We start from the raw sequence: 57,671 nt of genomic DNA on the forward strand, positions 1-57,671 counted from the left end.
ACGCAGTTTGTGCTATTGCACTTCTTCATGGTCTGTAAATTCGCCAGCAAACATAGCGCTACTCAAGTAACGTTCTGTTGAACTTGGGAAAATAACCACGATCATTTTGTCTGCATTTTCTGGTTTTTCTGCAAGGCGTTTTGCCGCAACCATAGCTGCACCTGTTGAAATTCCAGCCAATATGCCTTCCTCTTTTAACAGACGATGAGCCATTTCTATAGATTCATCATTCGACACCTGTTCTACTTGGTCAACAATATCTAAATCTAAGTTGCCGGGAATAAAACCTGCACCTATACCTTGGATTTTATGTGGACCAGGAGTAAGTTCTTCACCCGCTTTAGCTTGAGTGATAACCGGAGAATCAGTTGGTTCTACCGCAACAGTCAGGATTTTTTTACCTTTGGTGTTTTTCAGGTATCGGCTCACACCAGTAATAGTTCCGCCTGTGCCTACACCTGCAACAAAAATATCCACTTTACCGTCTGTATCTTTCCAGATTTCAGGGCCTGTGGTTTTTTCATGAATTTCAGGGTTAGCAGGATTATCAAATTGTTGAAGTAAGATATATTTGCCAGGGTCTGATGCAACAATTTCCTGTGCTTTGGCAACAGCGCCTTTCATACCTTTAGGCGCTTCAGTAAGCACCACATTAGCACCAAGAGCTTTAAGCAATTTACGACGCTCCAAGCTCATACTACTTGGCATTGTTAAGGTTAATTTGTAACCTCTAGAAGCGGCTACGAATGCTAATGCGATACCAGTATTACCGCTGGTCGGCTCAACTAATTCTTTGTCTTTGGTTAGGATACCGCGTTTTTCAGCATCCCAAATCATGTTAGCGCCAATACGGCATTTAACACTAAAACTGGGGTTACGTGATTCCATTTTGGCGTAAACGTTGCCAGTAGAAACTACACGATTTAATTTAACTAAAGGCGTGTTGCCAATGGCGAGCGAATTATCATCATAAACTTGCATACTATATCCTTGCATAGGTTTAGGTAACTTTCAGTGATACCCTTTGATGTGTTTTTGTTATTTGAATAACTATTTTAGGCTGTTAATGTTGTACTTAACAAGCACTCGTTTTCATGAAAATAGCAAAATTCAATAAGTTTGCTTAACTTTGTACCTTGTTATGATTGTGCTCAACGAGTAATTTTCAAAGTGCTTTTTGCTATATCTTAGTTTTATATTTACATTTTTTAATTATTGAGGTGATTGATGCCATTTAGTAGTACCGGAAATTATATTGCTAGCAAAGAACTGCAACTCGCCGTTAATGCTGCCATTACACTGCAAAGACCGCTGTTAATCAAGGGCGAGCCAGGTACCGGCAAGACCATGCTGGCAGAAGAATTGGCTAGTAGTTTAGGAACTGAATTAATTCAGTGGCATATAAAGTCAACAACTAAAGCTCAACAGGGGTTGTACGAATATGATGCGGTATCTCGTTTGCGTGACTCTCAGCTTGGTGACGAAAAGGTTAAAGACATCAGCAATTACATTATCAAAGGAAAACTATGGCAAGCATTTGATGCCGAAAAGCCCCCGGTTTTATTAATTGATGAAATAGATAAAGCAGATATTGAGTTTCCAAATGATCTACTTTTAGAATTGGATAAAATGGAGTTTTTTGTTTATGAAACTAAACAGACCATAAAAGCCGCCAAACGTCCTATCGTAATTATTACATCCAATAATGAGAAAGAATTGCCTGATGCGTTTCTGCGTCGTTGTTTTTTCCATTACATACAGTTTCCAGACAAAGAACAGATGCAAGAAATCGTTAATGTACATTTTCCTACCTTGAAAAAAGATCTCCTTGCGCAAGCACTCGAATCCTTCTTCGATTTAAGAGAAATGCCTGGCTTAAAGAAAAAGCCATCTACTAGCGAATTGATCGATTGGTTAAAACTCTTGGTTGCAGAAGATATTCCGCCAGAAGCGTTGCAGAACAAAGATGGCAAAAACAGCATTCCTCCACTGTATGGTGCGCTAATTAAAAACGAACAAGACATTCATTTGTTCGAAAAATTGGCATTTATGGCTAGACGCTAATGTTAGTTGATTTTTTCTTTAAAGTTAGAGAATACCAAGTTCCGGCGACGGTAAGAGAATTATTAGATCTTTTAAATGCGTTGGAACAGCAAGTTGTTTTTGCTGATACCGAAGGCTTTTATTATTTGTCTAGACTGTGTCTGGTAAAGGATGAAAGCCATTTTGATAAGTTCGATCGGGCCTTTGCTGATTATTTTGAAGGTGTTCAAACTATTGATCTGTTTGGCAAAGACATTCCTGAAGAATGGTTGAAAAAACAATTAGAAAGACATTTTAGTGATGCTGAAAAAGCAGAAATAGAAGCCATGGGCGGTTTGGATAAGCTAATGGAAACCCTCAAAAAGCGTTTAGAAGAACAACAGAAACGCCACCAAGGAGGGAATAAATGGGTTGGTACCGGAGGCACCTCACCATTTGGATCCCATGGCTATAATCCTGAAGGGATCAGCATTGGCAATAAAGGCAAAGGTCAATCTTCAGCGGTTAAAGTCTGGGAAAAAAGAGAATATAAAAACTTAGCCAGTGATGTCGAACTTGGCACTCGTAATATTAAAGTAGCGTTACGAAAATTACGTCAATTTGCGCGCACTGGTGCAAGCGAAGAGTTAGATTTACCGACCACAATCGGAAAAACTGCAAAAAATGCTGGTTGGCTAGATATTCATATGGTACCAGAACGTCGTAATGCTATAAAAGTATTGATGTTTTTTGATGTCGGTGGCTCTATGGATGATCACATTAGGTCTTGTGAAGAATTGTTTTCCGCAGTACATTCTGAGTTTAAACACTTAGAGTATTTCTATTTCCATAATTGCGTGTATGAAGGTGTTTGGAAAGACAATAAACGACGTAGTAATGAAGTCATATCAATTTTTGATATCATTCATAAATATGGCAGCGATTATAAATTAGTGTTTGTCGGTGATGCGACTATGGGACCTTATGAAATTACCTATCCCGGTGGCAGCGTTGAGTATTGGAATGAAGAACCCGGTTCTGTTTGGTTAAAAAGACTTACAGATCACTTTCCTCACGCTATTTGGTTAAATCCGCAAATGGAAAAACATTGGCAATACTATGCATCCATACAAATATTAAAAGATTTAATGCAGGGTAAGATGTATGCATTAACGATTGAAGGACTAAGCGAGGGCATTAAAGCGCTCACAAAAAGGTAAACATATGGATGCCAAGGAAACATTAACACAACAAGCAAACGTTGAAACGCAAGCGCACACCTCTAAACACCAGCAACGCCAAGAAACACGAGATGTCATTACACCTTATGCCTTTGAAGTGTCCCCCGAATTATTTGGTACACCTCTGGCTACACCCACTCGTCGCGCTCTAGCGCTGTCTGTCGATTTAATCTTGGTTGCAATACTGTCTGGTGTTACTGGTAACGCATTGGCAATACTTGCTGCGATTTTATTGTGGGTAACGAGTCGCCGTTTAAAACGTGAAAATCGTTTACCATCAGCAATTTTGCTAGTGCGGATTTTGGCCACATTGTTAATTGCCGCTGGGATTTTGGGTCTATTCCGAAATGATACCGCGATTTGGTCTAATTCACAGTCCAGTAATGAGCATGAAGTTAATGCTGCAGAAGCCGTTGATGTGGTGGTGTTTACTGGAACATACGCAGCGTTAACCAGTTTAATTCAAAAACAAGTAGCACAAGGCGATTGTCCAGATGCAGAAACTTGTTGGTCAAATATTGGTGATGAATTTGTTGAAAACTTGGTTGAATTGACAATACCCAAATCCGCAAAAAGTGAAATGTTGGATGAGTTTTTTGAAAAAAGTCGTACTGAGTTAAGTGACGTTCAATATCAAAGTTTAGAAACAAAATTATTAGCCCAGTTTGAAACATTGCAGGCAGAAGCCGATAAGGTTGCCAAGGAAGAACAGGCAATAGTCGATGTAAAACCAAAGACTAAATCGATTCAAGATTACAGTATCGTAAAATGGTTCAAAGGTATCGCCTCAGATTTAGGCATAGGCTTTGGTTGGGCAGCGGTTTATTTCACTGGATTAATGGTGTTATTAAAAGGCCAGACTATTGGCAAAAAGCTATTTGGCATTAAAGTGATTAAACTCGATGGCAGTAGTTTGAATGTTTGGGAAAGTTTTGGGCGATACGGGGGCTATGGTGCCGGTTTAGCCACAGGTTTGCTTGGTTTTTTACAAGTTTACTGGGATCCAAATCGTCAAGCTATTCAAGACAAGATTTCTGAAACTTTAGTGATTAGATTAAAAGCAAAACAATAAGCGATTTGAATGGCAAATTCATTTTCTAGCATTCTAGATATTTGGTATCCGAAGAAAGACGAATGTAAGTGGGTCTTAGCCACTATTTTTGAGACCCAGGGCTCGTCGTATCGTAAGTCCGGCGCGCACATGTTAATTAATGATTTAGGTCAGTACTATGGGCTTTTAAGTGGTGGCTGTTTGGAGTCAGATATTATGCTCCAAGCTCGCAGATGTTGGGACAATGGCCAAGGCCGAATTGTTGAATACGATATGACTGAAGAGCAGGATCTTGCTTGGCAGCTTGGTATAGGTTGTGGTGGTTTAGTAAGGATATTACTGCAGCCTATCAGCAGTGATAATCATTACTTACAACTAGACAACGTTTACCGTCGTTTGGCAGACAATGGCTATTGTTTATATTCTCAGGAAATAGCCAGTGGTGTTGCCAATGTCGAATTCTCAGAGTTACCTCGAACTGCACAAGCGAGTGTGCAAAGAGACGAACGAAATGGACGGGTTTTTCTGAAACAAATCCTTAGTCCGCCGATCAACTTGTGTATTGTAGGTGCGGGAGTGGATGCTCGTCCTGTTGTCGACATTGCGGCTAAATTAGGTTGGCGAGTTACGTTGCTCGACCCGCGAACTAGCCACGGAAGAAGTAGCTATTTCCCGGGTGCGTTTGCGATAATTAAACAACCAATGACAACAACAATCGAAAAAGCTGCACAATCAAATTGGCTGGCGCAAACTGATGCAATGATTATTATGAGCCATAACATCACTATTGATGCTCAAGCTTTAATACTGGCATCAAAAAGTTCAGCAAAATACGTTGGGATGCTAGGGCCTTTGCACCGCACAGAACGCGTGTTTGAACAGGCTGGATTAGTTAGAGAAGAATTCGCTATTCCTTTTGCTAACCCCATCGGATTGCGATTAGGTGGCGAATTGCCAGAGTCGATAGCACTGTCAATGATTGCTGAAGTACACAGTTTTCTAGCGCAAAAAGACGCTAAGTCAATAAGCGGTGTTGTGTGAGCATTATTAGCTTGATACTCGCCGCCGGCGAAGCAAAACGCTTTGGGAGCATAAAACAATTAGCGGTTGTCCAAGGACAACCGATGTTGAATAAGGTTATTGCACAACATAGGCTCGCAGGGTTAGATAATATCGTTGTTGTTCTAGGCGCGAACGCAAATCTGATCAAACAGCAAATTGATCTATCGGTTGAGGTCGTTGTAGCACAAAATTGGCAGTTAGGTATGAGTGAAAGTATTCGCACTGGTGTCGACTTTATCGTTAATCAGCGGTATCCACAAGCCAGCCATATTTTCATTGGTTTAGCAGACCAAATTGCTGTGCAATCAGCACAAATTGCTAAACTATGTAGCAAAGCGCTAAACAACATAGATTCAATCGTTACATCAGAGTATGGGGGAAATGTGGGTGTGCCAGCTTGTTTCCCAGCCAAACGATTCTCTGATTTGTTAAATATAGGCAGTTCGAATACAGATTTACATAAAGGTGCTAAATCAATCTTGCAGGCTCATAAGCAAGATTTAATTAGGGTTAAGGTGCCCGAAGCACAATTTGATATAGATACTTCAGAGGATATGCGTCGTTGGTGCAATCTGTCCTCCCGCTAATTTAGGAGCAATAATGTGATTAATTTCAGTGTAAATGGTAAACAGCAACAGGTGGATGTTGAACCGACTATGCCGCTTTTATGGGTGCTTAGAGACGCTTTGGGTTTAACTGGCAGCAAGTTTGGGTGCGGTATGGCGCAATGTGGCGCTTGCACTGTGCACATTGACGGGCAACCAGTCAGAGCCTGTGTTATGCCGATTTCAGCTGTAGCGGGAAAGCAGGTAACGACTATTGAAGGATTATCTAAATCTGGCGAGCACCCTGTCCAAAAAGCGTGGATCGAGCACAACGTTCCCCAGTGCGGTTATTGTCAGTCAGGACAAATTATGAGTGCTGTGGCTTTATTATCACAAAATGCTTCACCCAGTGATGAGGATATCGATAATTACATGCAAGGTAATATCTGTCGATGTGGTACTTACCCTCGAATCAAAGCAGCAATAAAAAGTGTGGCTAAAGGAGCCGATCTGGCAAAAAACGTGGGAGATGACGCATGAACCATAAAATTGAAAATGTCAGTCGCCGACAGTTTTTAAAAGTTTCAGGAATTGGTGCTAGTAGTTTTGTACTCGCTAGTAGTCTAGCTGGTTACAAGCCTGTATGGGCGCAAACAAGCCAAGCTGATGTCGAGCTTAACCTGTTTGTCAGCATTCAATCCGATAATCGCGTCAACATAATATGTCACCGCAGTGAAATGGGTCAGGGGATTCGTACCTCTATACCGCAGGTAGTTGCAGAAGAGCTATGTGCAGATTGGGATTTAGTATCTGTGGTACAAGGATTGGCGAATAAAGAATATGGTAGTCAAAACACCGATGGCTCACGTTCAATTCGTAATTTCTATACGATCTTAAGACGTATGGGGGCTTCTGCTAGGACTATGCTTGAACAAGCAGCAGCAGACTTGTGGAAAGTAGATGTAAACAGTGTTTATGCTGAAGATAGTTATGTACATCATAAAGATTCAAAGCGTAAAGTGAGTTTTGGATACATTGCTGAAGCTGCCGGTAAGTTATCTCCTCCTAAAGCTGAAACCTTAACCTACAAGTCGAAAAAAGATTTCAAGCTGATTGGCAAGCCCGTTACTGGTATCGATTCTGCTGAAATCGTGACTGGTCAAGCTGAATTTGGTCAGGATGTTAGATTAGAGTCGATGGTTTATGCCAGTATCGAACGATCAAAAGTGTTGAGAGCGACTGTGAAGTCGTTTGACGCTGACGCAGCTAAGTCAGTCAAAGGGGTTATCGATACCATTCAAATGCCTGACCAACCTTTACCGGTTATGTTTCATCCTATGAATGGGGTTGCTGTTATTGCCGATAGCACTTGGGCGGCATTGCAAGGTCGTAAAGCGTTGAATATTGATTGGGAGCTAGGTGAAAATGCTGCACACACTTCTGCGGATTATATTGCCGAGCTAAAAAGTCGTATCGTCAGTAAAGGCAAACCGATTCGTGTAGAAGGCGACGTTTATGCAGATATTGAACAAGCAACAGATACACACAGTGCTACTTATAGTGTCCCTTATCTTTCACAAGCACCAATGGAACCACCTGCAGCAACAGCGGTATTTAAAAACGGTATTTGTGAAATTTGGGCGTGTACACAATCTCCTCAAGTAACCCAGCAAAACGTGGCTCAAGCGCTAGGTATTGAATCTGATAAAGTGATTATAAATGTCACCTTTTTAGGTGGTGCATTTGGAAGAAAAGCTAAACCAGATTACTCCATAGAAGCAGCATTATTGGCCAAACAACTAAATCGTCCGGTGAAAGTGGTTTGGAGTCGTGAAGATGATATTCAACAAGGCTTTTACCATGCGGTAAGTGTGCTACATATGGCCGCAGCGATGGATGCCAAAAAGCAAATAACATCGTGGCTACAGCGGACTGCGTTCCCAAGTATTATGTGGACGTTTACCGGCACAGTTGATGAGCCGCAAATGAATGAATTGTCTTTAGGGTTTGGTGATTTGCCATTCGCGGTAGACAATTTATCGTGCGAAACCCATAAGGCTACTGGTCATATTAGGATTGGTTGGATGCGCTCTGTGTGTAATATTCAACATTCTTTTGCGCAGGGTTCTTTTGTCGATGAGTTAGCATCAAAAGCCGGTATATCGACCTATAAAATGTGGCATCAATTACTCGGCGAAAACCGTTTAGTGGACCCCAAAACGGATGATTTTGATTATCAAAACTATGGTGAGCCGCAAGATGTATTCCCTGTCGATATTAAGCGCATAAAACACGCACTTGACGTTGTAATCGCAAAGTCTGGTGCAGATCAGCCGACACAGGAAAACGAAGGGTGGGGCATTTGTGTTCATCGTAGTTTTGTCAGTTATTGTGCTGTTGCAACAAAAGTGAAGGTCGTGGATAACAAAGTGACTGTACTAGAGATGCATTCGAGTATAGATGCTGGCACTGTGGTTAACCCAGATCGTGTTCGGGCACAACAAGAAGGATCAATGATTTTTGGTTTGTCTTTGGCGCTGTTGGGAGAAATTTCAACTAAAGATGGTGCGGTTGAGCAATCTAACTACCATGATTATCAGGTATTGCGCATGCATCAATGCCCCAAAATAGAAACCTATATAATCGAGTCAGATGCGCCTCCTGGCGGGGTTGGTGAGCCAGGCACTCCACCAGTAGCCGCAAGTGTAGCCAACGCCATATTTCATGCTTGTGGTAAGCGTATTCGAGACTTACCAATTAAAAACTATATGTCTGTATAGAAATCATGGCTTTGTATGGGCATCTTTTGTTTAGGCAAAATGCCCATATCATTAAACAATGAAGACAAAGCCATCTTTTAAAACAAGTATCATTACAATCAGCTTTTTTATTGGCTTTTTATGGTGCATTAAATCCTTTGAAATATTATTTCATGTCGACCTTAGTTGGTTAGGCGTTTACCCACATTCTACAAAAGGTTTATTGGGAATAATTACCGCACCTTTGGTACATGGATCAGTAGAACATCTATTTAATAATACCTTGTCTTTGCTGATTCTAGGAGTATTCCTAATATACGGATATCCCCGTTCACGCTGGCGAGTCATCCTATTTGTTTGGTTATTTTCTGGCGTATGCGTATGGCTTTTCGCCAGAAATGCTTATCATCTTGGAGCCAGTGGATTAACCCACGGTGTGTTTTTCTACTTATTTGTTGTTAGCTTATTTAGACGAGATAAGAGCTCAATCGCCATTATGATGGCTGCATTTTTTATGTACGGTGGAATGACCATGACCATTTTCCCACGGCAAGAAAATATCTCTTTTGAATATCATTTATTTGGCGCTGTTGCTGGAATAGTTAGTGCGTTACTTTGGCGAAAACTTGACCCTAAACCGATAATTAAAAGATACGAATGGGAAGATCCAGAAAATGCCGATGATCCAATAATCGGTGAGCAGTGGTTAAGCGCTCGACAATCCGACCCTATCGTCGACGATGAAAAAGATTTAATTGAATTAACAACTGATGTAAGCGATTCCGAAAAAGTTAAAACAAACCCTATACGAACAGAGGATGACTAGATGCCCAATTCTGCCAATATACCGATGAAAGTGTTGATAAGAGTTCGTTACGCTGAATGTGACGCTCAACAAGTTGTGTTTAATAGTCGATATGCGGAATATGCCGATTTAGCTGCTACCGAGTTTATGCGGGCAGCAATTGGTGGCTTTAATAAACTGCTAGAACAAGGTTTAGATAACCAAGTTGTTAATTTAAATTTAAGCTGGCAAAGCCCTGCAAAATTTGATGATGTGATCGAAATGAGTGTTTGGGTCTCAAAAGTGGGGAATACTTCTTTCACATTACATGTTGAAATGTGTCAGCAGGGTAGCAGGCAACCTATATGCCTTGCTGAGGTGATTTATGTGATGGTAGATGCTAGCACTTATAAAAAGACAGAAATTAAACAAAATTTAAAACAGACCTTGCTTCACGGTTCTGCTGGAGTTTGCGTAAACTTGGCCGGCTCTATTGATAGTTAAATATTAAGCAAATGCTGAATTTAGAAACAAAACAACTAGTACACATAAAAAAACGCCGGTGAATGAAAATTCACCGGCGTTTTAAGGTTTAACGCTTGTGTCTATTTAGGCGACAGATCCTGGCTTGGTTGCTGCAGCAGCAGAGCTGTTTGCAGTATTAGCCATTGATGCGGTTTTTCCTGATACTTTCAGGCCCGCTCGTTTATCTGCAGCTAATGCTTTAATTTCAATTTCATTGAAATCAGTGTCAATCGCTTTAGGCTTCGCCATTGGATGTGAAACAGGAGCTTTAGTCACCGTTACTTTAGGTTTTTTCGCAGGCTTTGGTTTGCTTGCTACTTCTTCAACTTCAGTCGGTTTTGGCGTCTCTTGTTGCTGTTCAGCGTCAACTTTAATCGGCGCTATAGTTTCGGTAGGGGCGGGAGCCGCTTCTTCAACTTTTTCCTTAGCCTGCTGAACTGGCGCATCAGAATTTTCTGCGTCCAACTGAATTTCCACTTGCTCGGGTTGAGCTGCTTTTTCCTTCACAGGCTTAGCGGCTTTAACCGGTTCTTTTGCTTGTTCAGTAGCAATTTCAGCTTTCGCTTCAGCAACATCCTGTTTTGAAGACTCATCTTTATTTTGCTCAGGAGCAGTTGACTCAGCGTTACTCTCTTCGACTTTCTTCGGACGTCTTCTGGTACGAGGTTTAGCTTTAGGTTTTTCCGCTTTAGCTGTTTCTGATGCATCGTTTGGTTGCTCAGACGGTGTATCATGGGACTCAAACTTAAGTTCGTCTTGAGCTACATCAACAACAGGCTTTTCGGCGTTATCAGTTTCATTTGTTTCTTCAACTCCTGCACCTTCTTTTCTGCGTTTTTGACCCGCAGCTCGAATGTGTCGAGGAGAGCGTCTACTTCTACTGCGCTCTGTTTGCCCTTCGTCTTTAGTCTCTGTATTGACAGATTCATCCACAACAGAATTGTTTGCTTCAGCTTGGGTTGAATTGATTAGTTCATCATTCTTAACGTCTTCAACTTTTACTTTAGGCTGCGTGTTTTTAGCTGTCTCTGCTTGCGGCTGAGCTACTGCTTTTTCATTTTCAGTTTTCTCACCACGGACATTTCGACGGGTATCGCGTCTTTTTCTACGTTCAGCAACTTTTTCGTTTTTACGTTCCGGTTGATTTTGACTGGTTACGTTCTCTTTAGCTGCATCATTTGTTTTTGCTTCTTGAGATTTATTACGATTGTCGCGACGTTGTTTTGGCTTTTGATCACGCTTTTCAGCTTGAGGTTTGTCATTACGATCTGACTTGTCTTTGCGATCAGAAGCTTTAGGTTTGCGGTTACCAGAGCGCTCATTACGACTACGGCTATTGCGCTGTGGACGTTTGTTTTGCGTATTTGTACTTGGTTTTTTGGTAGTTGTTTCAGGTTCACTTTCAAATAGACCTGACAACCATTTAGAAACCTTAGCAATCAATGTTGGCTCTTCAGCTTTGGCTGTAACAGGCGCTTGTTGAGGCGCGGCTAAACCTTGTAATACTGGTTGCTCTTTAGGTTTAATTTCCTGTGTAGGGTTATCAACCTCTGAAGATTGGGTTTCCATTAACTCAATATTATAACTCGCCTCAGTAACTGTATCGTCTGGACGTCTGCGGGCTACATGATAATGCGGCGTTTGCAAATTAGGATTTGGAATAATAAGTAAGTTTACACCGTGACGCTTTTCAATAGATTGAATTGAACGTCTTTTTTCATTTAACAAGTAGGTAGCTACATTGACGGGCAATTGTGCTTCTATTTGTCCGGTGTTGTCTTTAATACTCTCTTCTTCCATGATGCGAAGAACAGAAAGCGCTAATGATTCAGTACCACGGATATTACCGTGACCACTACAACGAGGACACACTATATGTGCTGACTCACCGAGGGACGGACGTAACCTTTGACGAGACATTTCTAATAAACCGAAACGTGAAATTCGGCCCAATTGAATTCTTGCTCGGTCATGTCTGACGGCATCTTTAAGACGATTTTCTACTTCTCTTTGGTGACGAACAGGTGTCATATCGATAAAGTCGATAACCACAAGGCCACCGGCATCACGTAATCTTAATTGACGGGCAATTTCATCAGCAGCTTCAAGGTTAGTATTGAACGCTGTCTCTTCGATATCGCCGCCTTTTGTTGCCCGTGCAGAGTTGATATCAATTGAAATCATTGCTTCAGTTGGGTCAATTACAATTGAGCCACCTGATGGTAAGCGCACTTCACGTTGGAAAGCTGATTCGATTTGGGTTTCTATCTGATAATGACTAAAAAGTGGTACATCACCTTTATATTGCTTAACGCGACTGGCAAAGTCGGGTCGAACGAGTTGAATGTGCTGTAGTGCTTTTTCAAACACTTCTTGGCTATCAATTAATATTTCACCTACATCACGACGCAAATAGTCACGAATAGCTCTTACAATAACGTTACTTTCTTGGTGAATAAGGAAAGGGGCAGGTTTGGTTTCAGACGCTTCTGAAATGGCATTCCAATGACGAATTAGCACATTTAAATCATGCTCGAGTTCTTCAAAGGATTTACCTACGCCTGCGGTTCTAACGATTAAGCCCATGCCATCAGGTAATTCAAGCTTATTCAACGATTGTTTTAAATCGGTTCGCTCATCACCTTCGATACGACGAGATATACCGCCTGCACGCGGATTATTAGGCATTAATACTAAATAGCTACCAGCCAAACTAATAAAGGTTGTCAGTGCGGCACCTTTTTGTCCGCGCTCTTCTTTATCTATTTGGATGATAACTTCTTGGCCTTCCTTAATCACATCTTTGATGCTTGGGCGACCGTCAAACTTATAACCTTGTGGAAAGTAAGTTTTTGCTATTTCTTTTAGAGGGAGGAAACCGTGTCGATCTGCACCGTAATCAACAAATGCAGCTTCTAAACTGGGTTCAACGCGGGTGATAGTTCCTTTATAGATATTGGCTTTTTTTTGCTCGTGTCCAGGGCTTTCGATATCAAGATCATAAAGCTTTTGTCCATCGACCAATGCAACACGCAACTCTTCTTGTTGAGTAGCGTTTATTAACATTCTTTTCATTGTATAAGACTCGGTTTTAGTACCGAATGCGGAATAATTTAGAACTGAAAAACGTGGCTTGCAAGCTGCATCAAGCTGAAATCACTTTCAGTCTCACGACTGTAAAAACAGATCTTGTGCGCGTTTGGATGTGCCAAGGTGTTACCTTAAGCATATGATTTCATTAGGGAAACTAAAGTTTTACGAGTTGTAATTTTAACTTCAGACCCTTGGGTGAAACGCCTCACCCCAATAAATTTTTTGTCTATCTTTCCAAACTGACGTGATGTTAAACAAAACACATCAGTTTGTTGCCAAATTCAATTCTTACTATTCTGCGATTGGTACTTTTTTATTGTATATCGCATGATGAGATGTGAATTTGCTTGCTCAACCAATCGAAAAAATACTCACTTCGACAGCAGCAATGCATCATTATGTGTTACGAATTTTATTTCGTTGATGCCATACAAATTCTAATTTTCATCGCATTGTTTACTGCTATGCAACTGCAAAGCCAGCTAAACGGTCGGATTATCACATTAAACCTAACACTCTGGCAAGCAATTAAAATTTTAAACCTAATTTAAATATTTAAGTTAGAATAGGCGCTGAGCCTGATGGACTATATTGCTAAAAGCTAGCGTTTGACCACTGGGCTGTCAAATCAGCGTCGCAATCAAACTGCGTTAGGCTAAATCGAAACTCATATAGCAAAATTCTACGGGCCCTTAAATGACGGATTCAAACTTTGATAAAGTACAATTTTTAGCAATCGACGCTGAGCACGAGGGGCAGAGAATTGATAACTTTTTACGTACTTTGTTAAAAGGCGTTCCAAAAAGTATGATTTACCGAATTTTGCGTAAAGGCGAAGTACGCGTGAATAAAAAACGTGTCAAACCTGAATATAAATTAGTTGACGCAGATGAGATTCGGTTACCTCCCATCAGAGTGTCTGAATCCAATAACCAAGCTCCTTCTACTAAGCTTGATAAAGTAGCAACTTTAGAATCACACATTTTATTTGAAGATGAAGTGTTAATTGTAGTTAACAAACCATCCGGAATGGCAGTGCATGGTGGCAGTGGTTTAAGTTTTGGAGTGATAGAGGCATTACGTGCGTTACGTCCTACGGCTAAGTTCCTTGAGTTAGTGCATCGCCTAGATAGAGATACATCAGGTTGTCTATTAATAGCTAAAAAACGTTCTGCGCTAAAACACTTACACGAACAACTACGTGAAAAAACGGTTGATAAGCGATACCAAGCATTGGTTCAAGGGCACTGGCCTGAAAATCGCTTTAAAGTAAAAGCGCCATTACTTAAAAATATTGTAAAATCTGGCGAACGTATAGTATCTGTCTCTACAGAAGGCAAAGAGTCTGAAACTCGATTTCGTATTTTAGAATCGTTTGCCCAAGCCACATTAGTTGAAGCATCACCGATTACTGGACGGACTCATCAAATACGCGTGCACTGTCAACACGCTGGCCATCCAATTGCCTGTGACAGCAAGTATAAGGACGAAGAGTTTAATCATTACATGACAAAACTAGGTCTGAATAGATTATTTTTACATGCGCATCGAATATTATACGTGCACCCAGTTAGCGGAAAGCAAATGAGTCACACGGCTAATCTGGATAGTTCATTAAGCAATGCGCTCAAAGAATTAAGAAAACGAGAAGCCTAAACTTCACTGCGTTGTGAAATAATCTAAACTTGCGAGTTTAATGTAAGCACATCGATTTTAAATTCAGCTAATACATCGCATAGGGCAATCAGTGGCAGGCCAACTAAGCAATTCGGATCTCGCCCCTGTAATTGGGTAAACAGACTAATGCCTAAACCTTCGCATTTAAAACTACCGGCACAGTCAAAAGGGGCTTCTTTGGCAATGTAACTATCAATTTGCTTGTCAGTTAAGTCTCTAAAACTTACTTTGAATTCTTCTACTATAGATATTTGTTTTTTGCTGGCCGCCTCAATAACACTTAAACCGGTGTAAAATGTGACGTCTTTACCGCGGCATTGTTGCAATTGTGCTTTAGCGTTTTTAGCATTCCCTGGTTTTCCTAATATCTCATTATCCAAACTTGCGGTTTGATCCGAACCTATTATTAGTCCGCTATTATAATGCTCAGCCACTTCTTCAGCTTTTGCTTGCGCTAATCGTAACGACATCTGTTTCGCTGATTCATTAGGTTTACGGCTTTCAACAACATTTGGTTTGTGGCAAGTGAAATCGAGTTGCAGTTTATCAAGGAGCGCTTTACGATATATCGAAGTGGAAGCGAGTACAATTTTCACAATTTTCCGTTCTGTTAATAAAAAGTCTTAATTATTATAGGGAATAGGGTACTTTTAGCTATATTTTCCTTTGACTAACGGCTTTACAATCTATATTATGCGCGCCCTATGCAGAAAGTGAAATTGCCCAAGTTTATCGAACCAGTCAAAAGTGCTACAAAACGCTCTGATTATCAGGGTGTGATGATGACTTCTGACATGGCGCGTTTTCTTAGCGCAGTGGCCACCGCTGCTGATACTGTTGAAGCTGAAGTAAGATTCGATAAAGACGAGCAGGGTCTGAATTTTTTTCAAGGACAACTATCAACATCAGTGGAGCTTGTCTGTCAGAGATGTAATGAGCAATTTGCTCATTCAATTCACACATCATTTTGTTTTAGTCCGATTAGACGGAAAGCAGTTGAAACAGATGATGCAGTTGAATTGCCGGACATTTACGAACCGGTAGAGGTCAATGACCATGGAGAAATCAATCTACTGCAGTTGTTCGAGGATGAACTAATATTGTCTTTGCCTATTGTCGCCCTTCATGCAGAGGAGGATTGCAAAATAAAGCGGGATGAGATGCAGTTTGGTAAGATTGAACCGGCCGATGAACGTCCAAACCCTTTCGCGGTTTTGAAAGAACTTAAGCGAGACTAGGAGTAATGTAATGGCTGTACAAAAGAACAAGAAAACTCGTTCAAAGCGTGGTATGCGTCGTGCACACGATTCTTTGACTGGAGCGACTTTGTCTGTAGATTCAACTTCAGGTGAGACGCATCTTCGTCATCACGTGACTGTTGACGGTTACTACAAAGGCAAAAAAGTTATCGCTGACTAGCAATGACTTTTAGCCGTCTAACCATTGCGTTAGATATTATGGGGGGCGACAACGGCCCCCATGTAACTCTTCCTGCTGCTTTAAAAGCACTGCACGAAATTCCCCATTTGCATTTTATACTTTGTGGTGATGAACAAATCATTTCCAAAGTTATTAGCACCCAAAATAGATCAATCCAAGAACGTGTTGAAATTCAGCATTGCTCAGAACATGTTGCTATGGATGAAAGACCAAGTTCAGCCCTGCGAAATAAAAAAGATTCGTCCATGCGCCGTGCTTTGGAAAGAGTAGAGTGCGGTGATGCTGATGCATGCGTTAGTGCCGGTAATACTGGTGCGCTATTGGCTATTGCTTATCATGTGTTAAAAACCTTACCAGGTATTGACCGGCCAGCCTTAGTATCTGCATTACCCACTGATGATCATCATAAGTTGTTTCTATTGGATTTAGGGGCTAATGTTAATTGTGATTCAGAAACCTTATTTCAATATGCGGTTATGGGATCGGTTTTAGCACAGGAAGTCGCTGGAGTTGATAATCCAAGAGTGGCTTTGCTAAATGTTGGTGAAGAACAAATTAAAGGCAATGATCAAGTAAAATTTACTGCCCAGTTGTTACAACAAGCCCCAGGAATAAATTATACTGGTTTTGTCGAAGGTAATGATATCTTTACTAATTGTGCTGACGTTGTGGTAACTGATGGCTTTGTTGGCAATATCGCTTTGAAAGCTTGTGAAGGTTTAGCGACCCTTGTTTTAGAAGAAGCTAAGCGCGTATCCAATGAAAACTGGTGGACAAAATTATTAGCCAAAATAGCCCTTCCACTGTTAAGAAAAATCTATCGAAGGGTGAACCCCGACCAGTACAACGGCGCTAGTCTGATAGGATTGCGCGGAATTGTGGTCAAGAGCCATGGTAATGCTTCTTCGGATGCTTTCTTGTTTGCGATTAAGGAAGCTGAACAAGAAGTACAACGGCAAGTTCCGAAAAAAATAAAAGATAAAATTGAATCCGTTTTAATGGAGCGCTCTTAAAATATGTACTCAAGAATAATAGGTACTGGAAGTTATTACCCTGCAGAAGTTCGTACCAACGCAGATCTCGAGATGATGGTAGATACGACTGATGAGTGGATAACCGATCGAACGGGAATAAAAGAAAGAAGAATTATAGGAGCGGATGAAACTGCTGCAACAATGGGATATGAGGCATCGCTTAAAGCCATTGAAGCTGCAGGTATTGATAAACGCTCTATAGATATGATTGTGTGTGCCACGACAAGCGGACGATACGCTCTTCCTAGCACCGCCTGTGAAATACAAAAAGCATTAGATATTGACGGCATCCCTGCGTTTGATATCGCTGCTGCATGCGCTGGCTATTGTTATGCCCTGAGTGTTGCAGATCAATACATTAAAACAGGCATGGTTAAACGGGTTTTAGTTATTGGGACGGATTGTTTGTCTCGAATGATCAATCCCGAAGATCGATCAATGCTGATTTTGTTTGGCGATGCTGCTGGCGCAACACTGCTTGAAGCCAGTGAAGAGCCTGGTATTCTGTCAACTCATATTAATGCTGCTGGCTCCTACGGAGACTTGTTACAAATTGGACATGTTGAACATGGCAATGAACAATCTGTGCATGAAAACTGGGGTAGCATGAAAGGAAATGAAGTCTTTAGAGTCGCTGTCACTAAACTTAGTGAAGTCGTCGAGCTGACTTTAAAAGCAAATAATATGGAAAAATCGGATTTAGATTGGTTGGTTCCTCACCAAGCAAACTTCCGGATTATTAAAGCAACGGCCAAAAAGTTAGAAATGTCTTTGGACCAAGTTGTTCTAACCTTAGAAAATTACGGTAATACATCTGCTGCAACAGTGCCAACAGCACTAGATAAAGCAATACGAGATGGGCGTATACAAAGTGGCCAAAATCTATTGTTAGAAGCATTTGGTGGTGGATTCGCCTGGGCAGCAGCGCTCGTAAAATATTAATTACTTTTGTTTAAATACACCCAAGGTATGATTTATGACTAAACAAGCTTTTGTGTTTCCCGGTCAGGGATCTCAAACAGTTGGAATGTTAGCCGATCTGGCTGCGAAGTATCCACAAATTCAAACGACTTTTAGTGAAGCTTCTGAAGCCTTAGGTTATGATTTATGGGATTTAGTGCAACATGATGAAAATCAGCAACTGAATCAAACCCATATAACTCAGCCTGCGCTCCTTACAGCGAGCGTGGCAATCTACAGATTACTCATGGATTTAGGTTACGCCAAGCCAGACTATATGGCTGGGCATAGTTTAGGTGAATATTCTGCGCTAGTGTGTGCCGATGTGATTGGCTTAAAAGAAGCCGTCAAATTAGTCGAAGCTAGAGGACAATTCATGCAACAAGCTGTCCCAGCAGGTGAAGGGGCTATGTATGCCATCATAGGCTTGGCAGATGATTTAATTCTAGAAGCTTGTGAAAAGGCGCAACAACAAACTGGTGAAGTTGTTTCAGCGGTGAATTTTAATTCACCTGGACAAGTGGTTATCGCCGGAACTACCTCAGCTGCAGAAGTCGCAGCAAATTTGTGTAAAGAAGCGGGTGCAAAAAGAGCCTTACCACTATCGGTTAGTGTGCCTTCGCACTGCGCATTAATGAAGCCGGCAGCTGAAAAGTTAGCTGGGTTAATTGAGTCAATTGCATTTGCAGAACCGAGTGTTGCGGTCATTAATAATGTCGATGTAAATTCACCTAAAGACGCAAATAGCATTAAAGACGCACTTGTAAGACAGCTTTATTGTCCGGTCAGATGGACAGAGACTATTGAGTCTTTAGCTAGTCAAAATGTTGAAAAAATATACGAAGTCGGGCCGGGAAAAGTACTTATTGGTCTTATAAAACGTATCAATAAATCCATAGAAACAGACGCTTTGAACACGGTCGAATCAGTCCAAAATCTACTGTAATAGGGTATTAAAATGAACGATTTAAACGGAAAAGTTGCTCTGGTAACTGGGGCAAGTCGAGGTATTGGACGTGCTATCGCAGAGTCACTTGCAGAACAAGGAGCTGTGGTAATTGGCACAGCCACATCTGATAAAGGTGCTGACTCAATTACTGAATACCTGTCTAAATTCGGTGGTCAAGGTCTAACGTTAAACGTAACTGATCAGGCATCTCTTGATGAAGTATTAGCTAAAATTAAAGAAAATCATGGCGAAATCGATATTTTAGTGAATAATGCAGGTGTGACACGTGATAATTTGCTGATGCGAATGAAAGATCAGGAATGGGAAGATATTATAAATACTAACCTAACTCCAATTTTTAAACTGACTAAAGCGGTTTTACGTGGCATGATGAAAAAACGCAATGGTAGAATCGTCAATATTGGTTCAGTTGTTGGAACCACTGGTAACGCAGGGCAAGCAAACTACGCTGCAGCTAAAGCGGGTGTGATAGGTTTTAGTAAATCTACAGCACGTGAAGTTGCTTCACGAGGCATCACAGTAAATGTTGTCGCGCCAGGTTTTATTGATACAGATATGACAAAGTCATTGACTGACGAGCAAAAAGAAGCCATTTTTAAAGATATTCCAGCTAACAGATTAGGTTCGCCAAAAGAGATTGCCGCGGCTGTTAGCTTTTTAGTAAGTGATAATGCTGCTTACATTACGGGTGAAACTATCCATGTAAACGGCGGTATGTATATGGGCTAATAGACATATTAAACAGTCATGCTTTTTAAGGTTGATTGATAATATATTGTTTATTAGACTAATTTGATTCGGTGGTTTGACCAGATAAAAAGTTAATTGTCTTGCTTGCAAGACAGAGGCTAGCTGAATAAACTACCGGAAATTTAAACTCTAGCTACTTATAGGGAAAACTAGAATCATGAGTAACATCGAAGAGCGCGTTAAAAAAATCATCGTCGAGCAATTGGGCGTTAAAGAAGAAGAAGTAAAAGCTGAAGCGTCATTTGTGGATGATTTGGGTGCAGATTCATTAGACACTGTTGAATTGGTAATGGCTTTGGAAGAAGAGTTTGATACTGAGATTCCTGATGAAGAAGCTGAGAAAATTACTACAGTTCAATCTGCAATCGACTACGTTAACGCTAATAAAGACGCGTAAGATACTCCTATAAACGGCTCAATCTGGGCCGTTTTCTTCTTTATACTTAAAATAATGAATTTTATGCGGAGGCCTATGTGTCTAAACGTCGCGTAGTAGTAACTGGTCTTGGCATGCTGACACCATTAGGTGGAGACACCAACACTACATGGGAAGGCATTTTACAAGGTAAAAGTGGAATAGGTCCCATCACATCATTTGATACATCTGATTTTAGCACTCGGTTTGCCGGTGAGATTCAAGATTTTGATGTGGAAAGTTATATCCCCAAGAAAGAAACAAAAAAGATGGACCGCTTTATTCAATTAGGAATAGCCGCGGGAAAACAAGCCTTAGCCGACTCGAAGTTAGAAATAACAGCTGAAAATGCGAAAAGAGTAGGTGTGGCAATTGGTTCCGGTATCGGTGGTTTAGGCCTTATCGAAGAAAACCATAAGAAAATGTTAGCCGGTGGTCCACGAAAACTAACTCCTTTTTTTGTTCCTGCCACTATTACTAATATGATTTCAGGCTTCTTATCTATTTTTGAAGGACTGAAAGGCCCAAATTTAAATATTGTTACCGCTTGTACTACCGGCGTACACAATATTGGTATAGCAGCTCGCACTATCGCTTATGGTGATGCCGATGCAATGTTAGCAGGCGGTGCCGAGTCTTCAATTTCACCTTTGGGATTAGGTGGATTTGCAGCAGCAAGAGCATTATCAACACGCAACGATGACCCGACTAAAGCTAGCCGCCCTTGGGACAAAGACCGAGATGGTTTTGTTATGGGTGAGGGTGCAGGGGTTGTTATGCTTGAAGAGTACGAACAAGCTGTGGCTAGAGGTGCTACCATTTATGCCGAGTTAGTTGGTTTTGGTATGAGCGGTGATGCCTACCACATGACTTCTCCTCCACCTGATGGTGAAGGTGCAGCAGCTGCGATGGAAAATGCATTAAACGATGCCAATCTACCGGCTACGGAAATCGGTTATATTAATGCTCATGGTACTTCTACACCTGCAGGTGATAAGGCTGAAGTCGCTGCGGTAAAACGTATTTTCGGTGCTGCTGCAGATAAAGTTCTGGTCAGTTCAACTAAGTCAATGACAGGTCATTTACTTGGTGCGGCCGGTTCAGTAGAGGGAATCTTTACGCTGTTAGCCTTGCGTGATCAGATTGCGCCTCCCACAATCAACTTGGATAATCCAGGTGAAGGTTGTGACTTAGACTTTGTTGCTAATACGGCAAGAAAAGTTAGTATGGAATATGCACTGTGTAATTCGTTTGGTTTCGGTGGTACTAACGGTTCTTTGTTATTTAAAAGAATGTAGTATCATTTTAAATTGAATTATTGCTTAGCACATTCAATAGTTTAAGATTAAGCCCAGTTCTTACTGGGCTTTTTTGTTGGTAAAAAATGATTATCGAACTTTCCTCTAATGACCGTATATCAAGCAGCGATAGGATTGCAACCTATGGTGACGGTTGTTTTACGACCATGTGTGTAACAAATAATAAAATTGAACTGTTAAATGCACATATAGCGAGATTAAAAGAGGGGTGTGCTCGATTAAAAATCGATTTTACAAATTGGCATAGTTTGCAAGGTAAGCTTGAACAGTTTGGGTTAATTCATGAAAACCGGGTTGTAAAGGCAGTCATTTCCAGAGGGTATGGAGGCCGAGGTTATGATACCGCTGGAGTCACGTCGCCACACTGCTATTTGAGTGTTTCTGACATGCCTAAACACTACGCAGATTTAAGTCGACAAGGTTTGACGCTAGGGTTAAGCACTATCCAACTGGCTAAACAACCTTTATTAGCCGGTATTAAACATTTAAATCGATTAGAACAAGTATTAATTAAACACGAAATGCGAAACATGCAGGTTGATGATGTTATTGTGTGTGACACAGATTCGCATGTTATTGAGTGTAGCGCAGCGAATCTGTTTTGGCGCAAAGGAACACAGTGGTTTACACCAAACTTAGATAATTGCGGTGTTTCCGGCGTTATGCGTAACCATATTGTTAATGTAATGGGGAAATCTAAGGTGCCTTTGGCCATATCAAATCATCCTTTGCAGTCGTTACTCGATTGCGATGAAGCATTTATATCCAATAGCCTTATGAAAATTATCAAAGTCAAAACCTTCGTTATTGACGGACAAAAATTAATGTTAGATAGCACTCAAAGTGTCTTTTCTGATTGGTTCAGTACCAATCAACACGAGGTAGTTTTAAATGAGTAGGTGGTTAAAGTTTTTATTAGCGACCATAGTGTTAAGTTTTGCTGTCATGATTGTATTGGTGTATCAGATAAACACCGCGTTTAACAACCCGTTGAATATAGTGGGTAGTCAAATTTTGGTGGTCGAAAAAGGACAATACGCCCACTCCGTAATAAATAAGTTATATGAACGCTCAATACTAAAGCATCCGGTGCTTATTAAAGCTGCATTAAAACTCGAACCAGAACTAAGTCAAATCAAAGCCGGAACCTATGAGTTGAGTTTAGGAATGAGCGCGCGCAATATGTTTGATAAATTATCCAGAGGATTGGAAAAAACCTATCAAATAAGCTTAATTGAAGGCCTACGTTGGCAAGATTGGTTAGTGCAATTAAACAATCACCCGCATTTAATCAAATCAACAAAAACTGACGAGCAATGGCTGGAGATGTTGTCCCCTGATTTACCGGGTCAGTCTATAGAAGGATGGCTATTGGCAGATACATATCACTTTACCAATGGCACCAAAGTAGAAGACATTGTAAAAACGGCCCATGTAGCATTAAAAAACTACTTAACCAGTGCATGGCAAACCAGACAAATGGATTTACCCTACAATAATCCTTACGAGGCATTAATTATGGCTTCGATTGTGGAAAAGGAAACAGGGGTGCCAATTGAACGTCCAAGAATCGCTGCGGTCTTTGTTAATCGGCTCAATCGTGGAATGCGTTTACAAACAGACCCTACTGTAATCTATGGAATGGGCGATGCATTTGATGGTAATATTAGACGCAAAGATCTGAGACAAGCTACTCCTTATAATACGTATGTTATTAAGCGATTACCTCCAACGCCCATAGCAATGCCAAGCAAACTAAGTATCGATGCCGTATTGCACCCATTGTATACAGAAGAATACTATTTTGTGTCCAAAGGTGATGGCACCCATTATTTCTCAGAAACCTTAAAAGAACACAACCGAGCCGTAAGGCAATATCAACTTAAATAGAAGTAAAAGTAACTAATTGAATGTCTGGTAAATTTATTGTTATTGAAGGCCTAGAAGGTGCGGGTAAAAGCAGCGCAATCGCCACGGTCAAAGAACTGCTCGAACTATCGGGATTAGAGGTGGTTTGTACCCGTGAACCTGGTGGTACGCCTATGGCTGAATCTATTCGTGAATGTGTAAAACATGCTTGGCAGGAAAAAGTGACAATTGAAGCCGAATTGTTATTAATGTATGCCGCTCGTGTGCAATTGCTTGAAAATGTCATCAAACCAAATTTAGCCCAAGGGCGTTGGGTGATTGGTGATCGTCACGATTTATCTTCTCAAGCCTATCAAGGTGGCGGACGAGGTATTTCAAGCCAAAAGATGACTACCTTAAGTCAATTATCATTGAATGGCTTTAAACCTGACTTTACGTTGTATTTGGATGTTGAGCCAACTGAAGGCTTGAAACGAGCTAGAGGCAGGGGAGAGCTTGATAGAATAGAGTTGGAAGACATTTCTTTTTTTGAGCGGACCAGAAATCGATATCTACAATTGTGTGAGCAAGATGACAGCATTTTCACAATCAATACAATGCAGAAAATCGAATTGGTACATCGAGATATTAAGACGGCTTTAACGACCTTTTTAAAGGATCAATCGTGTACCCTTGGTTAGATGAAACCTATCGACAACTTAGTCAACGTGCGCAAAATAGTAGTTTGCATCATGCTCTTTTAGTTAAGGGACCGGTGGGAATTGGCAAAACCGATTTCTGTAATCAATTAGCTAAATCCATTTTATGTAAAAGTCTCTCAAACAAGCCTTGTGGGAGTTGTCAATCTTGTACACTTTTCGATGCACAATCGCACCCTGATTTGCATCGCGTTGTATCTGAGAAACAAATTGGTGTGGATCTGATTCGTGTTGCGATTCAAAAGCTGACTAGCACAGCCCATCTATCGGGTAATAAGACGTTAATTATAGAGCAGGCAGAAAGCATGACTGAGTCTGCTGCAAATGCACTTTTAAAAACCTTAGAAGAGCCCACGGAAAATACATTTTTATTTTTAGTTTCCGCTTATCCTGAACGCTTATTGCCTACGATTATCAGTCGTTGCGAAAAAGTCAATTTGCACGCGCCGAGTTTTCAGCAGTGTAAACAGTGGTTAGCCTCCCAAAATGTTGCAGGTGTTAACGACGATATAATTCGTATTTATGGTCAATGCCCATTAAAAATCATTTCTCAGCTGGCCAATAAAGAAGGTTTTACTTTTACTGATTTCACGCAGTCTTTAGATGAGTTAAAAAAAGCACAAACCAGCACTTTAGCACTCGCAGAAAAGTGGCAAAAAGAAGCAGAACAAGTGGTTTTATGGCTGCAATATGATTTGTCACAACTAGCAATGACGGGACTGCATAATAGCTTGTTATGGAAGCTAGAAGATAAATTAATAAAAGCCTCAATTGCTTTGCAAAATCCCGGCGTGAATCGTTTGTTGATATTATCTGATATGTTGACGGATTATCGTCGGTTAATTAGCCAATAAAAAATTATAAGAGGAGTTATTTTTGTTTGTTGATTCCCATTGTCATTTAGACAAATTAGACAAAACAAGCGCAGAACTTAAAGAGGTTATTCACTTTGCTAAACAGCGCGGAGTTGAACACTTTCTATGTGTGGCTGTGTCGGTAAAAGACTTCCCACAAATGTTATCTAAAGTCACTGAACTTGATGACGTTTCTGTATCCTGCGGAGTTCATCCACTGCATCAAGAAGATGCATGCAGTTATGCCGACTTATTAGCCATGGCGTCAAGACCCGAGGTGGTGGCTGTGGGTGAAACTGGTTTAGACTACTTCTACAGTAGCGACACCAAAGAGGTACAGCTGGTATCTTTTGTTGATCATATAAAAGTTGCCAACGAGTTATCGAAACCACTGATTATTCATACTCGTGATGCCCGTGAAGATACTTTAGCGTTGTTACGAGAACACAAAGCTGAACATACTAAAGGCGTTCTGCACTGTTTTACTGAATCTTTAGAAATGGCGGAAGCTGCTATTGAAATGGGCTTTTATATTTCGATTTCAGGAATAGTTACGTTTAAATCTGCTCAAGAGCTGCAAGCAGTAGTGAAAGCATTGCCATTAAACAAGTTGTTAATTGAAACTGATTCACCATGGTTGGCTCCAATACCTTATCGTGGCAAACAAAATCAACCTGGTTATGTGGTCGAAGTGGCCGAATTTATCGCTCAACTTAAAGGCGTGAGTGTTGAAGAACTAGCAGCGGTGACAACTCAAAACTTTTACGATTTGTTTGATGGAATAACCCGTAGATAAACAATAATCTCTGATAAGGCTAGTTTAGACTATAGTTTGTACTTAAATTATTTAGCGTTAGGAGTAGTTTCAGTTGAAAAATCGTTTAAAAACGTTCCTAGTCTGTTTATCAAAACCATTTTTTTTAGTTCATGCAGTAGAGTGTGACTTTGATTCTTGGCAAAATTACCAACAAGAAAAGTTGTTACTTAATTCATCTAAGTCAGCCTTTATTTTTCAAACTGAACATAAAGCCATAGACGCTGACGGTGCGCCAAACGCTTATCACCCCGATAATACGGGGTTAGATAATTATTTAAATGCAGGCTATCCAAACCATAGTTGGTGGAATTCTGTTTTAGTTCAAGATCCAAATGATCCAACAAAGCCCTATATTCAAGAAGATGGTGAGTTTGCGGGCTATTTTATATCCAAAACGTCTTTGTTTGATAAAAATAAAGATATGTTGGACGTGTCTCGATATGTTGATGCAACCAAAATTCCGTATTTAGTTTTTCCCGGTAAATTTTACAGTAAAAAAGGGACAGGCCGCCTAGGTGATATTGGCATGGCTTTTAACCTCAAATCCGGTGAAAGTAGTGCCTTTGTAGTGGCAGATGTGGGTCCTTCGAACGCCAGTTTGGGAGAGATATCTATGGCTTTAGCCGAAAATCTTGGTGGAACGAATGTAAATCCACGAAATGGGGCTGGCAGCCCAAAAGGAAATATTCTCTACGTATTATTCCCATATTCGTCGAAAAAATATCCTTGGCCATTAGATATTGAAGAAATACATAGTGTTGGCAAAGAGTTAGTAGAATCGGTTGGTGGTGCCGAAAGTCTTTTGGCTTGTTCAGCATCAATGTAAAGGTGCCATTACGATGGTAAATAGAAGATAGTTAGGAGTTTTTGTAGATGCGATTTTTAGTAGGTCTTTTTAGTCTTGCCGTGGTTGTGAGTCTTAGCGGTTGTGTGGTGATCCATAAGGAATCATCAGTCGATACCACTAATGAGTTAACCAATTTGAATAGTACTTTGTGGATGCAAACCTCTGCAGAATACCAAGCAAACGCGCTACAAACCTATAAAGCGGCAGAGCTGCAATTAACCAATGCGTTAAATGATACAAGTTGGACTTCAGCCGTAGAACAACAAAATAATTATGCTAATTTACCACCAGCTATTGTATTAGATATAGATGAAACAGTGCTCGATAACTCACAGTTTCAAGCTGATATGATTTTGCATAATCACACCTATGACTCAAAAAAATGGGATCAATGGGTGGCGATGCAAGCCGCACCAGAGATTCCAGGAGCAGTGGCATTTATCAACCATGCTCAACAAATGGGTATAGAGATTATTTATATTACCAACCGAGAATGTAAGGCCAGAAAAAGTGTTTCAGATAGCTGTCCACAAAAGCAGGAAACCATAAATAACCTAAAGAATGTAGGCATAAAACAGGTTAATGCTAAGCAATTATTTCTAAAAAAAGAAAAATCAACTTGGAGTTCTGAAAAACAATCAAGACGTGAATTGGTTGCACAGTCCTATCGTATCATCATGTTGATCGGTGATGATCTAGGCGACTTTTTACCGAATGTGAAATCTGCTATTTCATCAACTACGCGAAAAGAATTAGTCACTCAATACCAAGATAATTGGGGAGTGAAATGGTTTGTTTTAGGCAATCCTACTTATGGTTCATGGATACAGGTTTTAGACAAACCAACACTTCAAAACCTCAAGGGACTTTGATTGTTAGTTAGTCACAAAATCGATGTGGTATTCATTTTAAATTTACGCACGAATGTGCCTAAGCTCTAAATTAACCATCGTTGACCATAAATTTCCTAATTATGGCTTTTGTACACTTTCGTTACAGAGCCATATTAGCCATTAAATTTTAACCTTTAATACTAAATATAAAATAACCATGCTTAGATTATCCTACCTGCGTTTACCTTATGGAGAATTCATGTTTCGAATACTACTAGTTATATTGGCTTTTGCTCCCGTTATCGCCAACGGTTGCGAATTTGAGGAGCTGTCTTTTTCAGCTAATTTTGAATCAGGACGTTTAGATAATTGCGAATTAAATCAAAGCGGGCAATACGTGCTAACTTTTATGCCTGAAGATAAGACCGTCAACCCCAGTCCTTGGTATTATTTTAGTGTTCAAACAAAGGTGCCTAAAACCGTAAATATATTATTAACCTTTGAAGGATATACACCCAGGTACCTTCCTAAAGTCAGCAAAGATCAAGTTAACTGGAATGGTTTAGCATTTGATACAAATGAGCAGGGTATGTTAGTTGAACTTGATGTTAGTTCAACACCAACCTATGTTGCAGCTCAACGACCCGTTCCCAATGATGCTTACACAACTTGGCTCAAATCAGCGGGTAATAAATTTAACATACAAGCCTTTAGTTTAGGCAACTCTTCTGAAGGTCGTGCTATTTCAGCTTTCGTATTGGAAAATAAAGATAATACCGAATGGGTTGTTTTTATTGGCCGTCAACATCCACCTGAAGTAACTGGGGCGGTGGCAATGTTTTCTTTTTTAGATGAATTCCTAACCACTACAGCTAGCCAAAAAGCATTTCTATCTCGTTTTAATGTGTTGGTTGTGCCTAATTTAAATCCTGATGGTGTTGCGAATGGGCATTGGCGACATAATCTTGGTCATAAAGATCTTAATCGGGATTGGAATACCTTCTCGCAACCTGAAACCAAAGCGGTGAAAACATATTTAGATAAGATCACCCAAGGCGGCGGTAAAATAGTGATGGGAATGGACTTCCACTCAACTTATAACAATGTTTTTTACAGCATTCCGATGGAAGAAAATATTGCTCCTACATCTTTGGTAATAGATTGGTTAGCCGCACTGCAAGAAAAAACCAAAGGTGTATTTAAAGTGGTTGATAAACCCGGCACATCTCCTGGAAAAGGGGTTTTTAAACAATTTATTGCCGACACTTATAAAGTACACGGTGTGACATACGAAGTGGGTGACAATGAACCGGATGAAAAAACCCGCTATGTTGCTAGGCATGCTGCCAATACGTTGATCAGTACTCTTATTGCCACGGCACCAGAATCTTTTTATATCGATAACTGCAAACAAACTAACTGCGAGAAATAATCATGAAAAAAATAGTTAACCAGGGAATAGCAGCAAGTTTATTGTGTGTAATAACTAGTTTTGCAAATGTTGCACTGGCACAAAACCAAGAAGATGTAACGTCCACTAACAAATACCAACCGGTAATGAAACAAATTGCTAAGACCATGTGGGAGTCACCTGAATTAGGCTTTCTTGAGCATAATAGTAGTGCGCTGATGCAAAAAGTACTGACTGAACGCGGATTCACCGTAAAAGCAGGGATCGCAGGAATGCCAACTGCTTTTGTTGCACAATACGGTGAAAGTGGACCAGTAATTGGTTTACTCGCTGAAATGGATGCGCTTCCAGGAATGGGAGTCAATAATACACCTGATAAACAGCCGATTGTAAGTAATGATTATGTACATGATGGACATGCTTGTGGCCACAACTTGTTTGCAGGTGGCGTAATTGGATCTGCGTTGGCGCTAGCTGATTATTTAGATGAACACCCTAAACAAGGTCGGATAAAAGTGTTTGGCACGCCAGCTGAGGAGGGCGGTTCTGGTAAAGTGTATATGGTGAGGGAAGGTTTGTTCAATGAGGTGGACGTTGCCTTACATTGGCATCCATCGGATAGCACAACAGCAGCTCCGTATACTTCACTGGCCAACAAAAGCGGTAAGTTTCGTTTCTATGGCGTAGCGGCACATGCTGCCGCGGCACCTGATAAAGGGCGTTCTGCGTTAGATGGAGTGGAAGCTATGAACATGATGGTAAATTTAATGCGGGAGCATGTTCCAGACGGCACTCGTATTCACTATGTTATTACCCATGGTGGCACAGCGCCAAATATTGTTCCTGAGTTTGCCGAAGTATATTACTACGTCCGCTCTCCAGAACCTGCGGTGGTATTATCTCTGTGGGATAGAGTCACTAATGCGGCAAATGGTGCTGCACTTGGTACCCAAACCAAAGTAGAGGTCGAAGTTACCGGTGGTGTATGGAGTGTGCTTCCTAACGTTGCCTTATCTAGGTTAGCCGACCAAGCTATCTTAGCTGCCAAACCTATTGAATTATCCAAAGATGAACAACAATTTGCTAAAAAAATCAGTCAAACCTTAAACCATTCTTTTAGTGATGATGAGCACAGCACGGCGCTTCCATTTAGTGAAAAAATTACTGTATGGTCAGCTTCTACCGATGTGGGTGATGTTAGTTGGCAGGTGCCTACCGTAGGAATCTCAAGTGCTACCTGGGTAAGAGGAACACCCCCCCATACTTGGCAAGCTTCAGCAATGAGTGGTACAGGTATCGGATATAAGGGCATGTATTTAGCCAGTGATGTATTAACGAAAACCGCAATCAGTTTGTTCGCGGATCCTGATAATCTTAAAGCAGCGAAAAAAGAATACCTTGAAAGAAAAGACTCGTTGAAATATAAGTCTATGATTGGTGATCGTGCTCCAGCTCTCGAATATAGAAAAAAATAAGTGCTAATAGCTGTATTAAGCTAATTTTTTAGGATAGAGAAAAGTAAATACTTCTCAAAAGTAAACCCAAAGCAAGGGAAGAAAATATGAAATTATTCAAAATATGCATCACAACAGCAATGACACTTAACTTAGTGGCTTGTTTTAGTAATCCTCAAATGCCAGAGAGTAAGCAAGACGTTAAATTAGTAGTTCAACAACAAACTAATCAAGACGAAACGGCTGCATTTTTAGCCTTGATGGACAAACAAACTAAAGCGTTATTGCAGCGCACACCAACACTGGCGACAACCTTAGGTGTTTCGGAAGAATATTTCGGGGGGGGCTTTAACCACAAACTTGCAGACTATTCCGTTGAAAATATTGCCAATTCAAAAGTTTTACGAGATTCAATGGAAGCTGAATTATTGAAAATTGACCGTTCACTATTAGTTGGAACTGCGGCAACGACTTATGATGTTTTAGCTAATGCCATTGCAATGACAAAACGATTTGAACCCTATGTATTCGGCGCATTTGATCCACTTTCAATTTATACCCCCTATTCAATAACTCAGTTAACGGGTATACACATAGACTTACCAAGATCCCTTCAAACTGAACAGCCACTAAATAATAAAGCGGATGTAGAAAACTATCTGACGAGATTGAGTTTGTTAGAAGAAGCGTTTACAGATATGGCTGATGTTGTGGGCTTAGATGCCAAACACGGTGTAATCCCACCTAAATTTGCCATTGAAGGTGCGTTAAATGTGATCAATGGCATGACGAGTTCCATTCCCGCTGAAAACCCACTAGTAGTGGTGTTAGATAACCGTTTAAAATCGGTGGAAGGTATTAGTGATGCAGAGCGCGCAGACTATGTTAAACGTGCTCAAAAAATCACATTGGAAAAAGTCTATCCAGGTTATGCCAGACTTCACCAAGCACTTACTGCCACTTTAGCCTCAGCACAAAGTGAACCAGGTATTTGGGCGCTGCCCGATGGTGAAAAACGCTATGATTTAGCGCTGCAAAACTTTGGTGCTGGCGATTTGAACGCCGAACAAATTCATCAACTAGGGTTAAACGAAGTTGCACGCATTAAGGCTGAACTAGATTTACTCCTAAAGTCTGTCGGTTACTCGCAAGGCGATGTTATCGAAAGAGTCATTAGCTTGTCAGAAGATCCTGCCAATTTATATCAAAATACCGATGAAGGGCGAAATACGTTGTTGAACGATCTCAACTTACAAATGCGAGAAGTAGAATTATTACTGCCTAATATTCTTAACACCATTCCAAAGGCCGAAGTTGAAGTTCGTCGTATATCAATTTATGAACAAGACAACTCTCCTGGTGGTTATTATACCTCACCAAACCTAGACGGTTCTCGCCCAGGTATTTTTTGGATCAACTTAAAGGACACGGCTGACTGGCCAATCCTTTCGTTACCGACTTTGGTTTATCATGAAGCCAGCCCTGGTCACCACCTACAAGTGAGTATCGCTCAGGAAATTGACGATATGCCTATGATTCGGAATATGCTGTGGTTTAGCGCATATGGTGAAGGTTGGGCGCTCTATGCAGAATTACTTGCTAAAGAACTGGGCTTATACGATGACGATCCTCTAGGTGATATTGGTCGATTGCAATCAGATCTTTTTAGGTCCGCTCGACTCGTGGTAGACACGGGAATCCATTACAAGAAGTGGAGTAGAGAACAGGCAATTGACTGGATGTACAAAAATACTGGGCAAAGTGTCGCATCCATAACCAGAGAAGTAGAGCGCTATGCTGTCATGCCAGGACAAGCGACCTCTTATAAATTGGGGCAAATTCGTATTCTTGAATTACGTAAATTGGCTAAAGAAAAATTGGGAGATAAATTTTCTTTGCCAGAATTTAACGATCAAATACTTATCCATGGCGCGGTTAACTTAACTGTATTGACAGATAATATACATGCATGGATAGATTCAAAAATCTAAATTTGTATATGCAAGAATTAAAATCTTGTATTGCTACTCGAAGAACATTGATCATTTCAGTTTGCTTGAAATGATCAATGGTATTCTAAATAAACACCTTTGTTCACACACCATCGAAAGCGAAACAATAAGAAAGGTTACTTTTATAGAAAAGCCCCCTTAGAAAATCAGTTTCAGATTTGACGGGATATGTGTGGGCGAAAAATTGCTTACCTCTATACTGGGTGATTAGCTCGGTCAATTAAAGTCGGTATGATTTTGTCTGCCCAGAAACACAATGGATTAAACAGAAAAACCATAAAAAAGTGGATACAGCATTCACTGTATCCACTTATATTCTCGCGTTTCAATCTCATTTTGCTGTTCAGCAAAAGTCACTCATTGAAAAAATTAGAAAGTAACTGAAACTTTACCGTAGACAAAACGGCCTGAGAAACCAAACGGTGAAAAGCCAGAGTATGGGAACAATCGTGAAAAGGTGCTTACTTCATCGACTAATTCACGGGTAGTATCAGGGTATACATCAAACAAGTTATTTGCCCCTAAGGTAAGGGTTAGATTGTCGGATACGTCATAACTGACATCCAAGTCTGTCACCCATTTGTTAGGTAATACTTCATTTGTTGCCGGATCTGTTGATGGCTCTTGAGTTTCCCCATAACGAGTGGTTCGCAATGTGGCATGCCATTCATCCATACTCCAAACTGCACTTAGGTTAAGTTTGGTTTTAGGCGAGCCAACTTCAAAACGACGTAACTCTACATCTGAAAATAAGTTGTCTTGATCAAAGCCTGCACCGGCTAACACATCTGGCGGATCTATGATGTCGGTAACTTCGTTTTTATTGTAGTTAAAGCCCGCATTAAAGGCGATATCTCCCCAGTTTTGAATGTCAGTGTTATATGAAACCACTACATCCACACCTGAAGTTTCACTATCAATAGCGTTTAAAAAGAAGCGTGCACGGTTAGCGCCTGTACCTGCTAACAAGGCTTCAATTTCCGCACCTGATAGGTTGTTAGATAACACGATACGATCATCAATTTTAATGTTGTAATAATCAACAGACACACTCACGTTAGAATCAGGAGACCAGGTGATACCTGCTCCGTAGTTTACTGATTCTTCAGCATCTAGACCCGGCGAACCAAGGGCTATTGCGACATCACTGCTAGGTGAGAAAGTACCGGTTTCGGTTGGTTCACCGTCAACAAAGACTGTCGCGATTGAGGTGAAATACTGTTGTTGTAGAGATGGCGCTCTAAACCCCGTTGATACAGATGCGCGAAGTGCGATGTCTTCGGTAAGCGTATAACGGGTAGCGATTTTACCATTCACTGTTGAACCGAAATCAGAATAATCCTCATAACGTGCAGCTACAGTCACGTTCAGGTCATCGGTTACATAGGCCTCTAAATCCACATACAAACTGATATTGTGGCGGCTGTTGTCACCAGCTGATTCAGGAGTAAACCCTGGGAATACTTGCGAGCCTGCTGCACCATCGAATTCACCTTGGATATAGGATGCTTCTTCACCGGCTTTAATTTCGTAACCTTCGTGGCGATACTCTGCGCCTAACGCTACGTTAACCCCACTGGCTAATCCATCTACGTCAACTTCTCGACTTAGGTCGATATTTAAAGTGAACTGGTCGTAAATTAGAGTTCCTGCATCAAATTCTGTCTGGCTAGTTGGCCCAAGAGATGTATTTAAACTATTGATTACCCCAAATTTAAATTCATCTTCACCGTAAACTGCTGATACATCATAATTCCAATCGCTCAAATCACCTTTTATACCAGTGGCCAATGAATAATCATTTATATCTGAAGTGATAATAGGTAAAAATCCATCTGGGTAAATAGATTCAATATTGCGGCTATCTTGTGCTCTACGATAAAATCCACCGCCTTCACCTTCTCGGGTACTGTATGAGCCAAAGGCATATAATTCAGCTTCTGCATTCAATGTTAGGCCGGCATTCACAAATACGGCCATATCTTCTACGTCACCATTACCAAAATTATGATTGTAGCGATCCCAGGTCAGTTCGCGAGGGTCGAGTGAACCGTCTTCCAAGCGCGCGTAGTTTTCGCGAGTATCGTAGTCAGAACGATTACTTGCACTGCGGTCGCGAAATTCAGCTGAAATATTAATAAAGCCGTCATCTCCAAGCTCTAAACCAATATTACCTCTTAGCGTCGTAGTTTGCCCATCAGTTAATTCGCGATCGCCGCCTTCAGTAAAGCTTAAATTACCGTCTTCACCAATGCCTACATCGTTTAAATCAGGAACGCCGTCCATAGTGGTTACGTTGGCACCATAGGTCACTGATGCTGAACCACCGCTGCTCGCACTTTTTAAAACAATATTGATGACACCGGCAATAGCATCGGAGCCGTACTGCGCAGCTGCGCCGTCTCTTAATACTTCAATACGTTCAATCGCATTAGCTGGTATTGCATTTAAATCAACAGCTGAGGAACCACGTCCTGTAGAGCCATTTAAATTAAGCAAAGCGTTAGAATGGCGACGCTTACCGTTAACCAAAACCAACGTGTGGTCAGGTGCTAGACCACGCAGTTGTGCAGGGCGAACGTGATCTGTGCCATCTGTTAATGAAGGCTGAGGAAAGTTAAAACTTGGCAGCAAACTGCCTAAGATCATATTTGTTTCTGTTTGACCGGTTGTGTTGAGGGCATCGCCACCAATAATATCGATAGGAACTGGACTATCTTCCACTGTTCGTCCTAGACGACGAGAACCTATGACACTGATCTTTTCTACCGAATTATTCGCTGATTGATCTGACTGTTGCTGAGCAAAAGTGGGTGAGGCTGTAAAAATTGCTGTTGAAGCACTCATCATTAACGCGACTTTTAACCAATGTTCTTTGGCTTTGAATATAGGTGTTTTTTTCATGTATGTTATGTCCTGATGTTTAATATGAAATAACCCTGCGCTGTATTTTTGATATCTATTCTCTATTTTGAGGCTCAAATTATTATTATTGTGGCAGTGGTCGTTTATGATCTTAGACTGTTAAAATCTAACTGCAAATACTTATTGCACTAAACGTCAAATCAGAGCGATTTTTATCTGTATTTTTCTCAAAATTTGACAAAGACTAATTTTTAACCAATTAAATCAACGGAATAACATAAAGGTAAATGCAATGGGACATAAAGTGGCAGCGCAATATTGAGCATCAATAGTTGCAACTATTTATAAAAATATAGAAACTTAAATAGTAATTTTAGAGTGACTTTAGAATTACTTTAATGGCTGTCTGTTAGTTAGTCTCAAATTGAAACTGTTAGACAATGATTCTAATGACTAAATGATGTTAGCGAGTAATTCACTGGGTTACCCCATGCAACATTTTTTATACTTTTTTCCGCTTCCACATAGACACTGATCATTTCGATTTAGCTGGACTTGACCGGTATCGTCTTTTATTTCTCCGTCAACATAGACCCAGTGTTCATTTTCTAACATAAAGTTAGATACTTCATGAAGTAAATAAAATGTCTTGTCCGAACGAGAATAAGCTTTAAATTCTACAATGTTTTCACTTGGGCAATTAACAATCTCAAGGGACAGCCACTGTGTCTCATTGTCACTTTGCTGGAGATCTTTAATAGATAGGTTTTGGCGGGAGGCTTTAGCGTATGTATCTAAAATATATTGGTAATTATTTTTGGCATAGGCGCTATACCGTGAACGCATTAATTGTTCAGCAGTATCAGGGTATTTTGTTTTTGAAATAAAAGGTCTACAACAATTTTCAAAGGACTCGCCACTACAACAGGGGCATTCATGATTACTATTCAGCACAGCTTAAACAACTCTATGATATTCAGGTACATCTTAAATCTAATCTAGTATTGAGTAACAAACAATAGCTTACGAAAAACAACACTGTGAGTATTTGCGGTAAGCAAATGAGTCTCTTAGTATTATCCCTCAACTTTTAATGCTTGACGCAAGCTCAGTGCGCCACAAACATTAATGCCAAGGACCAATTATTAAATTATCTGGTAGCTTGGAGTCTAAGGTTAAATTAATCAAGGTTATAAAGTTTTGCTCGCAAAGGGATTTAATTTTAGCTGTACGAATATCATCAACTGGCAGATTTTCTACAAATAAAACTGAACATTGACCAGCAAGTACAATTTTCTCTAGCCAATTGAACAAAGTATCTTGTGCTGGTTTGTTTAATCGAATGGCCTTATCAAATTTACCTGAAAAGCTAACGCGGTCAGAAATTAAATACATCCACTTAGCATCAGATAGCTCGTTAAGACCATAATGAGCCATATAGTTTTGATAATGCAATTGATTATTGCTGGGTAAACATTGTTGTTGTGTTAAATCTACCTGTGCCATGAACTACCTCAATAGTGTATTAATATACAGTGGTAGTATATACAGTAGTACTGTATATATGTTCATGCAAGTGTTTTTTTACATTTTTTAATCAATTGAATAAATTTTTGTTTCCGGAAAAACAACAGAAGCAACAATAAAGCCCAGTAAATTAAAGGTTGAAGGATGTCTGACTTGACCGACCAAATGTAATGGAATGCGATTAAAATTGCTGCGATATACACAAAATTGTGAAGGGTTTGCCATGTTTTACCTAATTTACGCTGGGCCCATGTAGTGGAGGTCATTGTGAGTAATAACAAAATGACAAAAGCAATAAACCCAACTGTTATGTAGGGGCGTTTTATGATTTCCGAAATAACAAGTTGCCAAGCTAGTTGTAGTTCAAAAAGTATATAACTCAGGAAATGCGTTAAGGCATACACAAACGCATAAAGCCCGATCAACCTGCGCACTCTAATTAATGCAGCTATCCTGAATCGTTTTGCTAAGGGCGACACAAGAAGTGAAATCAGCAGCAAATTAAAGGCGCTAATACCGGTAAAATGCAGAAGCTCTTTAACTGGATCTCCGCCAAGCTGATCAATAAAGCCTTGATAAAAAGCCCAAATTAAAGGCACTAATGCAGCCAGGTGAATTGCCACTTTTAGCCAAAATATACGTCTATTGGTTAATTTTAATTTCACTTAAACATCACTTAAAAGAACTGTCTTAGATCCATACCTTTATAGAGATGGCTAACTTCGTCATAGCCATTGAATGGTAAAGTTGGCGTACGGGTTTGATTAAATAAACCACCACTAGTAATTCTTCGCTCACTTGCCTGACTCCAACGGGGATGAGAAACGGCTGGATTCACATTCGCATAAAACCCGTATTCGTTGGCCGCTAGCTTTTGCCATGTGGTTGGCGGTTGCTTGTCGGTCAACTTGATTCGTACGATAGATTTGATACTTTTAAAGCCGTATTTCCATGGCACTACGAGTCTAATTGGTGCACCGTTTTGTGGTGGTAAGGTTTCACCGTATAGCCCAACCGATAATAACGCTAATGGATGTAATGCTTCGTCCATTCGTAAACCTTCAACATAAGGAAAATCAATTCCGCCGCCAATAAAGCGACTTTTTTGACCAGGCATTTGTTTAGGATCATCTAAGGTTTCAAAGGCGACATATTTAGCAGAACTAAGGGGATTAGCAAGCTTGATCAAACTAGCTAAAGGAAAACCTATCCACGGTATGACCATTGACCAAGCTTCAACGCACCTAAGACGGTAAATTCGTTCTTCCAGTGGAAATAGTTTAGTCAGAGCATCGTAATCTAGGGTGATTGGCTTTTCGACCAAGCCATCTACGCTTAACGTCCAAGGTTCAACTTTGAATTTTTGGGCATTTTCCTTAGGATCCGATTTAGCGGTTCCAAATTCATAAAAATTATTATGAGAGGTAACTTTGTCCAATGGTGTCAGTGTTTCTGAAGTACTAAACTGAGTCGATTTAGTAAATGACAAGGGCTTGGTTTCGAATCCTTCTTGATCATTAGAAAACCAACCTAATGCGCGGGCGGGTTGGCTAGCAAGTAGGGCACTTGTGCCTAAAAATCCCATTGCCTTCAACATGCTTCTGCGCTGCTGATAAATTGCTTTGGGTGTTACCTGACTTTCAGATTCATCACTATTTTTGGGAATTTTTATTAACATTAACCATCCAATATATTCAAACTACGCTTCGCTTATACGTATAGAAAGAAGAATTGGATAAAAAGTTGCAATGTTTTTAATAAAAAGACAATTGTTTAACCGCTAAATTGATCGTTAATGCTGCCAGACTTGGGTAAAAACAAAGTGCTGTAGAGTTTAGATGCAAAACCATCGGTCATGCCAGATATGTAATCTGCAATAACCCGGTTTCCATTATTTTCTAACTCTGCTGCTCGCCATCGAACTCTTGTGTTCTCTGGTAATAGCCGAGCTGGATCGGACTGAATGGCCTCAAACAGTTCCATCACAATCTGTTGTCCTTTATATTCTATTAATTGAATATCCGGCTTACGAATAACGCGGTTAAATACAAATGTCTTGAACAATCCTAACGCCTTATGACAAGAGATAGGGAACGCCGCGTCATACGCTAATAGGGGTTCATCAAAGTGTTCTGTTTTGGGAACGATCTCGATGGAGGTGATAAACGCGTTTACTAACGCACCAATGGCGTCTTTACGTTGATGGTGATATTCACTAAATAGTTTGTTAGTGATTGAATCTATATTTTCAGATAAAACGAAATCCGTTAAATCTTTAATTTTTGCAGTAACTTCTTGTTGGAATTGCTCACGGTGAATGATTCCCATGACAATAGCATCTTCAAGATCGTGAATACCGTAGGCGATATCATCAGCCAATTCCATTATGGAGCAATCAAATGTTTTGAAGCGTGTTTTACTGTGTTTATCGTCAAACTGATTAAAGACTACAAATTTATTTTTATCGTTCTCAGACAATGGCTCTAACAGCCAATTAAACATTTCCGTATCACAAGTGTATAAACCCTTGGGTGGATGCCATAGATCGGCTTTAACTTGGCGATGAGGCACTTGATCTGTTTCGATCCGCTGATTGGTAAGATTATCGATAAAGTTGGGATACTTAACTAAACCTAACATAGTGCGACGACTCAGATTCATGCCATGTTCTAATGTGTATGGTTCTAATTTTCCGACAATTCTAAAGGTTTGCCCATTGCCTTCAAAACCACCATGTTTGTACATTTTATAATGTAACGCCACTTCGCCACCATGCCCAAAGGGTGGGTGTCCAATGTCATGGGCCAAACAGAGTGCTTCGATTAGCTGTTCATTTACATCAAGTTGCTGGGTAAGTTCTGGGTATTTATTGCGGAGTTGTGCTGTTATGCCCTGACCAATTTGTGATGCTTCTAGCGAGTGAGTTAATCGCGTTCGATAAAAATCACTCATGCCCACACCTAAAACTTGGGTTTTAGCCTGTAAACGTCTAAATGCAGCAGAATGTAATATTCTCGCTTTGTCTCGTTGATAGGGATTTCGATGATCGCCTGTGCGAATAGATTGATTTGATTCTCTTCTTTGGGTCCACATCTAAAATATCCTACTTATTTAATCCGTTTTGATACATCGAGTTTTCATTTTTGTTACTCAAACTCATGGTTTTATTGATTTACCCTGTTGAATGTCATCCGCAACCCTTCAGCCTTTTGTACACAGGTTATAAGATTAAATTAACCTATTTATACTACAAAGTCACTTGCCTGTTAGTTATAGGGCAGGGCAGAATTATTCTGTATTTACAGAGGTTGTTATGGATATAAAACGGATGAAAAACAACCGTATAAGCTGTTTATTTTTAACATAGTTGCATTTCAACTTGGCGATTGCTTAATACCTAGTCGTTAACCAGCATATTGATAGCGAAGTATTTAAGCTCATTTTCTCATTTCGTTGGATTTAAATAATATTATGAACCATGGCGATATTCGCCAGTTCTGCTGATGTGCTAGCATTCAGTTTGTTTTTAATTTGTGTATTGTAGTTACAAATTGTTTTGTAACTCAGACTAAGCTCATTGGCAACGTTGTGAGCGTTTAAACCTTTAGATAACAGCCTGAAAACATCAAATTCTCTTGGCGAAAGGAGATTAAGTTTATGTTTGGTCTTTTTCGGTCCATTGAAGCGTATTTCAGTATTGTTGGGTAACAAGCCTTTTTCTATATATTCCTTACCACTTGCAATAACCGCAACCGCTTCAGCTAAGACTTCTGCAGCACTGTTTTTAGTGACGTAACCTTTTGCTCCTGCATCTAATGCGCGCTCTACATAAATCTTCTCATCATGAATGCTGTACACTAAAATGAGCGCACCGTGATAACATTTGCATAACCGACGTATGGTTTCAAGACCACCAATTCCAGGCATCGATAAATCCATAACAACCACATCAGGTTTAAAACGCCGATATTCTTTGGTTGCTAATTCACCACGTTCAATATCAACAATATCACCGATAAAATCTTGCGAGGCGAGTAACATTCTAAATCCAGCCCTCACGACCATATGATCATCTACTAACAAGACCTTCAATTTATTTGTTTGCATTACTTGTCTTCCCAATAAGGCAGTTCCACTGTGACTTTTACACCATAGTTTTCGATGGACTCAATATGGAATTGGCCACCTAGGTTTTCAGCCCGTTCGCGCATACCTAATAAACCAAACCCGGCTGGATTGAATTGTTTACCTTGACCATCATCCGTTACTGTAATTTTTACCTGATCAGCGTCTTTGTTGATAAGAACCTCTACTTTTGACGCGTTTGCATGACGCACAACGTTAGTTAGACATTCTTGGACTATTCGATAAACATGGATCGCAATTTCATCACTTAAGCTTTCCAATGACGGGTCGTATTCAAGATCAAAGCATAATGTTTCATTTCGTCGCTGCCATTCGGTGACCAATTCCGACAAGGTTGCGCCTAAACCAAGCTCTGACAAACTAAGAGGGTGAAGCGTTTTCATCATTGAGCGAACAACAACAGATAAATGGTCACAAATTTTAATAATAGAATCGGTAATCGCCTTTACATCGGTTTTCGGTTGTTGGCATGTTACGGCCATCGCTTTGATTGCTGTTAAAGATTGGCCCATTTCATCATGTAATTCGCGAGACATATTTTGTCGTTCAGTTTCCTGAATCTTCATGCTGTGCAGGGCTAACGCTTGATTATTTGTTTGTGCGTTTTTTAACGCCCGACTCATACCGTTAATTTCCATTGCAATGGTATTAAATTCACTAATTTTAAAATGCGGTAATTGCAAATCAAAATGGCCAGTTTCAACTTGACGTAAGCCAGATAGAATCGCTTTAACGGCTTTTAGCATGGAGTTAAAAACGAGGTTTACGGTTAAGAATATTACCGATAGCATCAGTGCTATTGAGCCGAAAAATACTTTCGTTTCTCCCCAGGCTTCGTTAATTTCATCCATAGGATCAGCGGTAATGAAAATCGTTTCTACTGATCCATCTGCAATTTCCATATCGTAATTATGAGTTAGGAAATCCGCCATTACAGACTTAATAAACCAGCGTGGAGCCGCATTTTCTTCTGGATTTTGATAATGGCTTTCACCCTTGACGGTTGAGCGTTTGGTGTTTTCAATGGATATATTCAGGTGCCTCGCTGGCTGCATAGTGGCAATTTTCTCAAACCAAGCATGCTTTTGTTCGCTTCCGGAAGACAGATGGTCAAACCCAAATTCAATCATTTGGACGGCTAGGTTAATCGATGAGCGAACTTCTTTTTCAACAGAGACTCTAGCTTGCCATACCGCAATAATAATACTGAAAATTAAAATCACTATGACTGAGGCAATAATTCTAAAGTTGATAAGAGCGCGCATACTCATTTTGTAGAATTCCAATATCCGTCTCTTGATTCTGTACTTTTGATCATACTCATCTCAGGCACCATAGGCATTGTTCCTTGGGTTCAAATTTCTCATACTTTGGAACTAAGGGGGAAAAGTGGGGTAAGATTGGTTTTGAGTTGTTAAAGGGAGATTTATTTTAGCTATTGCAATACTTAGCTTTCTTATAATCGAGGCCAGTATGAGGTTTATAGGTAGCCAATAAAGTGTAGGAGTCTTAGGGATTTATCGGTGTGCTGATTATTGGATGTTTGTGCTTCTTTTTAAAAAATTTAAAGATGAACAAGTACTGAGTGGTAAACCGCACTTGTTCATCCTTTTGAGTTTGCTTCGAGTAGCAATTAAACCGCTTAAAAATTAAAGGTAATACCTCCAAAGAACAAACGTTCACGACCTGCTAACTTGCCCTCATTTCGGCTGACTAAATAAGTTTTATCAAACACATTTTCGATGCTAGCAAATAACGTTACTTGGGTATCTGGAATATAGTAGTTCACGGTTGCATTCCAAATTGTGTAGCTTGATATTGTCCCCTCAATGCCATTGGCACTTTCTTCTTGGGTGTTTTCATCATCTACAAATTGCTCTCCCACATACTGAACGCCAATCCTTGCATCAATGCCACTGGCATGTTCATAACCAAAATCAAGATTGATCAATTGCTTAGGAGCATACTGCATTCGATTGCCATCATTATCTGGGTCAGAAGCCTTGATGTATTTAGCTGTCCATAAATTAGTATAAGCGCCAGACAAATAGACATTATTTGTTTGCCCATAAATGTCAGCAAAGTTAATCCGACCAGCTAGTTCAATACCTTGCTGTTCGCTTTCGCCACTGTTATCAAATGTTGCGCCATTATCAACGATAGTATTTTCAATATCGTTATGGAAGATTGCGCCAGAAAACATCACCCCTTTTGCGTAATTTGACCTCATACCGACTTCATATAAGGTACTTTCTTCTGGTACGGCGCGTGCTCCAGAAGCATCAAGATCGCGATCTGCTCGAGCTGGTGATATGCCTTTGTGAACGCCTGCAAAAACGGTTGTGTTATTTATGCCATTCCAAGCGATACTTAAGCTTGGCAGGAACTTAGTATAATCGTCAGATACGCTATTAGTGGAGAAATCGTCACTGTCTCTGGTTCTTACATCTTCAAAGCGAAAACCAGCTGTAACAGACCAATTATCGATATAGGTGGTATTTTGCGCATAATAAGACACTGCGTATCCGTCGAAACGCTCCCCTTCGAGATCGTCGCCTTCGACTAAGGCTAATTGGTAATCCAAGCGCTGTGCAGTTGTGGTTGCATATACTTGTTGACGATGTATTTCTTCCTTATGAAAACGTACCCCAACAATCACATCATTTTCAAGGTTGAATAGGTTATGTGCAAAGTCAGCGCGACTTTCTGCGCCCCAAGTAAAATACTGACGGGGAGCATGACGACCGCCGCATAAATTAATATCAGAGTTAGCAATATCGGAAACCGTTATATTACCGTCGCCGTTGGTATCACCTATAGCATCACAATTACGTAGCCGAGACTCCCAAACTCCGTCAACCTCTCTGCCGCTATTCGAACCCCGAAGACCATTACGAAAAATATCGCTGTAGTAAGCCTGAGAGCTCAAGGTGAGCTTGTTATTAACCTCAAATGTATGGGTGAGTTGTACAATGTCACGGTCTTGTTGCCATTTGTCTAGCTCCGCCGTAGGGTGATCGTAAGGGTCGTTTGCATATTCATCGCGAGTGAGATAGTTTTCCGTTTGATTGCGACGATCTTTTGTGTGAACTACCTTGAGCCCTATTTTTTGCTTATCGGTAATGTTGTATTCGCCCTTAAATCGATAGTCTTTGATGTCGTAGTCACTGTTGTAAAAAATACCATCACCTTTAGTTTGTGCCAGTTCAAACATAAGGCCACCTTTGTCGTTTCCATAACCAACACTTCCATGTAAACCTTGGAAATTTTGATTACCGAAACGAGATGTAAAGCTACCTTGAATTTCACCATTTCTTGGCACCGCTTTGGTCACAAAATTGACTGCTCCGGCTAATGTTTGAGGTCCATATAAAATCTGACCAGCACCTTTTACAACTTCTACTCGAGTAACCGATGTTGAAGGCGTAGCATAGTGATTCACCGGATCCGTGTAGGGAGCTAACTGAAGAGGCATACCATCTTCCATCACCATCGCTTTCGCACTGCGCCGTGGGTTTTGTCCTCGGATACCGATATTTAAATCAAAACTCATACTGCCATCTGCGACAACCATTATGCCTGGCAGTGCTCTTAACTGCTCATTTACCGAAATTGGACGACGAGCCTGTAAATAGTCCTCTCCAAGAATATCAAAAGAGCCGGCAACAGCTTCAAGCCTTGATGGCAAAATACCATTAACCGTTAGCTTTTCAATGTCCGCAATGTTATCTACAGCTTGAGTGGGGTATGAGGCCAGTAATAACGATGACAGTATCGCCGTACTGATTAGCGTTGGTTTCAGAGTCATGCTTTTTATTCACTTTTATTTAACAAAAAACATATGCTATACATCGCTAAATGAACTTCATATAGGAAAAATTCCTGTTCCACAGTACAACGCAAAAATTGACTCTTTTTGACATTAGCTAAGGTGTAGTTAGGGCTCAGAAGTAGGCTAACAAAATAATAGTCAAAGACGTTATTTCTTTGAGCTAAGCGCAACGGATGGGGAGAACGTATCTTTTGAGTGACTCAATAAACTGTGAATTAAGCCACTTAAAGATTAAATTTTGTGAGCGAAGCGTTGTTTATAGCTGGGTTTCAGACAACTTATCTAGGGTTGTAGTGCAACTGTCCAAAAATATTTCTACAAAACATTCAACTTCAGGCATGGTAACGATAAGTTCTTGTATGGTTTTATCTAGTTTGTCTTTAACGTGTAAAAATTCATCGTTATGAAAACGTAGCTCATTCATAGTTTTCACATAGGCTTGTAAAATATCAGCCGCTTTTACAATGGCTTTATATTCAGGATCAACTTCAGACTGCACTAACAAAGGTTTCATTTCGCTGCGTAAATCTTCAGGTAACGTTGACAAACATTCTTTTTCAGCTAGGTCTTCGAGCATTTTAAATGCTTTAGTGAATTCAGGGTTATGGTACTTTGTATTGGTGTTGATATCTTGCAGCTTGGTTTCTGAAACTTCGTGATACAAGGCTAAAGTAGCGGCTCTTTCTGGATTTAACTTGCCATTAAAGCGCTTATTTTTAATCACTGTTAACAAATGCGCAATCACGGCCACTTGATGACAGTGCTCAGATACATTTTCTGATTGAAAGCAATGCATTAACGCCCAACGCTCTAGTAATGGCATTCTAATTATCCATGCCATAAATGTACTTTGGTTCATAATAACGACCTTTGATTTTACCAAGTAATAAATGAGTTTTTGATGAAGGAATAGGCTTAGATCCACCTATTTACGAAAACAATTAGCAGTTAGGGTAAATGATACATCGAAGTGTTGAACTTTTCTGCTATTTGTATTGCAAACTACATTATTAATGTAAGTGTTTTAAAAATGAGAGTGTAGATAATTACACTCTCATTTGAAGTTGTGCTTAATTACACTTGCTTGTAGTAAGAGAAGAAATTACCAATACGATTAATGGCCGTTTCCAGTTCATCTTTATGGGGTAGAAAAACCAACCTAAAGTAGCAACCATCTTTAAAGTTGAATGCTTTTCCGTGTACTAACAGGATCTTTTCTTTGGTTAATAGATCCAAGATCATTTGTTCATCGTTAGTAATATTAAATTTTTCGGCATCAACTTTGGCGAAACAGTACATTGCACCTTTTGGTACTACGCAACTGATACCATCAATGTCATTTAACATTTTAGTGGCAATATCTCGCTGTATTTTTAAGCGACCGCCATCAACAATTAAATCATTAATACTTTGGTATCCACCAAGTGCAGTTTGAATCGCATACTGACAGGGGACATTGGCACACATTCGCATTGAAGCGAGCATGTTAATTCCATCAATATAGTTTTTAGCGATCAATTTATTTCCGCTAACCAGCAACCAACCGGCTCTAAAACCAGCAATTCGATAATTTTTCGAAAGACCACTTAACGTAATAAAAAACAAATCGTCAGCCATTGCAGCAATACAATTATGTTCGGCGTCGTCGTATAAGATTTTGTCATATATCTCATCACTGAAAACAACCAAATTAAATTCTCTTGCTAATTCAATGATGTCCTGCAAAACCGCCTTGCTATATACCGCACCGGTAGGGTTATTTGGATTAATAAGCACAATTGCTTTGGTATTGGCGGTGACCTTACTGCGAATATCGTCAATATCTGGAAACCAACCGGCTTGTTCATCACATTTATAATGTACTGGGGTACCAGAGGATAAACTAACAGCCGCGGTCCACAATGGATAATCTGGGCTTGGAATCAGCACTTCATCACCATTGTTCAACAAAGCTTGCATTGCCATTACGATTAATTCGCTGACGCCATTTCCAATGAAGACGTCATCAACCGAGATATTTTTAATGTTCTTTTGCTGGTAATACTGCATCACGGCTACACGAGCTGCGTATATGCCACTGGCGTCAGAATACCCTTGCGCGGTAGGCAAATTATGAATAACGTCTTTTAGAATATCTTCTGGGGCTGCAAATCCAAATGGGGCAGGGTTACCTATATTAAGTTTGAGGATCCTATGCCCCTCGTCTTCCATTTTTTTAGCGGCATCCAGGATCGGTCCTCGAATGTCGTAACACACACCCTCTAATTTGTTGGATTTATTAATTATTTTCATGAATGCCCATACCTTGATTTGATAACACAGAATAATACAGCCTGGGGGTTGGTGTTAAGAGGGATTTAATAATTTTTTTTATATAAGACTCATGTTTTTTGCATAACATCTGTTTACAAACTAATTGTTGTCTTATTTTTTAAGATCTAGCACTCTGAAATTGCAGTTCATTATAGGAATACACCATTATGCCTGTTCCATTAATTTGGTTAGGGGCTGGAATAGCAGCTCTGTACGCTGGTGACAAAGTTCATCGAGCAAATAAAATTAAACGCCAGTACGTGAAACATTACCCTGGAGAAGAGCAATCCTTCGTTCACCTTCAAGACGGCGCTATTGTGTGTTGTGGGATATTTGGTGTGTTTGAACATACCGGAATTTGGGTTGATGGCAATATTATTGAATTAAAAGGGAATGGCTTAATACGCGGTATCTCACCGCAACGTTTCTTAACTAAAAGAAGTGGTGAATGTATTTATGTGGTTTGTAACGATTTAGGAGAGGCGCTAATCTCACCACATGCCGCAAAAACTGCCGTTTCGAAATTGTACAATTATAGCGACTACGATTTGATCAAAAATAATTGCCATCGTTTTGTTTGGAGGTGTGTTTCTAATTCAGAAGAATTAATCACCAGTTTTTCTGATCTCAACAATGCACTTTTTGGTTATTTTAATTCCTCACTGAGTTGGCGTCCTGCCGATTTTAATCGCTAAGCATTTCGACTCCCAATCGAATATTATTTGAATAATGTTACAAATATGTTAATTGTAGCTATATTCATAGAGGACATCTTAAACCTTGGGAAATTATCTAGGTGAACAATATTTCAGCGGATAAATGGCAAACTTCCCTTGCTTGCTTATACTTATTGATATGTCCAATTTGAATTATAGATGTGTTTCCAACCGAATCGATTTAAAATTTTGGAGTTAAGTATGTCACAGCATTTCCAAGAAGAACCTCACAATGCAATAACAGATAGTAATATTGCACGAGTTATTCCTTGTAATGAATTAGCGTTTTCAGATCCATTTAAATGGCTTGCATTAGGATTTAGAGATCTGTTACGAGCACCTATTTTAACCGTTTTCTTTGGTGTGTTCTTTGCACTAATTCCTTGGCTAATTACTTATTTAGTTGCACTCACAGGTTGGCACTTGGTTATTTTGCCAGCGATGGTTTGTTTTATGTTGATAGGGCCTTTTTTGGCAGCAGGCCTGTATGATATCAGTTGGGAATTTGGTAAAGGTCATAAGCCCACTTTATGGCACGCCGTAAAAGCGGTGAAACGCAATGCAGTTAATGAATGGGGATTTGGTATATTGTTAATGGTGTTGATGATATTTTGGTTACGCGTAGCCTCAATGATCCACGCACTGTACCCTTCATACCTAGGAGATAACTTAGAAGAGTTATTACCATTCTTAGTATTGGGGACCTGCGTAGGGGCCGTTTTCACTGGCATCGTATTTTTACTCAGCGCTTTTACACAACCTATATTGATGGAACGTAAAGTAGATTTGGCTACTGCGGTATTAACTACTGTAAATGCTGTTTGGTTAAACAAAGGTCCAATGTTTGTTTGGGCGATGATTATATTTGTCGCGGTGGTAATTGGCTTTCTCACAGGGTTTGTTGGATTCGTATTGTTAATGCCGCTAATTGGTTATGCTACTTGGCATGGCTACATAGAAACAATACAAACTAAACGCGAGCGTAAGTTTGAGTAACTGCACTAGTTTTAAAAGGGTCTAATTTTTAGACCCTTTTTTTCCGATTTTATTTAATCTTCCTGCAAATTTGAACAAGCATACAACTGCATCGTCATATCCCTGATTGAATCATCTTTTTATTGGTTAAATCCTACTTTGTTAGGCAAATAAACTAGATATGGTTAGGTAAATTCACAATTAGGATAAACATCCTAATTGTATTGGGCTTATTAGAATACTTCTGTACTTTGTGCAATTTCTGCAATTCATTTTCGCAACACATCTCCGCTATTTGTGAACTAGAATTAACATATTGATAACAGTTTATTTAACTCTTAAAAATAGGTTTTTAGATGAAAGACAGAAATCATCTTTCCGATATTGGGATGGTCCATAACGTGGAAATGATCACCAACGGTTTAGTCGATATTCCCATGCTGCAGTTATTATCGCCCGAAGGCAAGGTTCACAACCACGAGGAGTGCGCTGAGTTAAACCAAGAAGTGTCACAAAGAATCCTAAAAACGATGCACTATATTAGGATTCTAGATGAACGCATGATTGCCGCACAACGACAAGGCAGGATCAGCTTTTATTTGGCCTGTACAGGTGAAGAAGCTGCCACAATAGGCAGTGCCGCAGCGTTAGAGCCGCAAGATATGATCATGTCTCAATACCGTGAACAAGGTTCATTAGCGTATCGCGGATATACGACTAAGCAGTTTATGGATCAAATGTTTAGTAATCAAAAAGACCCAAACAAAGGTCGTCAAATGCCTATTCACTATGGGGATAAAACATTAAATTTCATGACTATATCATCTCCATTAGGAACTCAAATTCCACAAGCATCAGGCTATTCATACGGTCAAAAAATGGCTGGGTTGGATGCCTTAACTATTTGCTATTTTGGTGAAGGTGCCGCCTCTGAGGGAGATTTTCATGCAGGTCTGAATATGGCCGCAGTGTTAAATTGTCCGGTTATTTTCTTATGTCGGAATAATGGCTACGCCATCTCTACACCAGCAGAAGAACAATTTGCTGGAGATGGTATTGCTTCTCGCGGAATAGGCTACGGTATTCGCACGATTAGAGTTGACGGCAATGATGTTTTAGCTGTTTATGCCGCCACAAAAAAAGCCAGAGAAGTTGCTTTAAAAGAAAAATGTCCGGTATTAATTGAAGCCATGACGTATCGACTAGCAGCCCATTCAACTTCTGATGATCCTACCGGATATCGTTCCAAAGAAGAGGAAGCCAAGTGGAAACTAAAAGATCCTATTTTACGGTTTGAAAAGTGGATGAAAAGTAAAGGATGGTTTGATGAACAAGCAATCAAAGACTTCGCTAGCGAGTCTCGTCAAGAAGTTTTGCAAACCTTAAAACAAGTAGAAAAAGAACCGATTAATAGCATAGAGGATATTATTGAGGATGTTTATGACACGCCACCATGGCATTTAAAAGAACAACTGCAACTACTCAAACAACATATTCGTCAGTACCCAGATGCCTATCCGAAGACTTCAGGGAGAATGAAAAATGACTAAAATGAACATGTTACAAGCCGTTAATAATGCATTAATAACGGCAATGGAAGCAGATAAAACGGCGATGGTATTTGGCGAGGACGTCGGTCATTTTGGAGGCGTTTTTAGAGCAACCAGCAACTTACAAGAAAAGTTCGGTAAGCAGCGCTGTTTTAATACACCGTTGACCGAGCAAGGGATAATAGGGTTCGCCAACGGCTTAGCATCACAAGGTTCAACTGCAATAGCAGAGATTCAATTTGCCGATTATATTTTTCCAGCTTTTGATCAAATCGTAAATGAAACCTCCAAGTTTAGATATCGTTCTGGCGGTCAATTTACCTGCGGTAGTTTAACGATTAGAACGCCATACGGTGGTGGGATTGCTGGTGGCCATTATCATTCACAATCTCCAGAAGCTTTTTTCGCACATATCCCTGGAATGAAAATAGTGATTCCTCGCAATCCATATCAAGCTAAAGGCTTGTTATTGGCCTCAATTAGAGACGACAATCCAGTGTTGTTTATGGAGCCTAAACGCCTTTATCGAGCGTCTGTGGGCGAGGTACCAGAGGAAGATTACGAATTAACGCTAGGCAAAGCAGAACTTGTCAAAAATGGCACCGATATAACCTTACTTGCGTGGGGCGCGCAAGTGGAAATACTGCAAAAATCAGCTGAGATGGCTGAAAATGACGGTATCTCCTGTGAAATTATCGATCTACGCAGCATATTGCCCTGGGATGTAGAAACCGTATGCGAGTCAGTGGTGAAAACCGGACGTTTGTTAATTAACCATGAAGCTCCACAAACAGGCGGCTTTGCCAGTGAAATTGCAGCCACAGTGCAAGATAAATGTTTCTTAAATCTTGAATCACCTATAGCTCGAGTATGTGGCTTAGATACACCTTATCCGTTGTCACACGAAAAGGAATACATGCCAGATCATTTAAAAACCTACGAAGCCATTAAGCGCTCAGTCAATTATTAATCAGGAGAACAACATGAATGACTTTATATTGCCTGATATTGGCGAAGGAATTGTAGAATGTGAACTTCTTGAATGGTTGGTAAGCGAAGGTGATCTGATAGAGGAAGATCAGCCTGTTGCTGAGGTCATGACTGACAAGGCAACCGTGCAGATCCCAGCAATGCATTCTGGCAAAGTCACTAAGCTGTATTACAAAGCTGGTGACATAGCAAAAGTCCATGAACCACTATTCGCTTTAGATGGTGGTTCCGAGAGTGGACAAGGCAAAATACAAAGTGATAGTGAACAACAGCACAAAAGTGAGGAATTGATTCAGCCAGCACATGCTTCAAGCAAACAAGAGCAAGGGATCCAGACACAATCTACTGAAGCGATTGATTTTATCTTACCTGACATAGGTGAAGGTATTGTTGAATGTGAAATCGTAAAATGGCTTGTTCAAGAAGGTGATACGGTTGCAGAAGATCAAGCTGTGGTTGAAGTGATGACGGATAAGGCACTTGTGGAAATTCCCGCCAAATATTCCGGTGTCATAAGTCAGTTATATTATCAACAAGGGGAGATAGCAAAAGTCCATAGCCCATTGTATTCTCTTGTGACTTCTGAAGGTTCTCAAGCTAGTCAGCCTAGATCGGTAAATAGCAATAAAATTTCAGAACCACAAAGCACTACGCCTGAAGTTGGCCAAACCACGTCAGCAAAACGTAAAGCCTTAGCTAGTCCCGCTGTTAGGCGTTTAGCTAGAGAAAATAGTTTAGATATTACCTGCGTATTAGGAAGCGGTAAAAAAGGTCGCGTTTTGAAAGATGATATAACCGCCCATCTAAACAAAAATAATCAACCACAAACTTTACAAAATGCGGTTACCAATGAGGATGCAGCATTACAAGACAGCCACGAGAATAAGGTTGAAACCATTCGCGGAATTAAAGCGATAATGGCTAAACAAATGACAGACTCTGTGTTCAGTATTCCGCACTTTAGTGTGAGTGACGAGATCGAAATGGATAACTTAATGAAGGTACGTAGCGACCTTAAACAGGAGTTTGAGAATAAAGGCACTAAGTTAAGTTTAATGCCATTTTTCATTAAATCTTTGTCTTTGGCTTTAAAACAGTTCCCAATCATAAATAGCCAAGTGAACCAACAATGCACTGAAATTAATTATTTCAAACAACACAATATTGGTATTGCTGTTGATTCCAAATTAGGCTTGCTTGTTCCCAATATCAAGGGAGTTGAAAACCTTTCATTGTTTGAAATTGCGCAAGAAGTCGAACGATTAGTAGGACTTGCAAGGCAAGGTAAACTTTCTAGTAACGATTTAAAAGGCGGTACAATTAGTATTTCCAATGTGGGAGTGATTGGTGGCACTACAGCGACACCAGTAATTAATAAGCCTGAGAGTGCAATTGTTGCCCTCGGAAAGATTCAACGACTACCTCGTTTTGATCTAAATGATAAGGTAATTCCGGTCAATATAATGCATATAAGTTGGTCTGGAGATCACCGCATAATTGACGGCGCAACTATGCTTAAGTTTAGTAATTTGTGGAAATCTTATCTCGAAAACCCAATAAGTATGCTGACTGACTTAAGTTAGGTTGTAGGGTGCCATATAATTTTTATCTGGCACCTCTTGGTTAAACGTTGGTGAGTCTGGCTTATTTGGGTATCATTAGCTGATGTTCAGTTATATAAGTAGCCATTCAAATGTTAAGTTATCGTCATAGTTTTCATGCAGGTAATCATGCTGATGTGTTAAAGCATATTACCCAGATGTTGATCATCAAAAAGCTTAAAATCAAAGCTAAGCCCGCAGTCTACATTGATACTCACAGTGGTGCGGGTTTGTATGAACTGCAAGGACTAGAGGCGCAAAAAACCAAAGAATTTTTAACTGGCATAACCGCTATGCAAGCATACCAGTCAGAACAACAATATATAGCGGAATATCAACAACTTACACATGATTTTATTGAAAATAATCAGTATCCAGGATCGCCCCTGATTGCTGCTAATATGCTTCGTGAGCAGGATAAAATAGTATGCATGGAGTTGCACAATACGGAGATAGACAATTTACGCCATAATTTGGCGGATTTTGGATCTTTAGCAAAGGTTGGTGTACATCACAGAGATGGTTATGAAGGACTATTAGCAATATTGCCACCGATTCCTGCAAGGGGATTAGTCCTAATAGACCCATCGTACGAAGTCGCTGACGAATATCAACAGGTTGTGATGACACTCGCTAAAGCCATTAAGAAATGGTCGGTTGGCATTTTTGCAATTTGGTATCCACTTTTATCTAGTCGTGCAGGTCAAAAGGCGGGATTAAGTGAAAAAATGATCAGTGAAATCGCTGCCCTTGATTGTAAAAGCGTGCTCAATGTAGCAATGCATGTTACTGAAAATGAAGGTGATGCGGGTATGTATGGGTCTGGTTTAATTATCGTTAATGCTCCATGGCAACTGGATACTGATCTAGAGAATGTTTTACCTGAATTAGTCGCGCATCTTGGCGGTGATGATGCACATGGCAAAGCTTACGTAGAATGGTTGAAAAAGCCTGACTAACTAAGGCCATCTAAAATGACTGTAGCTGATCTAAAACATTTTTATATTCCTGATGAACAATCTATTTATCTTTTGTCTCACAAAGATGCACAAAAGTTAAAAGATTGGATAAAACTGTGTAAAGAGCAGCTCGAGTTATTGGGCTACAGTGAAATAGAGCTAATTGGGAAAGGTGCTTTTGGCTTTGCTTTTGCGGGCAAAGATCCACGTCAGAATCAATTAGTGTTTAAGTTTTCTCGGATCAATCTTCCTCAACATGTGCAAGAGCAATTGGAAGATGAAGCTTATATGTTAAGTCAGGTAGAGCACCCCTTCGTACCATCACTAATCGAATTTCAACGGATTAAAAAACAAGCCATTTTGGTAATGGAAAGAGCCAAGGGCGTTGATTTAGAAGTATATTCACTGCAAAAAGGACCTTTATCGGCGAGGCTAATTACAAAAATCGCAGCACAACTTTGTGACATCTTAATTTTTTTACGACAACACCAAGAGCAAGGTATCACTAAACCTATTGTGCACGGCGATATTAAACCTTCCAATATTGTGTTCGACGAGCAAACTGAATCAATTGGCTTAATCGATTGGGGATCCAGTGTTTTTGCGCAAATGGATCACCAAGGCCAATATATCGCTAACAATGTTATGGATTTAATGTCGAGTGATTTGCAACAAACCAATGCTCGCCTTGGGGACGTTTATTTCATCGGAGATGAACAATTAAATGGTGAATTATCCAGTCCCAGATTCGATGAACAAGGGCTGGCAAGTACCTTATATGCATTAGCGTCAGGTCAGTCAAGCCGCTTCGGTAGACACATTATAAAACCAAATTCCCTCGGCTTACCCAAGGAATTATCTGAAGTGCTTAGCGCGATGTTAAGTGAAGATCCTAAACAACGTAAATTGGGTGGCGACTATTTTATTAAAAACATGAAATTCATGAAAAATATTGTCTTTTGTGAAACAGACGTCGAAGATCATGTTGCACTTATTCCTACTTGGAGTTTTGCCAAGAAAAAAGAAATTGATACGGTAGTTTACAGTTCTAGACGCTCATTCTTAAAACTAGAAAATAACGACATTACTTCCGACCTACATTATGTAAATGACGCTCAGTTTGAACGTTATTATAAAAACTACATGCAAGGTATGGGAGAGACAGAAAAAGCATTTATATCTGCGGTGGGTAGATTAGGTAAATATCCCGTTGTTGGCGGATTAGTAGTTAGGTGGCTGCCAGAAGGGGTTTATATTGATTCTAGTTTGAATCTTTTTAATCCAACATTAAAACGTTCATTTGATGTTTCTGTGAACAATGTCGTTACTTTAGCAAGAGCGATTCATAGAGTAGGGGTGTTTAAAAGCTGTATGTTTAATGCGCGAGATACCTTACACATTGAACGGGAAGACGAAAACTTACCCTACCAACCCAATATCCATATGCAAATACCTTACGAATTGAGCCAAACATCCATTACAGAAGATCAGAGTCGTAACCATTCTTATTTTGAAGATGGCGAAGATCCTGATGAGTTATTAGCCCTTCCTGACAATATGATGGTAATTATTCGGCAATTAAATAGTATTCATCATACCGGTTGCATTATATTTGAAGCTTTACCTACACATCTTAAAATTCATAGTTATTACACATTACTGGATCACAGTATGGAGAGTGAATTTAAGGCATTATTAAATAAAATTATCGACTTAGTTTCAGAAATTAAAGGGTTGGGGATTTCAGGATTTATGAAATTGCCGTATAAAGACACTCGTTACTTTGAACATGCTTCGGGTTTACCAGAGAAGTTTCATCCAAAAAAATTAAAAACAAATAAGCGCTAAAAATATACGGGGAGTAGTACATGGCAGAAGTGACATTAAAGTCATTATTGCAGTTAGAAAAAATCGAAGATTCGCTCTACAGAGGACAAAGCTGGGATCTGGGATTCCGCGCGCTATTTGGCGGACAGGTTATGGGACAAGCGTTAGCCGCAGCCCATAACACCTTGCCAGAAGGTAGAGTTTCTCATTCCTTTCATTCTTACTTTTTATTACCCGGTGATGCAAACCATCCAGTGTTATATGATGTGGAAAATGTCAGAGATGGTAGAAGCTTTTCAACCCGTCGCGTAAAAGCAATACAAAATGGCAAAAACATATTCTATTTGACTGCGTCTTTTCAAACACCCGAGAAAGGCTTAGAGCATCAGTTTGCCGATATGCCAGATGTTCCGCCACCGCAGGAAGTGAAATCTGATTTAACTTTTTTTGAAAGTACATTGGATCAAATATCTGAGCGAATGCAAGAAGCAATTAGTTATCATAAGCCAATCGATAGCAGGACTGTACAAACCATAGATCCCTTGGAACCGGTTAAATCGGAGCCGAAGCGTTATATATGGATGCGCGCACAAGAAATCATAGCGGATAATTTAAACTTAAATCATGCCATGCTGGCCTATGCATCAGATTACCATTTTCTGGGTACTTGTTTGCAGCCCCATGGAATTTCGGTTAAAAATAAACAACTTAGAATGGCAACCATAGATCATGCAATGTGGTTTCATCACCCATTCAAATTTGACGAATGGTTATTATATGTCGCTGAAAGTCCATTTACTGGTGGCGTACGAGGGTTAGTTCGCGGTCAGTTCTTTAATCAAAAAGGGGTTCTTGTGGCTTCAACCATGCAAGAAGGGCTAATGCGACAAGTTAAAAAGTGAAGCGACTAAAGGCTAAAGGAGAGTTAATGTGATTTATTCAATCGGAAAACGCAAAGCCGTTGTTGCAAAGAGCGCGTTTATCGCGCCTGGTAGTCATGTGATTGGTTCGGTTAATTTGGCAGAAAATAGCAGCGTTTGGTTTAATGTTGTTATTCGTGGTGATTGTGACGAGATAACAGTGGGGCCAGATACGAATATTCAGGACGGCTCTGTTTTGCACACGGATTACGATATCCCCTTAATTCTAGGCAAAGGTGTAACGGTAGGACACAAAGTGATGTTGCATGGGTGTGAAATAGGTGACTACAGCCTAATTGGCATCAATGCTGTTGTGTTAAATGGGGCGAAGATTGGTCGTTATTGCTTAATTGGCGCAAATAGCTTGGTTACTGAAAACATGGAAATACCAGATGGTTCCCTTGTAATGGGAAGCCCAGCCAAAATTATTAAGACCCTAAATGAGCAACAGCAAGCAATGTTAAAAGGCTCTGCCGAACATTACGTGAATAATGCGAAACGCTACATGAGTGAGCTGATCGAAGAATAGTATAGGCATTTTACACTGCTTTTTTGGCGGTTTTTTCCCCCTTATAAAAAAGGCCCGGTACTATCACTAGTTCCGGGCTTAGGGGAATGGCTCTTGGAAAGAGCCTTGCGCTAACTCAACTTCTTCAGGGAGAAGTCTTCAAAATCAAAATTATTGATTCGAATATTTATTTTAGAACAACTTTGCACAAAAATTAAACAAATTTGAAACTAAATTTAAAAACGTCTAAAAATCAGTGTCCTGCATCACAAAAACAAATGACTTCCATCCTTTATCAACACCTAAACCACACTTTATACAGTCCTTGTCTACAGCTTATCCACAGATCATTGGTGTGAACTGAACAATATTTTGGCTAATTAAAAGAAATATGGGGAATACAGTTGGCTAAATACATTCTTTTTATGAATAGTGGATATGCTGATCTTGTCGTTTAGTCAGTCACCTGTAACACTAAGGCAGTTTTAACCTTTTGAGAA

Annotated in this window: 51 protein-coding genes; 37 read left to right on the forward strand and 14 right to left on the reverse strand. The window is 40.1% G+C overall.

The genetic code is table 11. The features are described from left to right. Positions 1–12: 12 nt before the first annotated feature. Positions 13–981, reverse strand: coding sequence for a cysteine synthase A (cysK, locus tag KO530_RS01045; RefSeq protein ID WP_216046530.1), 969 nt, complete (start codon positions 979–981; stop codon positions 13–15). Positions 982–1,227: 246 nt separating this feature from the next. Between cysK and KO530_RS01050 the strand changes: the two genes are divergently transcribed. From KO530_RS01050 to KO530_RS01090, 9 genes are all read left to right on the forward strand, one after another. Continuing rightward, positions 1,228–2,064 (forward strand): AAA family ATPase, encoded by an 837-nt coding sequence (locus tag KO530_RS01050; RefSeq protein ID WP_216046531.1) that lies wholly within the window; start codon positions 1,228–1,230, stop codon positions 2,062–2,064. Further along, on the forward strand, positions 2,064–3,242 hold the full coding sequence (locus KO530_RS01055; RefSeq protein WP_216046532.1) for a vWA domain-containing protein: 1,179 nt from the start codon (positions 2,064–2,066) through the stop codon (positions 3,240–3,242). The genes KO530_RS01050 and KO530_RS01055 overlap by 1 nt, the downstream gene beginning before the upstream one ends. Before the next feature lie 4 nt (positions 3,243–3,246). After that, positions 3,247–4,335 carry an RDD family protein gene (locus tag KO530_RS01060; RefSeq protein ID WP_216046533.1) on the forward strand — a complete coding sequence of 363 codons (1,089 nt, stop codon included), beginning with the start codon at positions 3,247–3,249 and terminating at the stop codon, positions 4,333–4,335. 9 nt (positions 4,336–4,344) lie between these two features. Then, positions 4,345–5,355, forward strand: coding sequence for an XdhC family protein (locus tag KO530_RS01065; protein ID WP_216046534.1), 1,011 nt, complete (start codon positions 4,345–4,347; stop codon positions 5,353–5,355). Continuing rightward, the gene (locus KO530_RS01070) at positions 5,352–5,963 is read left to right on the forward strand and encodes a nucleotidyltransferase family protein (RefSeq protein WP_216046535.1); all 612 of its coding nucleotides are present in this window, start codon (positions 5,352–5,354) and stop codon (positions 5,961–5,963) included. Before KO530_RS01065 ends, KO530_RS01070 begins: the two co-directional genes overlap by 4 nt. 15 nt (positions 5,964–5,978) lie before the next feature. Next, positions 5,979–6,461: a (2Fe-2S)-binding protein gene (locus tag KO530_RS01075; RefSeq protein WP_216046536.1), complete on the forward strand. Its 483-nt coding sequence runs from the start codon at positions 5,979–5,981 to the stop codon at positions 6,459–6,461. Further along, positions 6,458–8,701 carry a xanthine dehydrogenase family protein molybdopterin-binding subunit gene (locus tag KO530_RS01080; protein ID WP_216046537.1) on the forward strand — a complete coding sequence of 748 codons (2,244 nt, stop codon included), beginning with the start codon at positions 6,458–6,460 and terminating at the stop codon, positions 8,699–8,701. The genes KO530_RS01075 and KO530_RS01080 overlap by 4 nt, the downstream gene beginning before the upstream one ends. Before the next feature lie 202 nt (positions 8,702–8,903). Next, positions 8,904–9,506, forward strand: a complete 603-nt coding sequence (locus KO530_RS01085; protein ID WP_436792287.1) for a rhomboid family intramembrane serine protease — start codon at positions 8,904–8,906, stop codon at positions 9,504–9,506. Further along, complete coding sequence (locus KO530_RS01090; protein ID WP_216046539.1) at positions 9,507–9,968, forward strand: acyl-CoA thioesterase; 462 nt, start codon at positions 9,507–9,509, stop codon at positions 9,966–9,968. It begins immediately after the preceding gene. A gap of 105 nt (positions 9,969–10,073) precedes the next feature. Here the strand turns inward: KO530_RS01090 and rne are convergent, their stop codons facing one another. After that, on the reverse strand, positions 10,074–13,055 hold the full coding sequence (gene rne, locus KO530_RS01095) for a ribonuclease E (protein WP_216046752.1): 2,982 nt from the start codon (positions 13,053–13,055) through the stop codon (positions 10,074–10,076). Between the two features lie 723 nt (positions 13,056–13,778). On the opposite strand from rne, the gene rluC reads away from it, so the two are divergent. Further along, positions 13,779–14,738, forward strand: a complete 960-nt coding sequence (rluC, locus tag KO530_RS01100; RefSeq protein ID WP_216046540.1) for a 23S rRNA pseudouridine(955/2504/2580) synthase RluC — start codon at positions 13,779–13,781, stop codon at positions 14,736–14,738. Between the two features lie 23 nt (positions 14,739–14,761). Here rluC and KO530_RS01105 read toward each other — a convergent pair whose 3' ends face one another. Beyond that, positions 14,762–15,355 carry a Maf family protein gene (locus KO530_RS01105; protein WP_303499881.1) on the reverse strand — a complete coding sequence of 198 codons (594 nt, stop codon included), beginning with the start codon at positions 15,353–15,355 and terminating at the stop codon, positions 14,762–14,764. A gap of 108 nt (positions 15,356–15,463) precedes the next feature. Here KO530_RS01105 and yceD point away from each other — a divergent pair, with 108 nt between their 5' ends. The 18 genes from yceD (at position 15,464) to KO530_RS01195 (ending at position 32,421) form a co-directional block, all read left to right on the forward strand. After that, positions 15,464–15,997, forward strand: a complete 534-nt coding sequence (gene yceD / locus KO530_RS01110) for a 23S rRNA accumulation protein YceD (protein ID WP_216046541.1) — start codon at positions 15,464–15,466, stop codon at positions 15,995–15,997. A gap of 10 nt (positions 15,998–16,007) precedes the next feature. Continuing rightward, on the forward strand, positions 16,008–16,178 hold the full coding sequence (gene rpmF, locus KO530_RS01115; protein ID WP_216046542.1) for a 50S ribosomal protein L32: 171 nt from the start codon (positions 16,008–16,010) through the stop codon (positions 16,176–16,178). Positions 16,179–16,180: 2 nt separating this feature from the next. Next, positions 16,181–17,212, forward strand: coding sequence for a phosphate acyltransferase PlsX (plsX, locus tag KO530_RS01120; protein ID WP_216046543.1), 1,032 nt, complete (start codon positions 16,181–16,183; stop codon positions 17,210–17,212). A gap of 3 nt (positions 17,213–17,215) precedes the next feature. Beyond that, the gene (locus KO530_RS01125) at positions 17,216–18,175 is read left to right on the forward strand and encodes a beta-ketoacyl-ACP synthase III (RefSeq protein WP_216046544.1); all 960 of its coding nucleotides are present in this window, start codon (positions 17,216–17,218) and stop codon (positions 18,173–18,175) included. A 34-nt stretch (positions 18,176–18,209) separates the two neighbouring features. Then, positions 18,210–19,139: an ACP S-malonyltransferase gene (gene fabD, locus KO530_RS01130; RefSeq protein WP_216046545.1), complete on the forward strand. Its 930-nt coding sequence runs from the start codon at positions 18,210–18,212 to the stop codon at positions 19,137–19,139. Positions 19,140–19,151: 12 nt separating this feature from the next. Further along, positions 19,152–19,892 carry a 3-oxoacyl-ACP reductase FabG gene (gene fabG / locus KO530_RS01135; RefSeq protein WP_216046546.1) on the forward strand — a complete coding sequence of 247 codons (741 nt, stop codon included), beginning with the start codon at positions 19,152–19,154 and terminating at the stop codon, positions 19,890–19,892. Between the two features lie 178 nt (positions 19,893–20,070). Then, the gene (acpP, locus tag KO530_RS01140; RefSeq protein ID WP_008844663.1) at positions 20,071–20,310 is read left to right on the forward strand and encodes an acyl carrier protein; all 240 of its coding nucleotides are present in this window, start codon (positions 20,071–20,073) and stop codon (positions 20,308–20,310) included. 77 nt (positions 20,311–20,387) lie between these two features. Further along, complete coding sequence (fabF, locus tag KO530_RS01145; RefSeq protein WP_216046547.1) at positions 20,388–21,626, forward strand: beta-ketoacyl-ACP synthase II; 1,239 nt, start codon at positions 20,388–20,390, stop codon at positions 21,624–21,626. A gap of 86 nt (positions 21,627–21,712) precedes the next feature. Continuing rightward, positions 21,713–22,546 (forward strand): aminodeoxychorismate lyase, encoded by an 834-nt coding sequence (pabC, locus tag KO530_RS01150; RefSeq protein ID WP_216046548.1) that lies wholly within the window; start codon positions 21,713–21,715, stop codon positions 22,544–22,546. Beyond that, entirely contained in the window at positions 22,539–23,537 is a 999-nt protein-coding gene (gene mltG / locus KO530_RS01155) for an endolytic transglycosylase MltG (RefSeq protein WP_216046549.1), read from the forward strand. Before pabC ends, mltG begins: the two co-directional genes overlap by 8 nt. Before the next feature lie 20 nt (positions 23,538–23,557). After that, on the forward strand, positions 23,558–24,196 hold the full coding sequence (gene tmk / locus KO530_RS01160; protein WP_216046550.1) for a dTMP kinase: 639 nt from the start codon (positions 23,558–23,560) through the stop codon (positions 24,194–24,196). Beyond that, positions 24,181–25,068: a DNA polymerase III subunit delta' gene (gene holB / locus KO530_RS01165; RefSeq protein WP_216046551.1), complete on the forward strand. Its 888-nt coding sequence runs from the start codon at positions 24,181–24,183 to the stop codon at positions 25,066–25,068. The genes tmk and holB overlap by 16 nt, the downstream gene beginning before the upstream one ends. Before the next feature lie 22 nt (positions 25,069–25,090). Next, positions 25,091–25,864: a TatD family hydrolase gene (locus tag KO530_RS01170; protein WP_216046552.1), complete on the forward strand. Its 774-nt coding sequence runs from the start codon at positions 25,091–25,093 to the stop codon at positions 25,862–25,864. Positions 25,865–25,937: 73 nt separating this feature from the next. After that, entirely contained in the window at positions 25,938–26,711 is a 774-nt protein-coding gene (locus KO530_RS01175; RefSeq protein WP_216046553.1) for a glycoside hydrolase family 75 protein, read from the forward strand. Positions 26,712–26,758: 47 nt separating this feature from the next. Then, a complete protein-coding gene (locus KO530_RS01180; RefSeq protein ID WP_216046554.1) occupies positions 26,759–27,604 on the forward strand; it encodes a 5'-nucleotidase, lipoprotein e(P4) family in 846 nt (281 codons plus the stop codon). A 220-nt stretch (positions 27,605–27,824) separates the two neighbouring features. Then, positions 27,825–28,997, forward strand: a complete 1,173-nt coding sequence (locus tag KO530_RS01185) for a M14 family metallopeptidase (RefSeq protein ID WP_216046555.1) — start codon at positions 27,825–27,827, stop codon at positions 28,995–28,997. Positions 28,998–28,999: 2 nt separating this feature from the next. Next, positions 29,000–30,451 (forward strand): amidohydrolase, encoded by a 1,452-nt coding sequence (locus KO530_RS01190; RefSeq protein ID WP_216046556.1) that lies wholly within the window; start codon positions 29,000–29,002, stop codon positions 30,449–30,451. An 86-nt stretch (positions 30,452–30,537) separates the two neighbouring features. Beyond that, positions 30,538–32,421 carry a DUF885 domain-containing protein gene (locus KO530_RS01195; protein ID WP_216046557.1) on the forward strand — a complete coding sequence of 628 codons (1,884 nt, stop codon included), beginning with the start codon at positions 30,538–30,540 and terminating at the stop codon, positions 32,419–32,421. 390 nt (positions 32,422–32,811) lie between these two features. Here KO530_RS01195 and KO530_RS01200 read toward each other — a convergent pair whose 3' ends face one another. The 11 genes from KO530_RS01200 to KO530_RS01250 form a co-directional block, all read right to left on the reverse strand. Then, positions 32,812–35,346 carry a TonB-dependent receptor plug domain-containing protein gene (locus KO530_RS01200; protein ID WP_216046558.1) on the reverse strand — a complete coding sequence of 845 codons (2,535 nt, stop codon included), beginning with the start codon at positions 35,344–35,346 and terminating at the stop codon, positions 32,812–32,814. 444 nt (positions 35,347–35,790) lie between these two features. After that, entirely contained in the window at positions 35,791–36,261 is a 471-nt protein-coding gene (locus tag KO530_RS01205; protein ID WP_303499896.1) for a YchJ family protein, read from the reverse strand. 171 nt (positions 36,262–36,432) lie between these two features. Then, positions 36,433–36,813 carry a hypothetical protein gene (locus KO530_RS01210; protein WP_216046559.1) on the reverse strand — a complete coding sequence of 127 codons (381 nt, stop codon included), beginning with the start codon at positions 36,811–36,813 and terminating at the stop codon, positions 36,433–36,435. 62 nt (positions 36,814–36,875) lie between these two features. Further along, a complete protein-coding gene (msrQ, locus tag KO530_RS01215; protein ID WP_216046560.1) occupies positions 36,876–37,499 on the reverse strand; it encodes a protein-methionine-sulfoxide reductase heme-binding subunit MsrQ in 624 nt (207 codons plus the stop codon). An 11-nt stretch (positions 37,500–37,510) separates the two neighbouring features. Next, positions 37,511–38,512, reverse strand: a complete 1,002-nt coding sequence (gene msrP, locus KO530_RS01220; protein ID WP_216046561.1) for a protein-methionine-sulfoxide reductase catalytic subunit MsrP — start codon at positions 38,510–38,512, stop codon at positions 37,511–37,513. Positions 38,513–38,607: 95 nt separating this feature from the next. Then, a complete protein-coding gene (locus KO530_RS01225) occupies positions 38,608–39,927 on the reverse strand; it encodes an anti-phage deoxyguanosine triphosphatase (RefSeq protein WP_216046562.1) in 1,320 nt (439 codons plus the stop codon). A gap of 366 nt (positions 39,928–40,293) precedes the next feature. Beyond that, a complete protein-coding gene (locus KO530_RS01230) occupies positions 40,294–40,941 on the reverse strand; it encodes a response regulator transcription factor (protein ID WP_216046563.1) in 648 nt (215 codons plus the stop codon). After that, positions 40,941–42,251, reverse strand: a complete 1,311-nt coding sequence (locus tag KO530_RS01235) for a sensor histidine kinase (protein ID WP_216046564.1) — start codon at positions 42,249–42,251, stop codon at positions 40,941–40,943. The genes KO530_RS01230 and KO530_RS01235 overlap by 1 nt, the downstream gene beginning before the upstream one ends. A 371-nt stretch (positions 42,252–42,622) precedes the next feature. Continuing rightward, the gene (locus KO530_RS01240; protein WP_216046565.1) at positions 42,623–44,788 is read right to left on the reverse strand and encodes a TonB-dependent receptor family protein; all 2,166 of its coding nucleotides are present in this window, start codon (positions 44,786–44,788) and stop codon (positions 42,623–42,625) included. Between the two features lie 280 nt (positions 44,789–45,068). Then, positions 45,069–45,671: a 5'-deoxynucleotidase gene (gene yfbR / locus KO530_RS01245; protein ID WP_216046566.1), complete on the reverse strand. Its 603-nt coding sequence runs from the start codon at positions 45,669–45,671 to the stop codon at positions 45,069–45,071. A gap of 215 nt (positions 45,672–45,886) precedes the next feature. Beyond that, positions 45,887–47,104: a pyridoxal phosphate-dependent aminotransferase gene (locus tag KO530_RS01250; protein WP_216046567.1), complete on the reverse strand. Its 1,218-nt coding sequence runs from the start codon at positions 47,102–47,104 to the stop codon at positions 45,887–45,889. A 188-nt stretch (positions 47,105–47,292) separates the two neighbouring features. Between KO530_RS01250 and KO530_RS01255 the strand changes: the two genes are divergently transcribed. The 9 genes from KO530_RS01255 (at position 47,293) to KO530_RS01295 (ending at position 57,192) form a co-directional block, all read left to right on the forward strand. Then, positions 47,293–47,820 (forward strand): hypothetical protein, encoded by a 528-nt coding sequence (locus KO530_RS01255; RefSeq protein ID WP_216046568.1) that lies wholly within the window; start codon positions 47,293–47,295, stop codon positions 47,818–47,820. Positions 47,821–48,042: 222 nt separating this feature from the next. Continuing rightward, the gene (locus KO530_RS01260) at positions 48,043–48,837 is read left to right on the forward strand and encodes a DUF2189 domain-containing protein (RefSeq protein ID WP_216046569.1); all 795 of its coding nucleotides are present in this window, start codon (positions 48,043–48,045) and stop codon (positions 48,835–48,837) included. Between the two features lie 335 nt (positions 48,838–49,172). Further along, a complete protein-coding gene (locus KO530_RS01265; RefSeq protein ID WP_216046570.1) occupies positions 49,173–50,366 on the forward strand; it encodes a thiamine pyrophosphate-dependent dehydrogenase E1 component subunit alpha in 1,194 nt (397 codons plus the stop codon). After that, on the forward strand, positions 50,359–51,336 hold the full coding sequence (locus KO530_RS01270; RefSeq protein WP_216046571.1) for an alpha-ketoacid dehydrogenase subunit beta: 978 nt from the start codon (positions 50,359–50,361) through the stop codon (positions 51,334–51,336). Before KO530_RS01265 ends, KO530_RS01270 begins: the two co-directional genes overlap by 8 nt. Positions 51,337–51,349: 13 nt before the next feature. Next, the gene (locus tag KO530_RS01275) at positions 51,350–52,939 is read left to right on the forward strand and encodes a dihydrolipoyllysine-residue acetyltransferase (protein WP_216046572.1); all 1,590 of its coding nucleotides are present in this window, start codon (positions 51,350–51,352) and stop codon (positions 52,937–52,939) included. A 110-nt stretch (positions 52,940–53,049) separates the two neighbouring features. Continuing rightward, positions 53,050–53,916 carry a 23S rRNA (adenine(2030)-N(6))-methyltransferase RlmJ gene (locus tag KO530_RS01280; protein WP_216046573.1) on the forward strand — a complete coding sequence of 289 codons (867 nt, stop codon included), beginning with the start codon at positions 53,050–53,052 and terminating at the stop codon, positions 53,914–53,916. 15 nt (positions 53,917–53,931) lie between these two features. Beyond that, positions 53,932–55,764 (forward strand): protein kinase domain-containing protein, encoded by a 1,833-nt coding sequence (locus KO530_RS01285; RefSeq protein ID WP_216046574.1) that lies wholly within the window; start codon positions 53,932–53,934, stop codon positions 55,762–55,764. Positions 55,765–55,784: 20 nt separating this feature from the next. Further along, on the forward strand, positions 55,785–56,645 hold the full coding sequence (locus KO530_RS01290; protein WP_216046575.1) for an acyl-CoA thioesterase: 861 nt from the start codon (positions 55,785–55,787) through the stop codon (positions 56,643–56,645). A gap of 28 nt (positions 56,646–56,673) precedes the next feature. Next, complete coding sequence (locus KO530_RS01295) at positions 56,674–57,192, forward strand: gamma carbonic anhydrase family protein (protein ID WP_216046576.1); 519 nt, start codon at positions 56,674–56,676, stop codon at positions 57,190–57,192. Positions 57,193–57,671 lie beyond the last annotated feature (479 nt).

This window comes from Aliiglaciecola lipolytica, from assembly GCF_018860635.1.
GTDB classification, from domain to species: domain Bacteria; phylum Pseudomonadota; class Gammaproteobacteria; order Enterobacterales; family Alteromonadaceae; genus Aliiglaciecola; species Aliiglaciecola lipolytica_A.

Bases quoted from the DNA above. Each gene is read 5' to 3' on its own strand.
- cysK (WP_216046530.1), bottom strand. From the start codon at position 981: ATGCAAGTTTATGATGATAATTCGCTCGCCATTGGCAACACGCCTTTA.
- KO530_RS01050 (WP_216046531.1), top strand. From the start codon at position 1,228: ATGCCATTTAGTAGTACCGGAAATTATATTGCTAGCAAAGAACTGCAA.
- KO530_RS01055 (WP_216046532.1), top strand. From the start codon at position 2,064: ATGTTAGTTGATTTTTTCTTTAAAGTTAGAGAATACCAAGTTCCGGCG.
- KO530_RS01060 (WP_216046533.1), top strand. From the start codon at position 3,247: ATGGATGCCAAGGAAACATTAACACAACAAGCAAACGTTGAAACGCAA.
- KO530_RS01065 (WP_216046534.1), top strand. From the start codon at position 4,345: ATGGCAAATTCATTTTCTAGCATTCTAGATATTTGGTATCCGAAGAAA.
- KO530_RS01080 (WP_216046537.1), top strand. From the start codon at position 6,458: ATGAACCATAAAATTGAAAATGTCAGTCGCCGACAGTTTTTAAAAGTT.
- KO530_RS01090 (WP_216046539.1), top strand. From the start codon at position 9,507: ATGCCCAATTCTGCCAATATACCGATGAAAGTGTTGATAAGAGTTCGT.
- rne (WP_216046752.1), bottom strand. From the start codon at position 13,055: ATGTTAATAAACGCTACTCAACAAGAAGAGTTGCGTGTTGCATTGGTC.
- rluC (WP_216046540.1), top strand. From the start codon at position 13,779: ATGACGGATTCAAACTTTGATAAAGTACAATTTTTAGCAATCGACGCT.
- yceD (WP_216046541.1), top strand. From the start codon at position 15,464: ATGCAGAAAGTGAAATTGCCCAAGTTTATCGAACCAGTCAAAAGTGCT.
- rpmF (WP_216046542.1), top strand. From the start codon at position 16,008: ATGGCTGTACAAAAGAACAAGAAAACTCGTTCAAAGCGTGGTATGCGT.
- plsX (WP_216046543.1), top strand. From the start codon at position 16,181: ATGACTTTTAGCCGTCTAACCATTGCGTTAGATATTATGGGGGGCGAC.
- KO530_RS01125 (WP_216046544.1), top strand. From the start codon at position 17,216: ATGTACTCAAGAATAATAGGTACTGGAAGTTATTACCCTGCAGAAGTT.
- fabD (WP_216046545.1), top strand. From the start codon at position 18,210: ATGACTAAACAAGCTTTTGTGTTTCCCGGTCAGGGATCTCAAACAGTT.
- fabG (WP_216046546.1), top strand. From the start codon at position 19,152: ATGAACGATTTAAACGGAAAAGTTGCTCTGGTAACTGGGGCAAGTCGA.
- acpP (WP_008844663.1), top strand. From the start codon at position 20,071: ATGAGTAACATCGAAGAGCGCGTTAAAAAAATCATCGTCGAGCAATTG.
- pabC (WP_216046548.1), top strand. From the start codon at position 21,713: ATGATTATCGAACTTTCCTCTAATGACCGTATATCAAGCAGCGATAGG.
- mltG (WP_216046549.1), top strand. From the start codon at position 22,539: ATGAGTAGGTGGTTAAAGTTTTTATTAGCGACCATAGTGTTAAGTTTT.
- tmk (WP_216046550.1), top strand. From the start codon at position 23,558: ATGTCTGGTAAATTTATTGTTATTGAAGGCCTAGAAGGTGCGGGTAAA.
- KO530_RS01180 (WP_216046554.1), top strand. From the start codon at position 26,759: ATGCGATTTTTAGTAGGTCTTTTTAGTCTTGCCGTGGTTGTGAGTCTT.
- KO530_RS01185 (WP_216046555.1), top strand. From the start codon at position 27,825: ATGTTTCGAATACTACTAGTTATATTGGCTTTTGCTCCCGTTATCGCC.
- KO530_RS01190 (WP_216046556.1), top strand. From the start codon at position 29,000: ATGAAAAAAATAGTTAACCAGGGAATAGCAGCAAGTTTATTGTGTGTA.
- KO530_RS01195 (WP_216046557.1), top strand. From the start codon at position 30,538: ATGAAATTATTCAAAATATGCATCACAACAGCAATGACACTTAACTTA.
- KO530_RS01200 (WP_216046558.1), bottom strand. From the start codon at position 35,346: ATGAAAAAAACACCTATATTCAAAGCCAAAGAACATTGGTTAAAAGTC.
- KO530_RS01210 (WP_216046559.1), bottom strand. From the start codon at position 36,813: ATGGCACAGGTAGATTTAACACAACAACAATGTTTACCCAGCAATAAT.
- msrP (WP_216046561.1), bottom strand. From the start codon at position 38,512: ATGTTAATAAAAATTCCCAAAAATAGTGATGAATCTGAAAGTCAGGTA.
- KO530_RS01225 (WP_216046562.1), bottom strand. From the start codon at position 39,927: ATGTGGACCCAAAGAAGAGAATCAAATCAATCTATTCGCACAGGCGAT.
- KO530_RS01230 (WP_216046563.1), bottom strand. From the start codon at position 40,941: ATGCAAACAAATAAATTGAAGGTCTTGTTAGTAGATGATCATATGGTC.
- KO530_RS01235 (WP_216046564.1), bottom strand. From the start codon at position 42,251: ATGAGTATGCGCGCTCTTATCAACTTTAGAATTATTGCCTCAGTCATA.
- KO530_RS01240 (WP_216046565.1), bottom strand. From the start codon at position 44,788: ATGACTCTGAAACCAACGCTAATCAGTACGGCGATACTGTCATCGTTA.
- yfbR (WP_216046566.1), bottom strand. From the start codon at position 45,671: ATGAACCAAAGTACATTTATGGCATGGATAATTAGAATGCCATTACTA.
- KO530_RS01250 (WP_216046567.1), bottom strand. From the start codon at position 47,104: ATGAAAATAATTAATAAATCCAACAAATTAGAGGGTGTGTGTTACGAC.
- KO530_RS01255 (WP_216046568.1), top strand. From the start codon at position 47,293: ATGCCTGTTCCATTAATTTGGTTAGGGGCTGGAATAGCAGCTCTGTAC.
- KO530_RS01260 (WP_216046569.1), top strand. From the start codon at position 48,043: ATGTCACAGCATTTCCAAGAAGAACCTCACAATGCAATAACAGATAGT.
- KO530_RS01265 (WP_216046570.1), top strand. From the start codon at position 49,173: ATGAAAGACAGAAATCATCTTTCCGATATTGGGATGGTCCATAACGTG.
- KO530_RS01270 (WP_216046571.1), top strand. From the start codon at position 50,359: ATGACTAAAATGAACATGTTACAAGCCGTTAATAATGCATTAATAACG.
- KO530_RS01275 (WP_216046572.1), top strand. From the start codon at position 51,350: ATGAATGACTTTATATTGCCTGATATTGGCGAAGGAATTGTAGAATGT.
- KO530_RS01280 (WP_216046573.1), top strand. From the start codon at position 53,050: ATGTTAAGTTATCGTCATAGTTTTCATGCAGGTAATCATGCTGATGTG.
- KO530_RS01285 (WP_216046574.1), top strand. From the start codon at position 53,932: ATGACTGTAGCTGATCTAAAACATTTTTATATTCCTGATGAACAATCT.
- KO530_RS01290 (WP_216046575.1), top strand. From the start codon at position 55,785: ATGGCAGAAGTGACATTAAAGTCATTATTGCAGTTAGAAAAAATCGAA.